General features: G+C 69.6%; 54 protein-coding genes and 10 pseudogenes (1 of these 64 only partly in view). 40 read left to right on the top strand and 24 right to left on the bottom strand.

What is annotated here, in order from left to right; all coding sequences use genetic code 11:
- Positions 1–163: 163 nt before the first annotated feature.
- Positions 164–496: a hypothetical protein gene (locus F3T56_RS47630; protein WP_246203548.1), complete on the top strand. Its 333-nt coding sequence runs from the start codon at positions 164–166 to the stop codon at positions 494–496.
- 126 nt (positions 497–622) lie between these two features.
- On the opposite strand, the pseudogene F3T56_RS47625 reads toward F3T56_RS47630, so the two are convergent.
- From F3T56_RS47625 to F3T56_RS10245, 8 genes and pseudogenes are all read right to left on the bottom strand, one after another.
- Positions 623–1,867 (bottom strand): annotated as a pseudogene (locus F3T56_RS47625) (acyltransferase domain-containing protein); the annotation flags it as partial.
- 62 nt (positions 1,868–1,929) lie between these two features.
- Positions 1,930–4,086, bottom strand: coding sequence for a beta-ketoacyl synthase N-terminal-like domain-containing protein (locus F3T56_RS10275; protein ID WP_246203534.1), 2,157 nt, complete (start codon positions 4,084–4,086; stop codon positions 1,930–1,932).
- 26 nt (positions 4,087–4,112) lie between these two features.
- A pseudogene (locus F3T56_RS47620) lies at positions 4,113–4,241 on the bottom strand (2-dehydropantoate 2-reductase N-terminal domain-containing protein); the annotation flags it as partial.
- A gap of 104 nt (positions 4,242–4,345) precedes the next feature.
- A complete protein-coding gene (locus tag F3T56_RS10265) occupies positions 4,346–4,942 on the bottom strand; it encodes a TetR/AcrR family transcriptional regulator (protein ID WP_149824553.1) in 597 nt (198 codons plus the stop codon).
- A gap of 338 nt (positions 4,943–5,280) precedes the next feature.
- Positions 5,281–6,120, bottom strand: coding sequence for a helix-turn-helix transcriptional regulator (locus tag F3T56_RS10260; protein WP_149824552.1), 840 nt, complete (start codon positions 6,118–6,120; stop codon positions 5,281–5,283).
- A 132-nt stretch (positions 6,121–6,252) separates the two neighbouring features.
- Entirely contained in the window at positions 6,253–6,408 is a 156-nt protein-coding gene (locus F3T56_RS47615) for a hypothetical protein (protein ID WP_246203533.1), read from the bottom strand.
- Positions 6,409–6,662: 254 nt separating this feature from the next.
- On the bottom strand, positions 6,663–7,412 hold the full coding sequence (locus F3T56_RS10250) for an SDR family oxidoreductase (protein ID WP_149824551.1): 750 nt from the start codon (positions 7,410–7,412) through the stop codon (positions 6,663–6,665).
- Between the two features lie 252 nt (positions 7,413–7,664).
- Positions 7,665–8,430 (bottom strand): annotated as a pseudogene (locus tag F3T56_RS10245) (IS5 family transposase); the annotation flags it as partial.
- A gap of 330 nt (positions 8,431–8,760) precedes the next feature.
- Between F3T56_RS10245 and F3T56_RS10235 the strand changes: the two are divergent.
- The gene (locus F3T56_RS10235) at positions 8,761–9,303 is read left to right on the top strand and encodes a hypothetical protein (protein ID WP_149824550.1); all 543 of its coding nucleotides are present in this window, start codon (positions 8,761–8,763) and stop codon (positions 9,301–9,303) included.
- Positions 9,304–10,055: 752 nt separating this feature from the next.
- Here the strand turns inward: F3T56_RS10235 and F3T56_RS10225 are convergent.
- Complete coding sequence (locus F3T56_RS10225) at positions 10,056–10,592, bottom strand: hypothetical protein (protein ID WP_149824548.1); 537 nt, start codon at positions 10,590–10,592, stop codon at positions 10,056–10,058.
- A 181-nt stretch (positions 10,593–10,773) separates the two neighbouring features.
- Here F3T56_RS10225 and F3T56_RS10220 point away from each other — a divergent pair, with 181 nt between their 5' ends.
- The 3 genes and pseudogenes from F3T56_RS10220 (at position 10,774) to F3T56_RS10210 (ending at position 13,967) form a co-directional block, all read left to right on the top strand.
- A complete protein-coding gene (locus tag F3T56_RS10220) occupies positions 10,774–11,904 on the top strand; it encodes a PP2C family protein-serine/threonine phosphatase (protein ID WP_246203532.1) in 1,131 nt (376 codons plus the stop codon).
- A 137-nt stretch (positions 11,905–12,041) separates the two neighbouring features.
- Positions 12,042–12,969, top strand: a pseudogene (locus F3T56_RS10215) (stealth conserved region 3 domain-containing protein); the annotation flags it as partial.
- Positions 12,888–13,967, top strand: a complete 1,080-nt coding sequence (locus F3T56_RS10210) for an FkbM family methyltransferase (RefSeq protein ID WP_149824546.1) — start codon at positions 12,888–12,890, stop codon at positions 13,965–13,967. The pseudogene F3T56_RS10215 and the gene F3T56_RS10210, both read left to right, overlap by 82 nt.
- Before the next feature lie 152 nt (positions 13,968–14,119).
- Here F3T56_RS10210 and F3T56_RS10200 read toward each other — a convergent pair.
- A pseudogene (locus F3T56_RS10200) lies at positions 14,120–14,379 on the bottom strand (transposase); the annotation flags it as partial.
- Between the two features lie 105 nt (positions 14,380–14,484).
- Between F3T56_RS10200 and F3T56_RS10195 the strand changes: the two are divergent.
- Positions 14,485–14,653: pseudogene (locus F3T56_RS10195) on the top strand (transposase); the annotation flags it as partial.
- A 376-nt stretch (positions 14,654–15,029) separates the two neighbouring features.
- Here F3T56_RS10195 and F3T56_RS10190 read toward each other — a convergent pair.
- The gene (locus tag F3T56_RS10190; RefSeq protein WP_149824544.1) at positions 15,030–15,653 is read right to left on the bottom strand and encodes a hypothetical protein; all 624 of its coding nucleotides are present in this window, start codon (positions 15,651–15,653) and stop codon (positions 15,030–15,032) included.
- 203 nt (positions 15,654–15,856) lie between these two features.
- Entirely contained in the window at positions 15,857–16,426 is a 570-nt protein-coding gene (locus tag F3T56_RS10185; protein WP_246203530.1) for a hypothetical protein, read from the bottom strand.
- A gap of 229 nt (positions 16,427–16,655) precedes the next feature.
- On the opposite strand from F3T56_RS10185, the gene F3T56_RS10180 reads away from it, so the two are divergent.
- The 3 genes and pseudogenes from F3T56_RS10180 to F3T56_RS50030 all read left to right on the top strand — a co-directional run.
- Positions 16,656–16,865 (top strand): hypothetical protein, encoded by a 210-nt coding sequence (locus F3T56_RS10180; RefSeq protein ID WP_149824540.1) that lies wholly within the window; start codon positions 16,656–16,658, stop codon positions 16,863–16,865.
- 205 nt (positions 16,866–17,070) lie between these two features.
- Positions 17,071–17,397, top strand: a complete 327-nt coding sequence (locus tag F3T56_RS47610; RefSeq protein WP_246203529.1) for an HNH endonuclease — start codon at positions 17,071–17,073, stop codon at positions 17,395–17,397.
- Positions 17,398–17,453: 56 nt separating this feature from the next.
- Positions 17,454–17,636, top strand: a pseudogene (locus F3T56_RS50030) (IS256 family transposase); the annotation flags it as partial.
- 88 nt (positions 17,637–17,724) lie between these two features.
- Here the strand turns inward: F3T56_RS50030 and F3T56_RS10165 are convergent.
- The 5 genes and pseudogenes from F3T56_RS10165 to F3T56_RS10145 all read right to left on the bottom strand — a co-directional run bounded on the left by F3T56_RS10165 (position 17,725) and on the right by F3T56_RS10145 (position 21,770).
- Complete coding sequence (locus F3T56_RS10165; protein ID WP_149824538.1) at positions 17,725–18,474, bottom strand: hypothetical protein; 750 nt, start codon at positions 18,472–18,474, stop codon at positions 17,725–17,727.
- 87 nt (positions 18,475–18,561) lie between these two features.
- A complete protein-coding gene (locus F3T56_RS10160) occupies positions 18,562–19,425 on the bottom strand; it encodes an endonuclease/exonuclease/phosphatase family protein (protein WP_246203528.1) in 864 nt (287 codons plus the stop codon).
- A gap of 112 nt (positions 19,426–19,537) precedes the next feature.
- Positions 19,538–19,858: a hypothetical protein gene (locus F3T56_RS10155; protein ID WP_149824534.1), complete on the bottom strand. Its 321-nt coding sequence runs from the start codon at positions 19,856–19,858 to the stop codon at positions 19,538–19,540.
- A gap of 13 nt (positions 19,859–19,871) precedes the next feature.
- Positions 19,872–20,138: pseudogene (locus F3T56_RS10150) on the bottom strand (IS256 family transposase); the annotation flags it as partial.
- 261 nt (positions 20,139–20,399) lie between these two features.
- Entirely contained in the window at positions 20,400–21,770 is a 1,371-nt protein-coding gene (locus tag F3T56_RS10145; protein WP_149824532.1) for a DUF5685 family protein, read from the bottom strand.
- A gap of 407 nt (positions 21,771–22,177) precedes the next feature.
- On the opposite strand from F3T56_RS10145, the gene F3T56_RS10140 reads away from it, so the two are divergent.
- Complete coding sequence (locus tag F3T56_RS10140) at positions 22,178–23,326, top strand: hypothetical protein (RefSeq protein ID WP_172638876.1); 1,149 nt, start codon at positions 22,178–22,180, stop codon at positions 23,324–23,326.
- An 85-nt stretch (positions 23,327–23,411) separates the two neighbouring features.
- On the opposite strand, the gene F3T56_RS10135 is transcribed toward F3T56_RS10140, so the two are convergent.
- Positions 23,412–24,383, bottom strand: coding sequence for an LLM class F420-dependent oxidoreductase (locus F3T56_RS10135; protein ID WP_149824530.1), 972 nt, complete (start codon positions 24,381–24,383; stop codon positions 23,412–23,414).
- A 425-nt stretch (positions 24,384–24,808) separates the two neighbouring features.
- Here F3T56_RS10135 and F3T56_RS10130 point away from each other — a divergent pair, with 425 nt between their 5' ends.
- The 4 genes from F3T56_RS10130 to F3T56_RS10115 all read left to right on the top strand — a co-directional run bounded on the left by F3T56_RS10130 (position 24,809) and on the right by F3T56_RS10115 (position 29,514).
- Entirely contained in the window at positions 24,809–26,608 is a 1,800-nt protein-coding gene (locus F3T56_RS10130; protein WP_149824528.1) for a hypothetical protein, read from the top strand.
- 108 nt (positions 26,609–26,716) lie between these two features.
- A complete protein-coding gene (locus tag F3T56_RS10125) occupies positions 26,717–26,959 on the top strand; it encodes a hypothetical protein (protein ID WP_149824526.1) in 243 nt (80 codons plus the stop codon).
- Positions 26,960–27,288: 329 nt separating this feature from the next.
- Complete coding sequence (locus F3T56_RS10120) at positions 27,289–28,884, top strand: ISL3 family transposase (RefSeq protein ID WP_172638875.1); 1,596 nt, start codon at positions 27,289–27,291, stop codon at positions 28,882–28,884.
- Positions 28,885–28,995: 111 nt separating this feature from the next.
- Entirely contained in the window at positions 28,996–29,514 is a 519-nt protein-coding gene (locus tag F3T56_RS10115; RefSeq protein ID WP_149824522.1) for a hypothetical protein, read from the top strand.
- 735 nt (positions 29,515–30,249) lie between these two features.
- On the opposite strand, the gene F3T56_RS10105 is transcribed toward F3T56_RS10115, so the two are convergent.
- On the bottom strand, positions 30,250–31,110 hold the full coding sequence (locus F3T56_RS10105; protein ID WP_172638874.1) for an esterase/lipase family protein: 861 nt from the start codon (positions 31,108–31,110) through the stop codon (positions 30,250–30,252).
- Between the two features lie 553 nt (positions 31,111–31,663).
- On the opposite strand from F3T56_RS10105, the gene F3T56_RS10100 reads away from it, so the two are divergent.
- The 11 genes from F3T56_RS10100 (at position 31,664) to F3T56_RS10050 (ending at position 39,685) form a co-directional block, all read left to right on the top strand.
- On the top strand, positions 31,664–32,671 hold the full coding sequence (locus F3T56_RS10100; RefSeq protein WP_172638873.1) for a sensor histidine kinase: 1,008 nt from the start codon (positions 31,664–31,666) through the stop codon (positions 32,669–32,671).
- Positions 32,668–33,789: a hypothetical protein gene (locus F3T56_RS10095; protein WP_149824514.1), complete on the top strand. Its 1,122-nt coding sequence runs from the start codon at positions 32,668–32,670 to the stop codon at positions 33,787–33,789. The genes F3T56_RS10100 and F3T56_RS10095 overlap by 4 nt, the downstream gene beginning before the upstream one ends.
- Complete coding sequence (locus F3T56_RS10090; RefSeq protein WP_149824512.1) at positions 33,750–34,439, top strand: response regulator; 690 nt, start codon at positions 33,750–33,752, stop codon at positions 34,437–34,439. Before F3T56_RS10095 ends, F3T56_RS10090 begins: the two co-directional genes overlap by 40 nt.
- Before the next feature lie 106 nt (positions 34,440–34,545).
- The gene (locus F3T56_RS10085; RefSeq protein ID WP_216372947.1) at positions 34,546–34,809 is read left to right on the top strand and encodes a hypothetical protein; all 264 of its coding nucleotides are present in this window, start codon (positions 34,546–34,548) and stop codon (positions 34,807–34,809) included.
- 294 nt (positions 34,810–35,103) lie between these two features.
- Positions 35,104–35,547, top strand: coding sequence for a hypothetical protein (locus F3T56_RS10080; protein ID WP_149824505.1), 444 nt, complete (start codon positions 35,104–35,106; stop codon positions 35,545–35,547).
- Between the two features lie 259 nt (positions 35,548–35,806).
- The gene (locus F3T56_RS10075) at positions 35,807–36,637 is read left to right on the top strand and encodes a ribonuclease BN (RefSeq protein ID WP_425473555.1); all 831 of its coding nucleotides are present in this window, start codon (positions 35,807–35,809) and stop codon (positions 36,635–36,637) included.
- Positions 36,638–36,830: 193 nt separating this feature from the next.
- Positions 36,831–37,532, top strand: coding sequence for a hypothetical protein (locus F3T56_RS10070; RefSeq protein ID WP_149824501.1), 702 nt, complete (start codon positions 36,831–36,833; stop codon positions 37,530–37,532).
- 138 nt (positions 37,533–37,670) lie between these two features.
- The gene (locus tag F3T56_RS46930; RefSeq protein WP_216372946.1) at positions 37,671–37,817 is read left to right on the top strand and encodes a hypothetical protein; all 147 of its coding nucleotides are present in this window, start codon (positions 37,671–37,673) and stop codon (positions 37,815–37,817) included.
- Between the two features lie 134 nt (positions 37,818–37,951).
- Positions 37,952–38,287: an ArsR/SmtB family transcription factor gene (locus F3T56_RS10060; RefSeq protein WP_149824499.1), complete on the top strand. Its 336-nt coding sequence runs from the start codon at positions 37,952–37,954 to the stop codon at positions 38,285–38,287.
- The gene (locus tag F3T56_RS10055; RefSeq protein ID WP_149824497.1) at positions 38,287–39,012 is read left to right on the top strand and encodes a cation efflux transmembrane domain-containing protein; all 726 of its coding nucleotides are present in this window, start codon (positions 38,287–38,289) and stop codon (positions 39,010–39,012) included. Before F3T56_RS10060 ends, F3T56_RS10055 begins: the two co-directional genes overlap by 1 nt.
- Positions 39,013–39,178: 166 nt before the next feature.
- Positions 39,179–39,685 carry a hypothetical protein gene (locus F3T56_RS10050; protein WP_216372945.1) on the top strand — a complete coding sequence of 169 codons (507 nt, stop codon included), beginning with the start codon at positions 39,179–39,181 and terminating at the stop codon, positions 39,683–39,685.
- 2 nt (positions 39,686–39,687) lie between these two features.
- Here the strand turns inward: F3T56_RS10050 and F3T56_RS10045 are convergent, their stop codons facing one another.
- Positions 39,688–40,302, bottom strand: a complete 615-nt coding sequence (locus F3T56_RS10045; RefSeq protein ID WP_149824495.1) for a TetR/AcrR family transcriptional regulator — start codon at positions 40,300–40,302, stop codon at positions 39,688–39,690.
- Between the two features lie 91 nt (positions 40,303–40,393).
- Here F3T56_RS10045 and F3T56_RS10040 point away from each other — a divergent pair, with 91 nt between their 5' ends.
- The 5 genes from F3T56_RS10040 to F3T56_RS10020 all read left to right on the top strand — a co-directional run bounded on the left by F3T56_RS10040 (position 40,394) and on the right by F3T56_RS10020 (position 44,303).
- The gene (locus F3T56_RS10040) at positions 40,394–41,563 is read left to right on the top strand and encodes a cytochrome P450 (RefSeq protein WP_281291822.1); all 1,170 of its coding nucleotides are present in this window, start codon (positions 40,394–40,396) and stop codon (positions 41,561–41,563) included.
- Positions 41,564–41,615: 52 nt separating this feature from the next.
- The gene (locus F3T56_RS10035; protein ID WP_216372943.1) at positions 41,616–41,897 is read left to right on the top strand and encodes a hypothetical protein; all 282 of its coding nucleotides are present in this window, start codon (positions 41,616–41,618) and stop codon (positions 41,895–41,897) included.
- A 93-nt stretch (positions 41,898–41,990) separates the two neighbouring features.
- Complete coding sequence (locus tag F3T56_RS10030; RefSeq protein ID WP_149824491.1) at positions 41,991–42,440, top strand: MarR family winged helix-turn-helix transcriptional regulator; 450 nt, start codon at positions 41,991–41,993, stop codon at positions 42,438–42,440.
- Complete coding sequence (locus tag F3T56_RS10025; protein ID WP_246203527.1) at positions 42,427–42,954, top strand: aspartate carbamoyltransferase; 528 nt, start codon at positions 42,427–42,429, stop codon at positions 42,952–42,954. The genes F3T56_RS10030 and F3T56_RS10025 overlap by 14 nt, the downstream gene beginning before the upstream one ends.
- Positions 42,955–42,992: 38 nt before the next feature.
- Entirely contained in the window at positions 42,993–44,303 is a 1,311-nt protein-coding gene (locus tag F3T56_RS10020; protein ID WP_246203526.1) for an MDR family MFS transporter, read from the top strand.
- Positions 44,304–44,319: 16 nt separating this feature from the next.
- Here the strand turns inward: F3T56_RS10020 and F3T56_RS50025 are convergent.
- The 4 genes and pseudogenes from F3T56_RS50025 to F3T56_RS10010 all read right to left on the bottom strand — a co-directional run.
- Positions 44,320–44,430, bottom strand: a pseudogene (locus F3T56_RS50025) (telomere-protecting terminal protein Tpg); the annotation flags it as partial.
- A gap of 6 nt (positions 44,431–44,436) precedes the next feature.
- Positions 44,437–45,534, bottom strand: a complete 1,098-nt coding sequence (chvE, locus tag F3T56_RS10015; RefSeq protein ID WP_149824489.1) for a multiple monosaccharide ABC transporter substrate-binding protein — start codon at positions 45,532–45,534, stop codon at positions 44,437–44,439.
- Between the two features lie 147 nt (positions 45,535–45,681).
- A pseudogene (locus tag F3T56_RS47600) lies at positions 45,682–45,823 on the bottom strand (mandelate racemase/muconate lactonizing enzyme family protein); the annotation flags it as partial.
- 232 nt (positions 45,824–46,055) lie between these two features.
- The gene (locus F3T56_RS10010; protein WP_149824487.1) at positions 46,056–46,847 is read right to left on the bottom strand and encodes an SGNH/GDSL hydrolase family protein; all 792 of its coding nucleotides are present in this window, start codon (positions 46,845–46,847) and stop codon (positions 46,056–46,058) included.
- Between the two features lie 66 nt (positions 46,848–46,913).
- On the opposite strand from F3T56_RS10010, the gene F3T56_RS10005 reads away from it, so the two are divergent.
- The 10 genes from F3T56_RS10005 to F3T56_RS09965 all read left to right on the top strand — a co-directional run.
- The gene (locus tag F3T56_RS10005) at positions 46,914–47,168 is read left to right on the top strand and encodes a hypothetical protein (RefSeq protein ID WP_149824485.1); all 255 of its coding nucleotides are present in this window, start codon (positions 46,914–46,916) and stop codon (positions 47,166–47,168) included.
- A 27-nt stretch (positions 47,169–47,195) separates the two neighbouring features.
- Entirely contained in the window at positions 47,196–47,438 is a 243-nt protein-coding gene (locus tag F3T56_RS10000; RefSeq protein WP_149824483.1) for a hypothetical protein, read from the top strand.
- Between the two features lie 297 nt (positions 47,439–47,735).
- A complete protein-coding gene (locus tag F3T56_RS09995; protein WP_149824481.1) occupies positions 47,736–48,365 on the top strand; it encodes a DUF6629 family protein in 630 nt (209 codons plus the stop codon).
- A gap of 91 nt (positions 48,366–48,456) precedes the next feature.
- Entirely contained in the window at positions 48,457–49,188 is a 732-nt protein-coding gene (locus F3T56_RS09990; protein WP_149824479.1) for a hypothetical protein, read from the top strand.
- A gap of 287 nt (positions 49,189–49,475) precedes the next feature.
- Positions 49,476–50,096, top strand: coding sequence for a hypothetical protein (locus F3T56_RS47595; protein WP_246203525.1), 621 nt, complete (start codon positions 49,476–49,478; stop codon positions 50,094–50,096).
- Complete coding sequence (locus F3T56_RS49665) at positions 50,074–51,477, top strand: zinc ribbon domain-containing protein (RefSeq protein WP_342786910.1); 1,404 nt, start codon at positions 50,074–50,076, stop codon at positions 51,475–51,477. The genes F3T56_RS47595 and F3T56_RS49665 overlap by 23 nt, the downstream gene beginning before the upstream one ends.
- 211 nt (positions 51,478–51,688) lie before the next feature.
- Positions 51,689–52,804, top strand: a complete 1,116-nt coding sequence (locus tag F3T56_RS09980; protein WP_246203524.1) for a polyamine ABC transporter substrate-binding protein — start codon at positions 51,689–51,691, stop codon at positions 52,802–52,804.
- Complete coding sequence (locus F3T56_RS09975; protein WP_149824477.1) at positions 52,804–53,679, top strand: ABC transporter permease; 876 nt, start codon at positions 52,804–52,806, stop codon at positions 53,677–53,679. Before F3T56_RS09980 ends, F3T56_RS09975 begins: the two co-directional genes overlap by 1 nt.
- Entirely contained in the window at positions 53,679–54,446 is a 768-nt protein-coding gene (locus F3T56_RS09970) for an ABC transporter permease (protein ID WP_149824475.1), read from the top strand. The genes F3T56_RS09975 and F3T56_RS09970 overlap by 1 nt, the downstream gene beginning before the upstream one ends.
- Positions 54,443–54,954, top strand: the start of a protein-coding gene (locus F3T56_RS09965; RefSeq protein WP_149824473.1) for an ABC transporter ATP-binding protein. 544 nt of this gene lie beyond the right edge of the window; the window shows 512 of its 1,056 coding nt (coding positions 1–512); it begins with the start codon at positions 54,443–54,445; its stop codon lies beyond the right edge, outside the window. Before F3T56_RS09970 ends, F3T56_RS09965 begins: the two co-directional genes overlap by 4 nt.

The following is a 54,954-nucleotide window of genomic DNA, read 5'->3' as shown; positions in this document are numbered from 1 at the left end:
GAGCGATTCGGCGTCGATCCCCGCCGGCTCGTCCTCGTCGGTCCGCGTCCCGGCCACGGCCCGCGCCTGGGCGGCCGGCCGGTCGGCGGGCGGGAGGAGCGGTTCCGCAACCTCCCTGATGCGCGTCACCAGCTTCGTCAGGACCCTGCCCGGTCCCAGCTCCGTGAACTCGAAGTCTCCGTACGCCATCAAGGTGCGCACCGTGTCGGTCCACCGGACCGACGAGGCGATCTGCGACGTCAGCCGCTCCCTGACCGTGTCGGCCGTGTACGGCTGCGCGTCGACGTTGGCGAGTACGGGGATCTTCGGCGGGTGCAGGGTGACCCCGTCGAGGAACCGGCCGAACTCCTCCGCCGCCGGGCGCATGTACCGCGAGTGCAGTGGGGCGCTGACATGCAGCCGGACCGTGCGGGCACCTGCGGACTCGAAGGCTGCGCAGGCCGTGTCGATCAGCTCGCCGGGGCCGGAGACCACGAACTGGTCCATGGCGTTGTAGTTGGCCCAGGTCCAGCTCGCCGAGGTCCGATTCGGTGAGTACGCGCGTGACGGTCGCCTCGTCGACGCCGACGACCGCGGCCATCGCCCCGCCTCCCGCGGCGGCCATGAGCTCACCGCGCCGCCGCACCAGGCGCAGTCCGGTCGCGAAGTCGAAGACACCTGCGGCGAACAGCGCCACGTACTCGCCGAGGCTGTGCCCGATCACGTGGTCCGGCGGCACCGGGTCCTCGGCGAGCCGGTCCAGATAGGACAGCGCGCCGACGACGTAGAGGGCGGGCTGGGTGAACTCGGTGCGGCCGAACCGTCGTTGCGGGTCGCTGACGCAGAGCTCCTCGATCGAGTAGCCGAGCACCTCGTCGGCGATCGCCGTCTCGGCGGGGAACCGCGCGAACAGTTCCCTTCCCATGCCCCGGCGTTGAGATCCCTGGCCCGGGAATCCGTAGACCTTCATTCCGTGCGCCTTCCGTGGTGTCGTCGAGGCAGCGTGTGTCCGGACCTCGGCCAACAGGTCGGTGTCCTTGGCGAACTGGCTGAGCAGCGGCAGGGATCGGGCGCCCGAACCCGCGGGGAGCAGGGCGCGGACGAAGTTGTACAGGCTGCCCGACGGGCCGAGGTCCAGGTACAGGAAGTCCCTCCGGGCCCGCAGTCCAGCCATGGCGCGCTCGAAGTCGATCGTCCGCCGCGCGGCGTGCCAGAAGTGCTCCGCGGTGACATCCTCCACGAGTCCGCCGCTGGCGCAGGAGACCCAGGGGATGCGCGGCCGTGCGAGCGCCACGCCCTCGAAGCTGCTGCGGCACGCCCCGACGACCGGATCGAGGAGCCGGGAGTGGAAGGCGTACTCGACGGGCAGCCGCAGGTGCAGCACGTCGGCCGCGCGCAACTCCGCCTCGGCCGCAGCCAGTTCGGCCTCCCCGGCCGCGACCACGAAGTTGCCCGGGTAGTTGCGGGCCGCGACCTCGCAGGTGCCCAGCTCGGTCACGGTGTCCATGACCTCGGGCCCGGCCAGCACGGCGAGCATGCCGCCGCGGGGGCTGCCGGCCATGATGCCGGCCTGCCGGACAAGCACGCGCAGGCAGTCGTCCGCGGACAGGCTGCCCGCGACGACGGCCGCCGCGTACTCGCCGAGGCTGGAGCCGAGCACGTAGGCGGGCTCGATGCCCTCCGCGCGCAGGGTCTCGGCGAGGGCTAGCTCGATCATGACGATCGCGGGATGGGTGATCCGGGTGTCGTCGAGGGGGTGGTTCCTGGGCTTGGCGGGGTCGAAGACGCGGTCGACGACCGACTCGCCCAGGTGCTCGCGGACCACGGCGTCCAGGCGCAGCAGAGAGGTGCGGAACACCTCGTTGCTGTCGAAGAGTTCCTTGCCCATGCCGTAGTACTGGGAGCCCTGCCCGGAGAACATGAACACCACGGGCAGCCGTGGCTCCGCGCTCATCGGTAGCTCTCCCAGAACAGGCCGCCGGCCGGGGCCGCGGGCTCGACGGTGCCTCTGATGACGGTCCTCCGGTTCAGTTCGGGCTCCGGCAGCGGTCGCCTGGTCGGCCGCGGGGCCCCGGGCGCCGGCGCGAGCAGCAGGTGCGCGTTGGTCCCGCCGTCGGCGAAGCAGTTGAGCGCGGCGACGCCCGCGTCCTCGGGCCAGGGGCGGGACGCCCGGGGGAAGTACAGCGGCGACGCGGCCACGTCGAAGTGGTCGAGCGGCTCCTGCCCGGAGCGGAACGGCACCTGCTCCTGGTGGTGCGACATCAGCACCACCTTGATGAACGCCGCGATCCCCTCGGCCGTCAGCGGGTGGCCGATGTTCGGCTTGACCGAGCCGAGCGCCACAGGACGTGTGGACCCGGTCCGGTAGACGGCCTGCACCGCCTTGAGTTCGAGCAGGTCGGTGACGGTCGTGCCGGAGCCGTTGGCCTCCACCCAGCCGACGTCCTCGGTACCGACGCCGCTCTGCGCGAGCGCCGTGACCATCACCTCCTTCTGCGCCTGGAGGTTGGGGGTCGCCGGGCCCGCGGTCCTGCCGTCGTTGTTGATCGCGATGCCCTTGAGGACCGCGAGCACCCGGTCCCCGTCGGCCTGCGCCCGCTCCAGCGGCTTGAGGACGACGACGCCGACGCCCTCGCCGAGGATCAGACCGGCCGCCCTGCGGTCGAACAGGTGGAACTCTTCGCCCGGGTTGAGCAGTCCGCGCCGGCCGAACAGGTCGTACGGCTTGTCGTCGGCGAGCAGGCTCACTCCCGCGACGACGGCCGACTCGATGTCGCCCGTGCGCAGCGCCCGCGCGGCCATGTCCATCGCCACCAGGGCCGAGGAGCAGGCGGTGTCGATCACGAGGCTCGGGCCGCGGAAGTCGAAGAACTGCGAGATGTTCGCGGACAGATAGTTCTGGCCGGTGATCACCACGGGGTTCTGCGCCTGCGCAAGCCGCTCCTCGTCCGGCATGTGCGCCGCACGACCGCCGACGTACACACCGACCCGGTGGCCCTTCAGCTCCGCGGGGCGGTAACCGGCGTGGTGCACGGCGCTGTTCACCTCTTCGAGGAGCAGCAGCGCCTGCGGATCCATGGCGGCGACGTCGCCTTCCGACAGCAGGAACGCGTCCGGGTCGAAGCGGAGTACGTCGGGCAGCAGCCCTGCGTGGTGACCCACCGGCTTACCGAAGCGCTCCTGCGGTACGGGACGCAGCGCCGAACGGCCCTGCCGCAGCAGCTCCCAGTAGGCGTCGCCGGACGGGGCGTCGGGGAACCTGCAGGACAGGCCGACCACCGCGATGTCTCCTCCGGTGGACGCCGGTTGTGCGGCCGCCGGTACCGCCGCTTCGACGACGACGGCTCGGGTGGCCGAGGCCTCGGGGGCCTGCGGTGCCGCGGGTGCCGGGGCGTCGGAGGGGGCCGTGCCGAAGGCGGCGAGCAGGCCGTCCGGGTGCTCCTCGGTGAGGTAGGCCGCGAACTCGTCGGCGGTCGGGTGCTCGAGGATCGCGGACGGGTCCAGGGCCACGTCGAGCTGCTTGCCGACGGTCTGGACGAGCTGGGTGACCAGGATCGAGTCGATGCCGTAGTCGTGCACCGGTACGTTCCCGGCGAGCCTCGCCCGGTCGAACCGCAGCTCCAGCGCGAGCCGGTCCAGGAGCCAGGAGGCCGCCGCGTCGGCCGCCTCCTTGAGCGCTCCGGGGGCCGCGGTAGGCGAGGCCTCGTGGGCCACCATGACGGCGGGCTCAGCGGTGGCGGGCCTGGAGGTGGCAGGCCCGGAGGTGGCAGGCTCCGGGGCCAGTCGGCGGTCGGTCAACCGCTCCGGACGCCAGTCCGCGTACGGCCGCACCACGGCGGGCACGACCACCCGCGCGCCGCTCGCCAACGCCCGGTCGAGCAGGCGCAGTCCCTGCTCATCCGAGAGCGTCGCGAGGCCGGACGACTGGTACGCGGCGCTGCGCGTCGGGCCCATGCCGGTGTCCTGCCAGCTCGGCCACGCCACGCTGACCAGCGGCAGCCCGTACGGGCGCGCCTCGGCGACCGTGTCCAGGTAGGCGTTGGCCATGGCGTAGTCGCTCTGCCCGACGGCGAGCGCGGGCACGGACGCGGCGACGGAGGAGTACACGACGGGTCCGCCGCGCGGGCCCCGGACTCCAGCACTTCCGCCCGGACGGCCTCGGGGCCGCGGGCGTCGGCCACCTGGACGTCGTGACCGGCCGTGCTGAGCTTGGCAGCGAGGTTCCCGCCGATGGCACCAGCGCCTATGACAGTAATTTTCATGATTTGTCCTTTGGGAGGTTGCACCGCCCCTGAGGGCAGCGCGATGTGATGGCTGGGTGGTGGTGCCACCTGGTGTTGCGGGGCCGGGTCGGGGGGCCTGACGTCTACACCTGGATGTTGTCCCGCTCGCGGTAGCCGCTCGCGATGAGCGTGCGGAGCCGGTCGAGCGGCTCCTCCTCGGTACCGGTGCCCTTGATCCAGGCAACGGAACAGGCCGCGAGGAACAGGTCGTGCCCGCGCACCGACACGCGCACGCGCCCCCCGAGCTGCGCGGCTCGCACGTACTCATCGGTGGCGGAGATGAGGATGTCGCAGGGAATCGTGAGCGGGTTGTCCGGCTCCTGCGCCCTGGCCGCGGCCATGAGCGGGTCCGGCAGCCCGCTGAAGGCGCTGAAGTAGTCCTCCATCGCCCGCAGCCACTGCTCCAGCGCCTCGGCGGGGTCGTCGAGCTGCTCGATGTCCGCCTGACGGGCCACCAGCTCCTCGGAGCGCGTCTGCAGCACAGCCGCCAGCAGCGCCTCCCGGGTGGGGAAGTGCCGGTACAGGGTGCCGGGCCCGACGCCGGCCTCCTTGGCCACCGCCTCCAGGGAGGTGCCGACCCCGTGCTGCAGGAAGTGACGCTGCGCGGTCTCCAGGAGGGCAGCGCGGTTGCGCTGGACGTCCGCGCGGGGCTTGCGTCCCCGCAGTTCACCGGCGCTCATGCGCCCTCCTGCCTGCCGTGACCCTGCGGCGGCAGCAAAACGGATGCTACCTCCGTACGCATTCGAGAGTAAAACGGAGGGGGCATCCGGTCAAACCGGCGGCCCGATCACGGAGCCCGGACAGCACAGGGCCCACCTGTCTGGCCGCAGCGCGCAGAGCAAGAGCCGTGCGGAAGTGGGTGCGCGGGGTGCCGCGCCGCCGGTCCCTACGACTTCCGGCGTCCTGGACCGTGACCCGCATGCATCACCAGCGCCCCTGACCGTGTTCGGGACACAGGTCTCCAACCTGTTCGGGCCCCTCCTGCGCCGAGCCCTGACCCGTCTCCCGGCCCAGGATGTCAGGGGGTGAGCTGCTGGTGCCCTATGACGGAGAGCAGTTCGAGTTTGCTGTGGCTCTCCGTGCCGGGGCGCGTGGTCAGCACCACCAGGGTCTGGGCGCGGTTCTCGGTGAACAGGACCTGGGCGTCGACGTCGATGCGGCCGAGTTCGGGATGGAGGATGGTCTTGCAGTCGTCGTAGCGTTGGGCGACCTCCTGGAGTTCCCACACGCGGACGAACTCGGGGCTGTGTTCCTGGAGTTCGACGAGGATCCGGGCGGCTCGGGGGGTGTCGCTGCCGGCTGTCAGCGCGGCCCGCAGGCGTGCTGCCTGGGCACGCCCGTGGCGTTCGCGGTTCTCCTCGGGAACCATCAGACGTTCGGCCGGGTCCATGAACCAGCGGTAGAAGCCGCTGCGGGCCAGACCGGTGTGGCGGGTCTGGTCGCCGAGCAGCGCCACGGCCAACGGGTTCATCGCGAGGGTGTCGACCAGGTCGGTCTGCACCAGGGCCGGGGAGTCGTCCAGGCGGTCCAGGACCCGCATCAGTGTCGGGCTGACATGTTCGGAGCGGTGGAAGCGGGCCGGGGCGTTGTGGCCGATGAGGACGAAGAGATGGTCGCGTTCGTCCAGGGTGAGCCGCAGCGCCCGGGCGAGAGCCGTGGTGATCTGGACGGAAGGCTGCGGAGCACGCTGCTGTTCCAGCCGGGCGTAGTAGTCGGTGGACATGCCGGCGAGCTGCGCGACCTCCTCGCGGCGCAGCCCCTGCGTACGCCTGCGCGGCCCCTCGACCAGCCCGACGTCGCGGGGGCGCAACATCTCACGCCGGCGCCGCAGGAATTCCGCCAGTTCCTTCTTGTCCATGCCCCCATCCTCGCCGCGTCCCGCCCGACTATCCAGAGACCGCCGATCCATGGATGAGCAGTCCTCTCCCACCCGCGCGAAGCCGCCCATACGGCCGACGCCGAGGGCGCTCGCAGCGAGACGACCCGATGGTCACTCGACCTGCATGACCCGCTGGGAAACTCGCCGACCGTCGGCGGTGCGCCGCAGGCCGCCGGCAGGGAAGACGGCCTGCGGCGACGGTCCCCCGTCGACGACGCCCAACGCTTTGGACCGGCCCCGGGCCTCGTCGCTCGGCCCGTCCGACACGACGATGTTCGTCGTGTGACGGGCGCTCGCGTGCCCGTCGGCACTCGGGACGGAGCTGGTCGCCTCCAGTCCGACGACCGGGGCGAAGCCGAAGACGCTTCCTTACCGTTCCGCGTCTTCGGTGAGGACCTCCCCGAGGCGGGTCCAGCTCGCGTTCGCCCATGATGTGACCCCACAGGGCCCGCCCGCGTGCTGTTCCGACGGTGTCTTCGTCGTCTTCGTCCGTGTGTTTCGCGCCGGTCATCACAGGTCGGTCAGATGCCGCTGATCATGGCGAGGACATCGTCGTAGGAGCCGTTGGTCTCCGCGTCGCGGATGAACCTGGCGCGCTCGACGACAAGCTCCTTCGCGTCGGGGTTCTCGCGCAGCAGGTCGAGGGTCTCGGTGAGGAAGTCGTCCAACGGCATGGCGTGGTCGTCGTCCTGCTGGCCCAGCAGGGTCGTGCGCACGCCCGGCGGGACCACCTCGATCACCTGGACGCCGACGTCAGCACCGGCGAGTTGAATGCGCAGGCTCTCGGAGAAGGAGTGCAGCGCGGCCTTGGTCGCGCTGTAGGCCGGGGTGCTCGGGTACGGGACGAACGCCAGCGACGAGGTGACGTTCATGACGACCGCGTCGTCCTTGCCCACCAGCAGCGGCAGGAAGGCGTACGTCATCCGGATCGTGCCGAGCAGGTTGACCGTGACGTGATCCTCGGCGGCCGGGAGTCCGGCCGGGTCGAGGAGGTTCTCCCGCAGCATGATGCCGGCGTTGTTGACCAGGACGTTCAGCCCGGGGTGGCTCGCCGCCACGGTCTCACGGGCCCGGGCAATCGAGTCGGGGTCCGCGACATCGAGGACGAGCGCGTCGATGCCCGGGTGCTCGGCCGTGATCTCGTCGAGGAGTTCCTTGCGCCGGCCGGCGACGACCACCTTGTTGCCGGCCTCGTGCAGGCGCAGGGCCAGGCCGAGCCCGATGCCCGAGGTGCCGCCGGTGATCAGGATCGTGTTGCCGGTCATCTTCATGGGGGTCTCGCTCCTTCGTTACGGCGGGCCGGTGAGCGCCCGCGGCCTCGACCGTAGGGGCGCCCGCGCAGGGGCGGGAGAGGAAGGTTTATCCATGGATCGGCGGTCTCTGCCTGGTGGAGTGATCCCACCAGTGGGTCCGGTGTCGCTTCGGCGTCGCGGCATCCGAGGCCATCCCTGGACGCGCCCGCACTGACTTCCCCCTCTGGCACAGGGAACAGAACGGTCCAACCGCCCCCGGGCTAAGAGGAGCTAACACAATGCTCGGACGCGGCGGTAGGTGATCACGCAGCAGGCCAGCTTCAGGAATGCCTCGTGGATGTCGTCGCGGATCTCCCACCGGATGCGCAAGCGGCGGAAGCCATGGATCCAGGCATTCGTGCGCTCGACCACCCAGCGGACGGTGCCGAGCCCGGACCCGTGCGGCACGCCGCGTCGGGCGATGACCGGCTTGATCCCACGTTTCCAGAGCAGGCGGCGGTACTTGTCGAAGTCGTAGCCACGGTCGGCGAACAGCTGCCGTGGGCGGTGACGAGAGCGACCGGTGCGACCCTTGATGTGCGGTATCGCATCGAGCAGGGGCATCAACTGGGTGACATCGTGCCGGTTGCCGCCGTTGAGGGTGATGGCCAGAGGAGTGCCGTGCGCGTCGGTGATCACGTGGTGCTTCGAGCCCGGTCTGGCGCGGTCGACCGGACTCGGCCCGGTTTTGGGCCGCCCCGACGCGCCTGCCGGTGCGAGCCGTCGATCACCGCCCGCGACCAGTCCAGCTTCCCGGCCCGGTGCAGCTCGGTCAGCAACACCTGGTGCAGGCCGTCCCACACCCCGGACTCGTTCCAGTCCCGCAGCCGACCCCCACACGTCATCCCGGAGCCGAAGCCGAGCTCTGCGGCAGCCACTCCCACTGGATGCCCGTGTGCAGCACGAACAAGATCCCCTGCAGACACGCTGGGCGACGACGACGCCGTGCGGCGCTGGTTCGGCGCCGGAACGCTCGACAACGTGGTCGCCGTGCTGGGTCTGGCCGACATCGATGAGCCGTGGGCGCACGTCCTCACCGCTCGATGACCCGACACCGGCAGTTCGGCGACGACGGCCCCGAGTCTTCCTCGTAGGCCGGCTCGGCCGGCGGACTCGGCCTCTTCGCCCAGTCGCGGGCAGGCTTCTTCCGGGTCAGCCTCCTGGTCATGAGAATGGCCCAGTTCACTCACTGCCCCCTTCTCGGTAACGTCTCGTGACGCTTCGTGATCTTCGCCTTTGACCGTCTTGGGGCTCTCAGGCGGGAACATGAGGACTTTTTCATCCAAGCCACGGCGTCGATTCACAGAGACCGCGCAGCGTTGTGCCCATGTCCATCACTCCTGAGCAGCCCGCTCTGCGCCTGCTGACCGGTCCGGACGCCGGCGGCCTGCTGGCGGCGGCACTGGAACCGTCCGGCGGTCGGCTGGCGTCCTGGTGCGTCGATCACGTGGACCACCAGCCCGGTTACGGATGCACTGCCTCCTACCGGGTAGAGGTCCGCGGGCCCGACGGGCGCACCTGCCCGCAGCGGATCGGTGCCCGTACCGGCCGCATCCCGCGCGGCGCGACCGTGCTGGACAACGGCTCCACCCGGGTCGCGGTCTGGCGCTTCCCGTACGACCCCTGGCTGCCCGGCCTGCCGTCGGCCTGCGATCCGGCCGCGCTCGCCCGGCTGTTGCGGGACCTCGGCTGCGGTGCGGGTCCGGCACGGCGCCGGGTACGCGCCTACCGGCCGGGCCGCCGAGCCGTCATCGAGGTCGTCGGTGCCCAGGGGCGGCTGTTCATCAAGGTGGTCCGTACGAACCGCGTCAAGCGGTGCGGCGGTGTTCGAGCTGGAGCAGGACAAGGGCGGCGCGGGCAATCCGTGTGATGGCGGCGCCGCCCGCTGCTGGGCGTGCCGGTCGCGGCGCGTGGCAAACCGCTCCTCGCGGAAGTGGAGCACGGTCCTCGTCGGTCTCGCTCCGTAGCGTGATGCTGTCGGCGTCCATGTCGACGACGCCGTTCGGCAGGACGCGGTAGCCCGAGAAGGCGGCCTCCCAGGTGGTCTCCGCGGCGCCGTTCTCGCGGCGGTAGGTGATCAACACGCCTTACGGGCGATCGTCAGATCGAAGGTGTGGTGGGCCAGGTGCGGCAAGTCGGTCAGGCACGGCGGCCGCGGCGGGAGTGCCGGAACCGCGTACCGCACGACGCCCCGGCGCGGCGCGGCTCGTGCCCAGTCTCTGTTCCGGAGCGGTTGGGCCCGGGGCGACGTCTACGGAGCGGGCGCGGAGCCGGTAGCGAGGCCAACACGCCTCTGTCACACCGAGCGTCGCCCTGTCACCCCTCGATCGCAGCCAGCGGTGCAGTCATATCCAACGTGCCCGCTGCCCCGCTCGACCTCGTTGCTACCTGAGGGCCGCAGCCGCTGGCGGGCGGGGTGGTCGGCGTGGGCGGGGGTGGCGGTACGGGAGCCTGGCTGCATGTACACGACCATGGCGGCCGTGTGGACGCTTCCGCTGGTGGATATCGGCAGGGGTGAGTCCCAGCGCCGGCCCGTCGAACCCGCCCGTATATGCCGGTCGTGAGTGCTCCCGGGAGGGATGGTCGTTGCGGCTGATTCGGTTGGCCGCTCGTCTGTCGGCATCAAGGGACGGTGTTGCTGACGGCCTCCGCCAACTCGTCAGCTGACTCGAAGGTCAGACGGTAGAACCCCTGGAGGCTGACCGAGCGCTCGAGACGCCCATCGACCAGGTATTTCAGACCGCGGGTCTGGCCTCGGCGGTTACGCCAGGTAAGCCTTGCCAGAAGATCGCCCGGGATCGGCATATCGAAGCGTACGGGCGTCGCGTCCACGTGCACCGCCGCGGCACCACAGCCGCCGGCACCGAGTATCGACCAGTCGCTGTGCCCGGGAAACGCCGACTCCCGCCATGTCGCCGGGGCGGTGCCGCAGCACTCACGCCGCTCCATGTCGATCACCCGCATCCGGCTCACCACGAACACGACGCCCCGGTTGACGTGCAGCGCGTACACCTCGTCCCCAACGCAGGCACCCGACCAGGCGGGCAGGGAGGAATGGACGCCGCTGAAGGCGACCGGCGGCCGCTCGCCCACGCGCCCCGCCTTACGCAGGGCACGGCACGTGTCATGGGTCCACAGGACGGTGAAGGCATCGGACATGCCGTGATCCTATGGACGAGCACTGACAGCCGTCCGTTCCGGTTGGCGGATCAGCGGCTGAGTCGGCGGGCTACAAGAGCGTTGAGTGGAACACCCGACCTCAGCGAGGCAGGCTATACCCATGCGGTCGCTCTTCCGCTCATCCGGCCCATCAGCAGCGGGCGGTCATAGCCGGGCCCTCATGCGGCTCGCGCAGTGTGTGCCGTTCATGATCGTACTGATGGCGCTGGGGATCGAGCTCTCGCCCGCACACGTTGTGTATACCGGTCCTGTCCTCGCCGCGATGCCGGCATTGGCTTCGCTGACGACGGGCCCGAAAGGCACCCTCGCGACAGCGACTGGAGCTGTGGCTGTCACCCTGATCACGGCCACCCTGCACCAGAGCTGGGGTGGCCAGGTCTACAGCAACCTTGCGGCCGCCGTCGTGGTGTCAATTGTCAGTGTCACCATGAGTAAGGCCGTGCGTACGCGCAGGCAGAGCGAGCTCAACCAGGTTCGCCGGGTCGCCGTGGCAGCCCAGCAAGTCCTCCTGCGACCTGTACCCACCCGGCTGGGCCCGGTGCGGGTGGCCAGCATGTACCTCGCGGCTGAGACGGAAGCGCAGATCGGCGGTGACCTGTACGAGGCGCTGCAAACACGGTACGGGGTCCGGATGATCGTGGGGGATGTCCGCGGCAAGGGGCTTCCTGCCGTGCGCTTGGCCGCAGCCGTGCTGGGCGCGTTCCGGGAGGCCGTGCACTACGAGGAGGACCTGGTGGAGGTGATGCATCACTGCGCGGCTGCGCTCAGGCGGGAGTGCGCCGTGCCGAGTGCGGCCGGCCAGGACGAGGCGAGAGACCAGGCGGAGGACTTCGTCACCGCGGTCGTGGCTCAGGTACCCGACACATTCGTCGTCCAAGTGGTCAACCGCGGCCATCCGCCCCCACTGTTGTTGCGCCAGGGCAAGGTCCAGGCGCTGATGCCCACCTCACCACTACCACCGCTCGGCCTGGAAGACTTCCTCACCGGTCCTCCCGCCAAGCCGGAGAGCTACCCCTTCGCACCCGGCGACCGTCTGCTGCTGCACACCGACGGCGTGATCGAAGCCCGCAATCGCGACAACGACTTCTTCGCCCTGCCCCAGGCCATGGAAGCGGTGCACTCCCGCACCCCGCCGGAGTTCCTGGAGCAGCTGCACCAGGCATTGATCCGCCACACCCCCCAGGGGCGCCTTGCGGACGATGCCGCGATGCTCCTCGTGGACCGGCTCGACGAGGAAGCAGGCACACAAGTCGACGCGGCCGCTGCCATCTCAATCGACAGAACGCATTGACCACCTCCCGCAACTCGGTGATGGGCTCATCCCTCTCTGGGCAAGTGGCTGCCCCTCACCCAGCGGCAGCGGTTCGCTGAGTTGTCACCGCGACCTGAGCGCGGTGCTTGGCGAAACCCGCCAACTGAAGACGAGGCTATGCGCTGCGCTCGCTGCACCTGTACGCCCCCTGGATCCGGCACGTCTATCTCGTCACCGACCAGCAGGTGCCCTCCTGGCTGGAGACCGGGCATCCCCGGCTCACCGTCGTCGACCACCGGGAGATCTTCACTGACCCCGCCGTGCTCCCGACGTTCAACTCGCACGCCCCCGACGTTCAACTCGCACGCCATCGAGAGCCAGCTGCACCACATCGAGGGGCTCTCCGAGCAGTTCCTCTACTTCAACGACGATGTCTTCCTCGGGCGGCCCACGGTGCCGCAGCACTTCTTCCTGGCCAACGGCATCAGCAAGTTCTTCCTCTCGAAGGCGTTGCTGCCACCCGTCGGAAGCGCGGGCGCGGACGACGTACCGGTCTCCGCCGCGGGCATCACCAACCGCCGGCTGCTGGAGGCCCGCTTCGGCAGCTGCGTCACCCAGAAGATGAAGCACACACCGTGCGCGCTGCGGCGCAGTGTGCTCGCCGAGATCGAACAGGTCTTCGCGGAGGCCCACCAGCGCACAGCCGCCCACGCCTTCCGCAGCCCGGACGACATCTCGATCACCAATTCGCTGCACCACTACTACGTGTTCCACACGGGCCGGGCCGTGGCCGGCAGCATCCGCTACGACTACATCGACATCTCCCAGCCGGGCATCGCCCCACGGCTGCGTCGGCTGCTGGCCGCCCGATCGCATGTCGCTTTCTGCCTCAACGACACGGTGACCTGTGCCGCCGGACAACACCCCGACGCGGCAATGGTCCAGCGCTTCCTGGACAGCTACTTCCCCGCCCCCAGCCCCTTCGAGCGCCTGCCCGACCATACGGAGGAGTTCTCCTCACCATGCCTCTTGCCATCAGGCTCCCTCACCATCCCGGCGTCCTTGAGACCGACGGCTCCTATCCACGCGCGCTCAACGTCCTGAGCCGCAAGCAGACCGCCATACAGCGGCAGCTGCGCCGATCGGGCCCGGCAGGGTACGAGCCCGTGACCCAGGCGACGCTGCTGGCTGTGGCGCAGCAGGCGCCCCCGGGCAGCGCGGTGTACGACGTCGGCGCGCACATCGGGCTCTATGCGGCGCTGATCGACGCGTTGTACGGCCACCGGTTGTCGGTGCACGCCTTCGAACCGACACCGGACACGGCGCGCATCTGTGAGGACATCCGCCGACACAACTGCCTCGACTTCGAGCTGATCACCTCGGCAGTCTCCGATGCGCCGGGCAATGCCGAGCTCCACCTGTCCCTGAAGGGCGAATCCTCCAACTCCCTCAACGCCGCGCATCGCAAGTACACCGAGAGCGTGACCGTGCCGGTCACCACGCTGGACGCCTTCACCCAGGAACGGTCGGCCCGGCCCCACCTCATCAAGATCGATGTGGAGACGCTGGAGGGCCAGGTGCTGGCGGGCGCGCTGGAGACGGTACGCCGGCACCGGCTCTGGATCGTGCTGGAGATCCTGCCCGGCTCCGACCATGTCGCTCTGGGCCGAGCGCTGGATGTGTTCACCGAGCTGGGGTACGGACTGCATCTCATCCAGCCGGAGAGCCCGTGGCCCGGCAGAAACCGGAGCGACTACCTCCCGCACGCGGGCAGTCAGTGCCGCGACTGGCTTCTCGCGCCGGTGCCGCTCACATACGACTTCCACCACGCGGTGCGCACCTGGCTCAGGGCCATCCTGGCATGCGACGAGCGCACCAACCTGGTCGTCCCCGGCGCCGCCTCCTTCCCCGACGCCTGGAACGCCCCGTACACATCGTCGCGCCCGCCCCGCAGGCGACGGTTCACGGATATGCTGCAGCCCGCCCGTCAGCGAGCGACAGCCGGCGTTCTGCCCGCTTTTGCCGAGGCGATGATCCGGAGGTCGATGGTCACGCGGATGGGCCGGCGTCCGGCACGGCCACGGGCCGCCGGCCGACGCTGAACATCCCCGACGTCTCCTGCCCCAGCCACCCCCGCTCGGTCAGGCGCCTGACCGTCGAACGCACCCCCTCGACCTTCGCCGACGTCGTCTACAGCCCCAACCGAACCGCGATCTCCTTGGCCTGGACGCGGTCCCTGGCCCGCCGCACGCCGGCTCGGCTCGGCTCGCAGCACGGCGATATCGGCGAGACAGTCTCCGCCGAGCGCGACCGCGAGTGCGACGTCCAGCAGGACCCTGCCCGGATCATGGACGGCCCGAGGCTTCCGCCACGGGGCAAGAGCCACGGATATCGCCTGGTCAAGACCAGTCTTGCGGGCCGTTTCCACCAGCAGGACCGAGCCGGCCTGCGAGCCACCCCGCGGCCACTGTCCTCGACCCGGACGCGCGGGTACGACCCGATAGTCCTCTGCACCTGAGAAGTGCCTCCGGGGTGGCAGGAACAAGGACCTCGACAATCCTCATTCTTGCTGGTCAGGGGCACTTTTCGATTACCTGATCACCTGCTGGGGTCGGCGGGGTGAGTGAACGCAAGCCGTATCCCGGTGACTTATCGGACGAGCAGTGGTATCGAGCCGGTGATCACCGCGCGGAAGGACCGGCACCGCCCGGTCAGCGGCCATCAAGGCGCCTACGACATGCGGGAGATCGTGAACGCGATCCTCTACCACGGGCGGACCGGCTGCCAGTGAGCCCTCGGACAGCGAGAGCACTTGGGGCTGCACGCCGGCCAGCGCCGACAGCGCGGCGCTGCGCGTCCCCAGCCCATCCGGCAGCGACTGGCCGACGACCTCTCCGACGTTGGGAAGCCGGGATACCAGCAGCTCGATGCCGCCGATGGCGGGGCGGGCCGAAGTTCGCCAGCTCGGTGAACTCCCTGAGCATCGTGCCGAGACCGCCCAGCGGTAGGAGGGAGTCGCTGATGCCTGACGACGGACATGCCGAGGCCGAAGCACAGGCCCGGCGGCGGGTCTACTCCACTTCGCCGTCCCGACCCCGGTCGCCCAGGGTCCCCCTCGCCCGATGCCAGGCGGCGTGAACGTGTTAGCCAACCCAGCGCAGTGATCAGGTGGTCGACCCAGGATCGGAGATCGGATTGCCTTCGGCGTCGAGCAGCACGTGACGCAGGGTCTTCATCAACGCGTCCGCCTCTGCGGCAAGTTGTTGCCTGTGCTTACTGGCGTTCCAGGCCGTGGTCGCCAGGAGGACATCCGAGGTCTGCGGAACCAGGAGGGCGTACGAGACGCTCTCCCATAGCTTCTTGCCGAACCCGAAGACGCCCTTGGACTGGTACCTGGCCTGCAACCGGATTGCCGGGCCGGCGGACAGGTCGACCCGGCTCACCCCCGGCTCCCCCACCATCTCCTTGTGGCCGCGTAGCCTGTCCTCGACCTCGTCCAGCGAGAGAGTGACGCCGTCCTCGCCGAAGATCTGGACGGTGAAAGTGGCGTAGTGGGCGCCGCCCGCGACGAAGAAGGCGGCGGAGAGAACCGATTGGATCTGCTCGGCTTCCCGGGCCGGGGAGATCAGACCCTGCTCGAAGGATTCTGCGGAGACCACGAGATCGGATGGGTTGAGGGAGTTCACGGCTGCCCGGGCCCAGCCGGTTTCTCCGGACGCAGCCATCAGTTGGATCCAGCCCTCCGGGAAATCCACCCGACAGGTCCAATCGTCGATTTCAACTGTCATGTCTGAATCTCCCAGAACGTCGACCGCGTGATTTCGTCGAGAGGTTTCCGCCGGTCACAACGTATTTCGGCGCCCTCAGTTCGGGCGACCGCCCTGCAACCGCACCGTCCGGTGGAGGTCAGCCCGCTCGTCATCGAGCCCCGGCCGTCAGGCCGGATGAAGGTCGGTCGTACCCGCTCCCGATCGTGGACCGTGGGCCCGGGTCACCAGTCGAACGGCTCGCTGAGCTCGTGGCCCCGGCGGCGCAGGACATGGCCACGCCTGCCCGCCAGGATCGCCATCAGCATCCAGCCCACCGTGCCGCCGACCAGACGGCCGAACTCGTCTGAGACATCGACGGTGTCGGCCTGCGCCATCGGCACCTTGCCGCCCGGATCACGAACGATGTCGAGCCTTTCGCCCACCTCTGGCGCCCCGGACCGACCCCGGTACGTCAGCTTCTCTTCCAGCTCGTTTCCGTCCGTACCCCGAAGGGTGAGGCGGTGGTTCTTGCTGGACGTACCAGTTGCGCTGTCCGCCACGACCACAACGCTCTCGCGTACGCCTCGGTGCTCCAGGACCCCCTCGGGCGCGTACTGGACAGATCCGACAAGGACGAGCAGCGAAGGAACCGCGGACAGCAACGCCAGCCACCAGGCGCGGTGAAGCAGGATCAGCAGGACGGTGAAGACCAGACAGAGAAGTACCCCGGTGGTGATGGGGATCCAGTCCGCTCCGAAGGCCACATACGCGATGCAGGTGTTGGCCGTGGCGGCTGCCCACCCGAACGCCACCAGACCGAGCGTCCTCCACACCGACCGCCGCGGACTGAACCCTGGCCCGTCCGTCCTGCTCGCTGGTGTGATTTGGCCGTTGCCTATCCCTGTCGGCACTCTCACTCCCCGTCACCTCTGCAGTGCTTGAGCCTGGGACGGTACAGGTCGTGAAAATGCCGATCTGCACGAGGTCCGAATCGGGTCAAGCCAGGTTGCACCGCCGAGGACCGAGTCGCACGCAATGGTGATGGTTGGTGCCACAGAACCCCCGCGGCCGCGGGGACGACAGCACATCGCCGCGGCGATCCGCGAGGAGCTCTCGGAGGTCACCGAACTGGAGGCGTGGCGGCTGGGGTTGGGCCGGTCGAGAGCCGACACCATCGCTCAGATCGGTGAGCTGTACGTCGCGGACGGTCTGCTGCCGCCGGGCCTATCGGAGTCGATGCTGTGCCGCTAGGAACACGACCCCGCAGACTGGCCCGGCCAGGACTAAGCGGTGATGCTGTGCCGTGCCTACGAGCCCAGCCCGGGCAGCTGGGAGTGCATCAGGTTGCGAGTCCGGCAGTTGTCCGCGTGGACCGCCGAGATGATCGGATACGGTCGCGGCGACGCCGGCGTCGCCGCATCCAGCCGGCAGGAAGGGGCGGATCCGATGACCACCGATGCTGGGCTCCCGTCGCTCCTATGCCGAGCGCGGCGCGGCCGGAGCCCCCGGCGGCCTGGTCCGCGCCCAGCTCCACGCCTGGGCGCTGCTGCCCACCCTTGCCCAGCAGGGCCGCGACCGGGAGGCGAACGCCGCCCTCGACGTGGCGCTGACGGAACTCGCAGCTGAAGTGCATCATCTGACCTACCGCAGCAAGGGCGGCAGCGACCACCCGAGCAACCTGGAGCTGATCCACACGACCTGTCATCGCCAGGCACACGCTGGCGACCGGAAGCACGACACCCACCGGCAGCCACAGGCCAGCTTGAGCCGGATGCGGGGATGACTCGCACGTCCGGTTCTTAGGGGGCTCCGGTGCAGCAATGCCCCGGAGCTACCCGACTGCTCAGCGTAGTGAACGCCGACGGCACCACCACCAACGGCTCTTCCCTGATCGACGAGATCGTCGGGGAGGGCGCGCGGCGGAAGCCGGCCGCCGCGCTGGAGGCCGAAACGAACGCCTGTGCAGCCGAGTTGGCCGATGTGCGCGACGACAGCGGACGCCGTCTGGTGGTGCGCATGGGGACCGTGACCGTGCGTCGAAATCCCAGGGGTCCAGAGGGTCCCGGGCCGCCCGCGACTTGTTTCTGGCCCTCTGCTGTGCGTGCGCGGTTCATGCGGCGGGCCAGGTGCCGAGTGTGTGGGCCAGTCGGTCGCTCTGCTCTCGGGTGATGCCCTGGGCGAGGCGAGTGCCGCACCGCGGACTCGCCGACCCGTCACAGTGCAGGATCCCAAGGAAGGGCTCCTGGCTGCCCGAGAGCGGGGAGGCGGCAGGAAGCGTCCATTCAGCCGGCTCCCACAAGGGGTGTTCCGCAAGGAGCGCTCCCGCGAGACCCAGCGTGGCCTGGACGCCCGCCTGCGCCAGCGCGTCGCCGAGTATGTCTGCGGCGTCCTCGGGCATGGCCTGGTCGCCGAGCGCGGGCAGCAGCAGGAGCAGGCGTGCGTATTCGGCGTGGACTCCCGGGGCGTTGAGGTCGGGCGTGCGGGCGATGTGCGTGAGCTCTCTCCAGGAGAGTCCCGGGCCGGCCTGGTGGCCGCCGACGGTGGCCAGGTGGCCATGCCGTCCCCACTCGGGGTGGGTGATGAAATACTCCGTTCCCGGGTCGTCGGGAAGGTTGTAGCCGAGGACCACCGCGGTGTGGTCGCCCGCGAACGGGATCCGGAAGACAGGCCACCGGTCCTCGTCGCTCAGCGCATCGCAGGCCGCGTCGGCATCGGCCCCGTCGACACCGAACCATTCCGGAACGGGGTCGTACTCCTCTGTCCGGCTCAGCCACATCAGGTAGGCCGCCCAGAACCCCGGCAGCGCCAGCAGGTCCTCGCCCTCGGTAAGAGGGGCGTTCTCGAAGCCTTTTATCAACACCGGTCCAGACTCTCAGCCACCTACGACAGCAGAACATTCACCGGCGGCAGCTCCATGCCGCCTCGGCAAGACACCAGTGATGCCCACTCACGTTGGGTCCAGGTCGGCGTGCAGCAGGTGGTGATCCGAGTACGAGGTCGGATGCACACGGTGCTCGAGCGGGACGAGACCTCGCAGGAAAATGTAGTCGAACTTGCTCTGCCAGTCGGTGGTCGGCTTGCAGGTGCCGGTGGACGCGGGACGGCACTGGGGGTCTGTATCCGCGGCCAGTGCCCAGATCCCGGAGAGTTCGGAGGCCTCCGGCACGGCGTTGAAGTCGCCGAGAAGGATCGCGCGGTCGTGCCGGGCGACCTCGGCGGCGAGTACGCCGGTCTGGTCTGCACGGACTGCCTCTTGACGTCGTTGGACGAGGTGTGTGTTGAAGACCCGGACGAGCCGACCGCCCACGGTGGTGGTGACCGCCATGTACCCACGGTCTTCGGATCCGCCGTCGGGGTATTCCACGTTGACGCGGTCCGTCATCGGTGCCGCCGAGAGGACCGCCTGGCCGAAAGCCCCCGGACTCCACGGCACTCCCCCGCAGCGGCCCCAATTCCGAAGAACCATCCCGTACTCGACGTGGTAAACCAGCCCGTAAAGGCTCTCCAGATAGTCCCGGATCCTCTCGACATCACCCACGCACGCTTCTTGCAGGCCGATGACCTGGGGAGCATACGCGGCGATCTCCGCTGCCCGGTCGACATTGCTTTCCTCGCAGGGGTTGCAGATATTCCACGTCATGACCCGGTTCGGGACGACCTCCCTGACGGCTTCGACGGGCAGTGACCTGGCGACGAGGGCGCCGCCTGGCGCACTGGGGCCGACGAGCACCGAACAGACCACGATCATGGCGCCTGCGAACAACCGCGTGCCCCTTCCGAGCACCACCGCCTCCTCAAAGTGGATACACATGGCATCTGACGTCTCCATGCACGAGGTTATGAGACGAGGTTGCCAGCAACACGGTTGCGTCCTGAGAAGTGCTTACGGGTTCGACCTGATCCCGCTGTGGATCAATAGCTGTTCACACGGTCTCGTGGTTCAGGGGGACGAGCCCTTCGATGGCGCCCAGGCGGGCTTGTAGGGCGGGGTCCAGGACAGGGGTGGTGAGCAACAGCACCTGGTGCGCGGGGTGTTCCGGAGCGTAGAGGTCGTCTTCGCCGTCGTCGCCGGGGATCGCGTTGGGCTGGATCTCGATCCGCCCGTTGAGGCTGCCGGCAAGGAGGTAGATGCCCCGGTAATCGCTGTCGCGCTCGGTGAAGACCAGCCCGAGGCGGTCACCGACGAGCCGGACCAGCTCGTCGACGGTGTGGGTGCTGGTGCCGTAGGTGTGGTGGTCGGTCATGGTGCACCAGACCCTATGCCGCGACGGTGGCGGAGCGCTCGACCAGTTGGCCGCGTTCGAAGCGGGCTCCCGCTCGGACGAGGGCGGCGAGGTGGGGTGCGTTCACGGCCCGCCACCGCCGCTGGGCGGACTCGACGGGCTTGAAGACCATCGCCAGGGCGGCGGTGCGGGAACCGGCGCCGCCAGTCACCTCGGTGCGCAGGCGGACGGTGGCGAACGTGGACTCAATGGGGTTGGTCGTCCGCAAATGGATCCAGCGCTCGGCAGGGAAGTCATAGAACCGACGCGCTGATGTCCGGTGGTGTTGATGGGGAGTCGGGGCATGTTCGGGGCGGTGACGCTGCGCCCGTACCCGGAGCAACGCCCGTTGCCGTCCGTCGCCGTACTGCAGGACTGGGCAACGCCAGCCGCTGGTAGCGCCATTGGGGCGCAGCCGCACGAGCGCGAGCGGTGGCGTACGCCGTACTCGACGCGCACAGCGACGAGCGGACCCCGCATCCGGTTCCCCTGCAGGGGCGGGGCCGCCCGGCTCATCCCTCGTTCAGTCGCAGCAGTCGCAGCACTTGCACGGGTTGCAGCAGCCACCGCCACCGCAGCAGCCGTCGCCCGAGCCACCGCCGGAACCACCAGAGCCACCGGACCCACGACCGCCACCACCCGAACCGCCGGAGGATCCGCCCGAGTTGCCGCCGCCGGGGCCGCCGAACCAGCCGTCGCGCCCGGAACCGTCCTGGCCCGAGCCGCTGTTGCGGTTGCCGTCGCCGAACTGCCAGGGCTCTCCGTCGTCCGGGCCCGCGTCCTCGCCGCAGGTGCAGCAGTTGAAGCACAATCCGCAATCGCGGCACAACTGGCGCCACTGGCCACACCGCCGGCACTGCCCCTCCCGCGGCCGGCCCGACGCCATCGAGGCACCCTCCGGAGCCGCGCCCGCAAGCGCCCCGACGCCACAAGCCGTGCCCGTGCCGGTCTCCGAGGGCGATTCCGTCGCCGTACGGCGTGCCAGCCAGGGCAGCATGCGCGGGCCCCGAGCCTGGTGGCGGTGCTGGTGGTGACCGTGCCGGGGGGCGAAGACGCGGTCGACGGCACGCTCCAACTCGCCACCCAGAAGCGCTCGTACCAGCCGCCCGTCGACGAACTCGGCTTCGGACAGGGCGAGTCGGATCCCATGGATGGCGTCGTCGCAGAGCCGGCGCACCTCGGCGCGGTCCGCGCCGGTCACGGCGATCGGGTTCCACGCGCCGGACGCCTCGTCCGCGTCCAGGTCCTCCACCGCGTCCAGCAGATGCGCCAGCCGACCGAACAGACGGCCGGCCTCCGCCAGCGGTTCGGCGTTGCCCGGGCGGCCGACGAGCACCGCGGTGTGCTCGAAGGCGGCGGCGGTCGCCGTCTCCGTGGGCTCCGTGACCGTCAGCAGCAAGCCGCCGGGACCGGCCAACCGCTCGATCTCCGCCTGGCGTTCGACCGCATCGAGCAGCACCGCGGTGTCGAAGCCGAGCCGTTCGCCGCCCGCGGCGCCCGCACGGTCCCAGCCATGGGCGATCCGACGTGCCGCCAGCGTTACCGGGCGGCGCCCCAACAGGCCGTCACCGTCGGTCACGTGATCACGTATCTTCGCCGCGGCCAGCACCAGCGACACCGTCGCCGCCAGCCGCGCGCCCTCGCCCTGTGCCACGTCCGCCGACCGCATCCCGCGCAGCGGGCACGGACCGGCGCCTCGCCGCCAGTCGCCGGTACGCTCCGACTGCGCCTCGGTCAGGACCGAGACGATCAGGCCGTCGTAGTTGGTGGCCACCCGCGCGAACTGCCCGTACTCGCCGCGCAGCGCCAGGCACAGCCCACACAGATGCGCCATCCACTCGGTACGCATGGCCTCGCCCAAGCGATGACGGCATGGCCTGATGATTCCGAACACCGAAGTTCGCCCCCGTAGATACAGATACCCGGATCCCCGGGATACCCGGACACAGCCAGATGGACGGCTCACGGACGTACGACCGACGCCCATGAGGCACGACCGCGCGCGACGGCAACCGCATGTGACGTCGACGCGCGGCCGACATCCTAGATGGTCGATTCCGAGGGGTGTCTGCGGAGACGAGAACGAGGGTGTCCAAGATCGTTGTGTGAACACCTCCTCTCCGCCGAGGCGGACAGGGAGGAGGACCTTGTGCAGGTGGGCTGAGTGATCATGGAGCGCGAAGCCGGCTCGCCGACTGGGCGGCGCGGCAGCGGCGGAGGTCGGTGGGACCCCCAGTGATCTCCGCCGGGCCGCGGCGACGATACTGGTATCCATACGTGCCCCTGCTCCCCGGTGGACTCATGCCGACCTCCCCCACAGCCCGCCCCACGACGCCTCCCACGGTGTGGCCGGCTCGCGGCCGCCACGTCGGACCCGACGCGGAAGGCGTACTCCGTCACACCCTGCGACAGCTCAAGGACAGCCAGGTCATCGACGACTTCCGGGAAGTGCCCGACGCCGGGGGCGACTTTCCGGAGCAGGTCTTCGAGGCCCGTTGGCGGGTTCCCGACGACGTGACCGTACGCGCCCGGCTGGGCCTCGCGCCCGACCTGGGCGGCGGGCGGGAGTGGACCCTGCTCGCGGAGGCGGAACAGCCGTGGGACCCGGCATGGCCGTCCCCCGTCACCCGGTTCTGGCCGGAGTACGGCGACTGGGACCACGACGCCGCCACAGGCCTGTCGCTGAGCAGGATCAACCCCCTGCCCGAGGACGACAAGGACGCACGGCGCCTGCTGAGGAATTCCGGGCACGGCGGATGGTGTGTCCACGTCGTCGTCCACGAGGCCATGAGCACGGACGAGCGCGGGCGGCTGCCCCTCGCGCGATGGCTGCCGCCGAGCCTGCGCCACCGCGTCGTGGAACACCGGGCCGCGCCCCATCAGCTGCGGGTCGTGAACTGGGCGCTGCGGGAGTTCGACGTGGAGGTGCCACGCGGCGGTGCGGTGGCGCTGCCCGGCACCCCGGCCCCGTCCGGTTACGACGCCGAGGACTTCGCCGTACGCGCGGTGTTCCTGGACGGTTCGGAGCCGGCCGACCTCGTCGCGGCGGTGACGCGGTTCGCCGCGCTGCCGCGGCCGCTGCCGGACGGTGCCGACGACGCCCTCACCGCGCTGCGGGAGGACTGGCACCTCCTCACTCTCGAGGAGGAACTCGCCCGGGAACGGAAGCGGGTGGCGATGTACGCCGAGGCGCTGGAGGCCATGACGGATTCCCGGAACCTGTACCGGGAGGCGACCGAGCGCGCCCACGAGGCGCTCGCCGCCTACCGCGAGTCCGCCGAGGCCGCCCCCGGCGGACAGCAGCCGTCCGGGACGCGGACGACGTCTCCGTTCCAGCAGCTGACGCGCACGCTGGAGCGCCTGAAGGACAGCGCCAAGGCCCTGCGCCCCGCCGCCACGGCTCAGGGCGACGAGGACACGGACGCCCGGCCGGCCGGCTCGGAGCGCTAGCGCTCGCTAGCGTCTCAGCGCCGGGGGGCCGGCCCGGGGTCCGAGGGGGAGGCTTCGACGGCCCTCGCACCGTCGCGGCGTGGCGTCATACGAAGGCGTCGCGTAGCGCGGGCAGCAGCGTCTTCTCCGACCAGTCCAGATAGGCGGGCTGCGACTCGCCGCCGATCTGCACCAGGGCGATCTCGGTGAACCCGGCCTCGGCGTACGGGCGTACGGCCTCGACGAAGGCTTCCGGATCGTCGCCACACGGGATGGACGCGGCGACGTCGTCGGGCGTGACGAACCGCGTGGCCGCTTCGAACGAATCCGGGTGCGGCAGCTCGGAGTTGACCTTCCAGCCGCCGCCGAACCAGCGGAACTGGGCATGTGCGCGCCGGACGGCCGTGTCGCGGTCGGGGTCGTAGCACACGGGCAGCTGACCCACGCGCGGCTTGCCCGCACCGCCGTGCCGGTCGAAGGACTGGAGCAGCCCCGGCTCGGGCTCCGTGGCGATGACCAGGTCGGCGAGCCTGCCCGCGAGGGCGCAGGACTGCTCGCCGGAGACGGCGATGCCGAGGGGCGGCGGCTCGTCCGGCAGGTCCCACAGCCGGGCGGATTCCACGTCGTAGTGCGCCCCGTGGTGATTCACATGGCCGCCCTCGAAGAGCGCCCGGATGATCTCCACCGCCTCTTCGAGCATTTCATGCCGCACGTCGACGGACGGCCAACCGCCGCCCACCACATGCTCGTTGAGATTCTCACCTGAGCCGAGCCCCAGCCGGAACCGCCCCTGCGACAGCAACTGCATCGTCGCCGCCTTCTGCGCCACCACCGCCGGGTGATAGCGGAACGTCGGGCAGGTCACGTACGTCATCAGCGGAATGCGCGAGGTCGCCTGGGCGGCCGCGCCCAGCACGCTCCACGCGTACGGCGAGTGCCCCTGCGAGCGCAGCCACGGGAAGTAGTGGTCGGAGGTCACCGAGAAGTCGAAGCCCGCCTCCTCGGCCCGCGCCAGATGGTCGACGAGCTCACGGGGGCCGGCCTGCTCGGTCATCATCGTGTATCCGATGTGCACCATGAGCACCGAGTCCCCGGGCGGGGAGGGGCGAAACAGCCCACCGGCGCCTCGGTCACGAGGGTAAGGAATACCGCGTTCCGTGCGCTAGGCCGGTCTGCCCGAGTCGCTGCGGCCTCGCTGACCCGCACCGTCCAGACCGGTGAGCACCGCTCATGACCGCTCCCGGTGATGCAGCCAAGGAACAGGTGACCGAGGCAGGACAGGCGGGCCGCCGACCGGGTTGGGTGAGCCATACCCGGGAACGGCCTTGGCCCGCCGCGTCGTCGCCGCGTCGTCGCCGCGTCGCGTCGCGTGCGTTTGCTGGAGCGGTGACCGCCCTTGCCTCAGTGCCGGCCGGCCAGCCAGGTGAAAGTGCTGAGCGAGGGCCCCATGAATTGCCAGCGGCCGACGTCGAGTTGTCAGTGCCGTGCGTCATGATCGGGCGTATGAACACGATCGACACGGCTGTACCCCGAACCCCCCGCCGGTGGAGCGGATTCGACTCCTCCGCCGCCCTGCAGGGTCTCGTCGGGGCGTCGGGCTGCTGGAACCACGACTCCTTCGCCGACATCCGACGCATCGGCCGCTACATCGAGGGAAGTTGGAGGCCCGAGCCGGGCGAAAGAGAGGTCCGCCCGCCCGCGGCGGGCAGCTGGACAGAGCTCGTCGGCCGCCCGGGCGGACTCGCGCTGCGCGCGGCCGCCCTCGCGACCAGACCAGAGCGTCGCGAGGTGCTGCTCGACTTCCTGGAGATGTGGGCGCGAACGCCGTTCGCCGACCCGGCCTACCGTTTCCGCCTGGGCCGGCTCGCCGGAACGACCTCATTCACTGTCCGCGACCACCAGGGCGCCTCCTTCGGCCTGCACCTGCCGGCCGCGCGCAGGACCCTCTACTTCGAGGCCGTGCTCCCCGGCGGCGAGGCCGCCCCGCGCCCCGAGGAACCGCTCTACGTCGTGGACTGCCACCGCGGTTGGGGCACCCCCGAGCAGTTGCTGCGTCTGGTGGAGCTCGTCCGGGAGCGCGGCCCGGTCGCCTGGGACGCCGACGCGGCGCTCGCCCTGAGCGAGGCGACCGGCCTGAGCCGCCCCGCCGCCGCCCTCGTGCTGGCCGGCAACCTCGGCTCGGGCAATTACCGTCAGCCCTTCCTCGACGAGCACGAGCGCGCCGTGTTCGGCTTCAAGGTCGGCGAACTCGAAGCGGCGCGTGACGAGTTGTCGATGCTGCACGACGACGAGCGGCTCGCCCTGCCGGCCGAGGTGATGCCCGCGGACCCCGTGGACCTGTGGCAGCCGGGTGGCCTCGCCCGCGTCGCGGAGCGCACCGCCGCGGCCTGGGCGGAGCAGCACGGCGCCCGTCCGCACGCGCCGTGGAGCACCTGGCAGGCCGCGGTGGCCCTGGAGACCCGGATGCCAGCGACCCACCTGTGCCACCTGTTCCTGGACCCGGCGAACGCCACCCTGCCGCCGGGTTTCTACCTGCGGGTCTGGCCCTGCCCGTCCGAGCACCGCCACCTGCGCACCGCGTGGGACGTCATGGGCGACTACGACGCCACAACCGTCGCGGACGCCCTCTTCGCCGGCCTGCCGTGGGCATACGCGGACCTCCCCGCCGGGGATCCCATACGCGCCGGGGCGCCAGAAGTCGTCCAGCATCTGCGCAAGGTACTGGCCCGGCGCGACTCACCGGCCCGCGTCCCTTACTCAGGCGTGATCCGCGGCAACCTGGGGAGCCGGCGCTGGGACTGGCTGACGGATGGCACCTGCGACCGCGTCATGGCCCGCATCACCGCCGACGACCTGCCTCCGGGCCGCTACGAGTCCGACCCGCGCGCCTGCGCCCCCGACCTGGTCGCCGACGTTGCCGCCACCCTCGACCTCTCCGAGGACGCTGCCGCCCTCTATCTTCAGCTCCTCCTGCTCCCCGTGCCATCGGACCGCAATGTGCGGCGCTGGAACGCCTGGACACCGGCCCGCCACAAGGCAGCCGCAGCGGAGCTGGTGGCGAGCGGCCTGGTGGTGGAGGACCGCCGGGCCCGCGCGGGACGCACGCTCTTCCTGCCCGGCCCATGGGCACGCGCCAAGAAGCCGCTGCCACCGATGGAGTCCTGGAAAGCGCCCCTGATCGGAGCGCAGCTGAGCGCAGACCGGAGCGAGGTGAGGGCCTTCGAGCTGCTCCCGGGGACACTCCCCGAGCTGTTCGCCAAGGCCTGGCACCTGGTCCGCGAGGGAGACAGGCCGATGGCCTGACCTATGGCGCTCTGGGAGAGCGACTCCAGGTTGCCGCGTGCGTGGCCCGCGCCGCCCTCCGGGTCGGCAGCGCGGGCGATCTCCCTCGACCGCCCCCTCCGTCATCTCATGACGGGGAAGACCCTGACGCTGGTCACCAGGCCGGGCATCGTGGTCGATACTGATGGTCTGCAGCTGGTACACAGCAGGGTCAAGTACCGTCAGACTCCGGCGAATCCTGATACGCCGGTCACTCTGCGCGTTGAGCTGATCGGTCAGAAGGCCCACGGCCGCGTGGTGGTGCGGCCCGCGCGTCGGACGTTCGGACAGTGGCTGCTGCGCAGGCCCACGTCCCTTTCTGCGGGTGATTGACTCCCTCGTTGTGAAGTACCCGGCAGGGCGGTCGCCGAGGTCCTCGAACTGGCCGACGCTCGGGGGTTGCGGCTGCGGCCGCTGCCGAAGTGAGCCTCGTCAGCCCGACTGCCTGCCGGAGACCACAGGAACCGTTTCACCGCAAGAGCCGAGGTGGGGCCACTTCGCGGCTCTGGCAGCGATCACGGGAGCTGTCACGGTCGGTGAAGGGCGTGTTCGATTCCCGTGTCCGAGCCGGGGTGCGCTGGGCTGTATCCGCCCATACATGACGCTCCCTCAGCTCTTGGTGAAGCGGGCTGGACACTCATGCCGCGGTCGATGTCTTGGGCATGGATGGATGCGAACTCTCCTGGCAGGACGTGCTGTTCGCGGGTGTGGCGGTGGTCGTCGAGTCCGCAGTGCGCGGCGCGACGACGACGGTCATGCGGGCCCGCGGTCGGAGCCGTGACGGGCGGTGCCCGAAGTGTGGTACTCCGTCGTCTCGGGTGCACGACCGATACCAGCGGCGGTTGCAGGATGTGCCGCTGGCCTCGCGGCAGGTGGAGATCACGTTGGAGGTCCGTCGGTTCGTCTGCGCGAACGCGCAGTGCCCGCAGAGGACGTTCGCCGAGCAGATACCGGGCTTCACCAGCGCGTACGCCCGCTGCACCAACCGGCTGGGGGCGCTGCTGAACGTGATCGGGCTGGCCCTGGCCGGACGCGCCGGAGCGCGCATGGCCGCCGCGCTGGGCATCACGGCGGGGCGGATGGGGTTGCTGAGCCGGGTGCGGGCAATGCCCGACCCGTTGTACGACATCCCGCGCGTGCTCGGCGTAGACGACTTCGCGATCAAGCGCGGCCACACCTATGCGACCGTGCTGACCGACGGGGAGACGCACCGGGTCGTCGACGTGCTGCCCACCCGGGACGCCGGACCGCTGACCACGTGGCTGCTCGCGCATCCCGGCGTGGAGGTCGTGTGCCGCGACCGGGCCGGTGCCTACGCCGAGGGCGCCGCCGTCGGCGCACCGGAGGCGATCCAGGTGGCAGATCGCTTCCATTTATGGATGAACCTGGGCCAGGCCGTCGAGAAGTGCGTCGCCGCGCACCGCTCCTGCCTCAGCCCGCCGCCGTCGGCGGCCCCGCCACCGTCCGCACAGCCACCGCCCCGTCCCGCAACGGCGCACGGCAACGGCCGCCTCGCCGCGCGGCTGCAAGCCCATCACGCCCTGGTCCACGGTCTGTTGGAGCAGGGCTTGGGGATCCGGGCCATCGCCCGCCACCTGGGCTGGGGCCGTCACACCGTGCAGCGGTACGCCCGCGCCGAGCACTGGCACCAGGTCTCCCCGGGACGTCACCGGCGCGGCAGCAGCCTCGACGTCCACCACACCTACCTCTCCCGACGCATCGCCGAGACACGCGGCCGCGTCTCGCTCACCGCCCTGCACCGCGAACTCGCCGAACGCGGCTGGCAGGGCAGCTACTCCACGCTGCGCGACTGGGCGCGGCACCGCCTGCACCAGCCCCGCCGGACCCCACAGCCGCCCCCGGCACCGCCGACCGCGCGGCAGGTCACCGGCTGGCTCACCCGCCGGCCGAGCTCGCTCTCCGAGGACGAACACCGGCAGCTCAAAACGGTTCTGGACACCTGCCCCGAGCTGGCCATCGCGCACCAACTCGTCCGTGACTTCGGTGACATGCTCACCCAGCAGACCGGCGTCCTCCTGCCCTCCTGGATCGACAAGACCCTCGCAGCGGACCTGCCCGGTCTGACCGGCTTCGCCCGCGGGCTCACCAATGATCTCGACGCCGTCACCGCCGGGCTCACGCTCCGCTGGAGCTCGGGCGGCACCGAGGGCGCCGTGAACCGCATCAAAAAGATCAAGAGGCAGCTGTATGGGCGCGCCGAATTCGAACTCTTACGGAAGATGATCCTGCTCGCGTGACCCGCCGCGATGGCTGCCTGCGCCGGCGCAGGTTGAGCATTGTCACCGGAGGTTGGTCACCAGTAGGTTCGAGCCGCTGACGTTCGAACGACAGGGGATGCGGGGCCTCGGGTGGCACTGCTGGACACACTGGTGACAACGGCCACCGGGGCGCTGTCCGCCACAATCGGGGTCCTGGTCGGGGGCATCGTCACACACCGCGCCCAGGACCGTCAGTGGCTGCGGGACAAGCAGCTGATCGCCTACGAGGAACTGATCAGCCACTACGCCAAGTTCACGATGACCATCAGCCGCGCCCATGCCGACCGACAAGGCTGGGACTACGACTGGAGCGAGTGGAGCGCAACCCTGACCCGTGCCAGCCTGGTCGCCCCCGCAGACGTCGCGGAGGAGATCGACAACTTCGGCAAGGCCATCAACGCGTTCCTGAACCAGGTGGCGCGTGACCCGGCACGCGACCCCTTGCATAATCCGTTGAGCGTGGAGGAGTTCGCCCAGGCCAGTAGAGCACCCGCCCAAGCGCAGGTGCAGTTGGTCAACGCCATACGACGGTCACTGAGCAAAGACCAAAAGACACTGCCCTTCTGGATAGGCGGATCCCTCGCGAGCAGTCCCGACGACACCAGATAGACGAGGCACGGCCGGAAAGCCCATCCACCGCCCACGATCGCACAGGGCATCCCGACGCTCATCAAGGAATCGAACACGCCCCTCACCGACCGTGACGGCTCCCCGTGATCGCTACCAGAGCCTCGAAGAGCGGCCCCGATCTGTGAAGGTCGTCTCCGGTGAAGGCGGCCTGGAATGGCTGCACTTGGCCCTTCCTGCTCGTCACTCGTGGGGTCAGTTCAGGTGGCCCCACCTCGGCTCTTGCGGTGAGACGGTTCCCGTGGTCTCCGGCAGGGGCGGTGCTGTGGATGTCTTTGTCCAAGCAAGAGCTGTTCGACCGGATCCGGCGGGACAGCTGGCAGCGGCAGCTGTCGGTCCGGGCTCTGTCGCGGAAGTACGGCGTTCACCGCCGGCTGGTCCGCGAGGCGTTGTCCTCGCCGGTGCCCACCCCGCGCCGCCGACCGGTGCGGACGTCACCTCGGATGGAGCCGTACAAGAAGACGGTCGATGCCTGGCTGCGGGCTGATCTGGAGGCGCCGCGCAAGCAGCGCCACACCGTACGGCGGATCGTGGCGCGGATCGAGGAGGAGTTCGGCGAGGCGATCCCGTATCCGACGGTCCGGGACTTCGTCGCGGCCCGCCGCAAGGAGATCGCAGCCCAGGCGGGGGCTCCGCCCGCACCGCCCGGACTCCACAGGGTGGCGTCCGGGCGGTGCGAGGGGGGATTCCGTCACCGAGGTAGCGGCGGCGAGAAGATTACTGCGAGGATTCCTGGTACACGGCCCGACGTGCCAATTCAACCGGCGCTGGCCGGTAGTTGGTGTAGGCCGACCACATGCCACTGTGCTTAACTCGGCCGCGATACGAGCCGCGCTTGTGGCTCTTCAGGGCGGTGTGACTGATCGCCTTGTCTCCGCTGTCGTTGTACTGGAGCTTGTGCTGCGCGTGGATCCAAGCTCCGGAACCCGCAGCGACCGTGTCGTCATCGTAAGACGAGACCACCGTCCAGTCCGTTCCCATGGCCGACTTGCTGGGAGTTTGGGGAAGGCCATCGAGGAAATCGCTGCCACCCCGCATTTGCCTACACTGCCGCACATGCGCACACGCGTTGAGCTGACCAATGTCCGCCCCATAGTGCGGAGTACCGAGTGTGACAACGTCCTCGATATAGAGGTACGACGGAAAGCCCCGGGTGCCCTTCTTGACGTGGTGCAGCGCGGCGCGGACCACGAGGCCGCCCATGGAATGGGCGACCACGTCGACCTTCTGGCCGCCGTACGGGCCGCTGGAGTAGGAATTGTAGACGCGGTTGGCGAAACTCCTGGCTATCTCTGTGAGGGACGTGTTACGTGTACCGTATTTACCGTCCGCGTCCTTGTACCTCCAAGTGCAGCCATTTGACCCCGACTTGTTCTTGTAGTAGCTGTACGTTTTCAGTTGGGCGTCCGTATACCCATTCGACTTGAAGTGGTTGATCGCGCTCGCCCAGTATTCCTGGCAGTTGGTCGCTGCCGCGAAGGTGGGATCGTATCCGTGCACAAAGATCACCGTGCTGCGACCGTTCGACCGGCTCGGCGCGGCGTTCGCCGGTGCAGCCGCCACGAATGCGATCGCCATGGCGAGAAGTGCGCTGAGGAACAGCGTGGTTGAACTTCGGGCTCTTCGCATGGCCCTACCCCTTCAGGTAATCGGGTTGAACTCGTAGAGATCGGGTGTCCGATCAGAGTGAGCGTGCTGGATCACTGGCCGCCCGTACGGGCAGGGCCGCCGAACCTCGAATGACACCCCGGATCCCTCCCGGGCGTCCCGGTTCTGAAGACTAGAGGCGGGACTCGCGATGGGCATGTCACGCGAACGCGTGACAACGCGGCGAGATGCCGCGCACACCTCCCGTCGCCCGCGCTCGGTAACTTAGGTGGCGCGGCGGGTTCCATCGGCACCCGGGGGTAACGGGGGGGGAGACACCATGGGGAATACGGCCAGAGCCCTCACTTTGCCAGGCGGAGGCGGGAATTCGCCCGATGGAGGCGGCGGGTCGACGCAGAGGCCCGCCCAACACCAGCTTCAGCGCAAGTCCGCACGCCTGTCCGCGGTCCTGAGGGCGACCAGTGCTGTCGGAGCGGCCCTGGTCGCTGTGGTCGGCTTCGCACCGCCCGCACGATCCGTCTGGGTGGCCGTCGCTGTCGTCGGACTGCTGGTGTGGAGCGGCCTGTTCACCGTTGTGATGTTCAGGCCGGGACCGCATCCCTGGCTCTCCGTCGGTGACACCGCCGTCGTTGTGGTGCTCTGTCTGGCGCACGGCAGGCTCGTCCCGGCCGAGGTCCTGGAAGCGTCAGCGGGCTCCGGATGGATCGACATGGTCGCCGGAACCGGTGTCTTCATCGCACAGTTCATGCTGCGGCAGCCCGTGGCGATGGCCGCGGCGCTCGCCATCGCGGCGGCCCACGCGGTGGGCGCCGGCGTAAGAGAGGCCTCCGTACTCCTGGTCCTCCAGGGGTTGCTCGCCGCCGCTGTCATGGTCCTGCTGCGGCATGGAGCGCGCAGGGCGGATCTCGCGCTGTCCGAACAGGCGTCGGCGCGCGCGTCGGCGCGGGCCCGGTCTGCCGCCCGCAGCGATGAACTGGACCAGCAGCGGCTGCTGCACGACACCGTGCTCGCCACGCTCACCATGGTGGGCACCGGCAGCATCACCCGTGACTCCGCCGCACTGCCGGAACGGGCCGCGGCCGACCTGGCCGTCATCGAAGACCTGCGGGCACACCCCCGCGTGGCACGCGATGCGGCGCAGGTTCCAGCACCGCTGGATGTCGCGCTGCGCACCGTCGTACTGACGCGCCGCGTCGGCCTCCCGCCACTGGACATCGAGTTCGACGTGTCGCCGCTGGACCTGCCCCACGAGGTCGTCGTAGCCCTCTCGCAAGGGGTCGCCGAAGCCCTGACCAACGTGGCCCGGCACGCGAACACCCGCGCTGCCCGGGTCACGGCCCGACGCGTCAGGCAGGGCGTCACCGTCGAAGTCTGCGACAGCGGAGACGGGTTCGACCCTGCGGCTGTTCCCTCCCACCGGCGCGGTCTGCGGGAATCGGTCTATGGACGGATGCGTGCCGTGGGCGGCAGCGCCCGGGCGGACTCGTCCCCCGGCGCCGGCACCCGGGTCGTACTGAGGTGGGAACCATGACCGTCGGCGTCGTCAGGGGTATGGTCGCCACCCGTTTTGCCAGGGCCGTCAATATCGGGGTGGTGACGATCGTCGGTGTCTGGCACCTGGGTCTGGACACCCTGCTGGTACTCAGGGGCTGGCCGGTGTACGAGCCGCAGGCCGCCGCCGCGGGCGCCTGGCTGGCCCTCGCGGTCATTCAGGCGACCGGTTCCGTCCTGCTGCTGCGTTCCGCGCTCAGCGCGCACAGCGCGCGGATGCTTGCGGGGGCGGCGCTGGTCACCGGCGTTGTCGCGACCGCCGCGTACCCGCCGGGCGGGGCGATCGGCGACGTGAGCTGGGCGTGGAACACCGTGGGCTGGTTCGGCGTGCTACTTCTGATACAGCGTCCGCTGTGGGAGCTGATCGTCCTGCTCGGCGCCAACACGGCTGTCACGGTGGGCTTCCTGGCCGCCGACGGCGCGCTCGACCATGTCACCGTCTCCCGTCTGCTGGCCGGGATTTACACCACCGCGGGTATCCAGTTCACCTTCGCGTACCTGGCCCGGCAGCTCAACGACGGTGCCAGGGAAGCCACCGAGATCGCTGCGGGGCAGGCGGAATACCTCGCCCGTGCCACCGCCGACGAGACCGTGCACGCCGAGCGCCAGCGCCGTTACGAGTACTTGCGCGGCAGAGTGGAACCGCTGCTGCGTGGTCTGGCGGATCGTCAGCTGGACCCGGGGGACGCCGTCGTACGCCGGCGCGCCGCCGTGGAGGCGGCACGCCTGCGGAGGCTGTTCGCGGAGACGGACGACATCCCGCACCCGCTTCTGCACGAACTTCGTTCCTGTGCCGATATCGCCGAGCGGCGCGGCGTGCGCGTCACCCTGTTGAGCTACGGAGACCTGCCCGAGCTGCCGACATCCGTCCGCCGAGAACTGGCGGAAGGGGCCCTGCTGGTCCTAGCCGCCGCAGCCACCGAGGCGCGGGTTACCCTGCTGGCGACGCCGGAGGAGGTTGCGGTGAGTGTGGTGGCCGACGCACCGCCGGAGACGGTCGTGGAACCGCCGGGCCCGCTTGCCGTGTCCTTCCTGTGCGACCAGGAGGGGGACCAGTTGTGGTGGGAGACCCGATATCCGATGCGACCGGCTCGCTGACCGTTGCCATCACCGACGATCACCCGGTCGTCATCGAAGGCATTCAGACTTGGCTGTCCGAGGAGCCGCGAATCTCGGTGGTGTACACAGGCGAAACCCTCGAGGTGCCGCCCGGCGTCGCGGATGTCCTCATTCTCGATCTGAATCTGCACGGCAGACTCGTCATCGACGCTGTCGCCACGCTGGCTGCGGCGGGTCAGCGGGTCATCGCCTTCTCGCAGTTCACCGAGCAGCGGGTGGTGCTCGAAGTGCTGGAGGCCGGAGCGTGCGAGTTCGTCGCGAAGAACGAGGGACGGGCGCACCTGGTGAACACGGTGCTGGCGGCGGCGGGCGACAGGCCGTACGTCACACCGACGGCCGCGGGGGTCCTGGTAGGTGATCGCGGCGCGAACAGGCCCAAGTTGTCCTCGCAGGAACGTACCGCGCTGCTGTGGTGGTTCCAGTCCATGTCGAAGGCCTCGGTCGCCCGGCGCATGGGTGTATCGGTTCACACCGTGGACGTGTACATCCGCCGAGCGAGAGTCAAGTACGCGCAGGTCGGCAGAAACGCACCGACCAAGGCGGACATGCTGGCCCGGGCGATCGAGGACGGCTTGGTGAAGCCCGACGACATCACAGGCTACGAGTCAGCCGCGGCTGGCGAGGGCTGACCGCCCCGAAGACCACCCGTCCGATCCATACCTCTACCGCGAGGTGCCTCCGTGTCAGGGCCACAGTTACTGAGGTTGTCGGAGTGATGTCGTCAGGGTGAGGCCGGTGGCGGCGAGGCAGCCGTCGAGGGCCTCGGAGCGGTACTGCAGCTCGCGGAGCCTTCGGCGCGTCCTCCTGCCCGCCTGGATCGACGAGGCCCTCGCCGCGGACCTGCCCGGACTGACCGGCCTCACCGGCGCCCTCGATGCCGTCACCGCCGGGCTCACCCTTCGCTGGAGCTCTGGCGGCACCGAGGGTGCCGTCAACCGCATTAAGAAGATCAAAGGCAGTTATTCGGGTGTGCCGAGTTCGACCTGCTCAGGAAGATGATCCTGCTTCAGTGACCGACCGTGACGGTTCCCCGTGATCGCTGACAGATCCCACTTCGCCCCGTCACCACCCCCCAATGCGTCCGAGCGACCGTCCAACTGGGGCCGCTGGAAGCCGACATGTCGGGGCCGCTGAACCAACGTCAGAGCCAGGCCGGCCCTGAAGAAGTCCACACCTACGAAGTCGCCCAGCTCATCGTGTCCCCGGCGGGCAACCCAGGCCTCGGAATGTGAACGAAGCACAGGCGCGCACAGGCGGAGGAACCGATCTACCCGCTGCGGTGTCTGGGCAGGCATGGCAAGCGTTCTGTTCGTGGCCCTGACCCTTGCACCGCTCCTTGCGCCCTGCGTGTTCGTCGTTGCTGCCGCGGCGCTCGCCCTGCGGGCCTACAAGCGGTTGCCGGGCAGTGGGTGGCACATGCCGAGCGTCACAACGTGCGCACTGGTCTCAGTCATGGCCGGCGCGGCGGCGTTCGGCGCGTACGCGTGGGGTGTGATGTCGGGGTTCTACATCCTGGACCCGGACCAATTGTGTGCGGCACGTGGCCTACAAGGCGATCACATCGTGACGCGGGAGTCGCTGCCGGTCAGTGCGCAGTGCATGACGTCGGACGGCGTGGGAAGCGAACTGGTGCCAACCTGGGTAAACCCTGTGATCTTCACGGGGCTCACGCTGTTCGTGCTCGCCCTTGTGACAGGAACCGCGACAGAGATCCGCCGACGCCTCTCCCTGAGATGAAGCAAGCGGTGGCTCGCTCGGAGTCGCTCGGGTCACTGGAGCTGGATCTCGATTTACCCCTCACCGGTCGCTACTCACTGTAGTCATATGCGTACGTTTTATGCGGGGGATCAAGGGTGACCTGCCTCCGCAGAGGTTTCGCCGCCGACCAGCTCGGGAATCGCTGAACGTCGTCCCGGTCAAGGAGCGCCGGATGGCCAGTGCCTCCGGCGGGCAAGTGGCAGGCGCGCGCTCGGGCGCGCCGGGAAGCGAGGGACGCGTGAAGGACGCCTCCGGCGCTTCCCCGGGGCCGGCACCACGCCACCGCGGCCTGCACGCCCGCTGGCACGACTCCATCGCCGGACGGCTGTGGCGGCACGGGATCGACCTGGAACTGCTCCACCGCGCCATGGGCTTCTCGGCGCTGGGGCTGGTCACACTGGTCCCGCTGCTGATCGTCGTCGCCGCGGCGCTCCCCTTCCAGGAGCGGGGCTTCGCCCTGTGGGTCATCGATGGGATGAGCCTCTCGGGGCGCCCGGCCGAGGCGGTGCGCGAGCTGTTCGCCGCGCCGCGCAAGGTGCTGAGCGCGACCAGCGCCCTCAGCGTGCTGCTCGTCGTACTGTTCGGCGTCACCTTCGCGGCGAGTGTGCAGAACGGCTACGAGAGGATCTGGGAGGTGCCCTCGGGACCGTGGCACCACGTGTGGCGCCGCGTGGTGTGGCTCGCCGCGCTGACGGGCTATCTGTACGCCGAGACGCAGAGCGGTGCGGCGTTGCGGGGCGTAACGGCGCAGTCGGTCCTGCGCATCGTCCTCACCTCGCTGTTGGGGGTGTTGTTCTTCTGGTGGGGACAGCACTTCCTGCTCGGCGAGCGGGTGCGCTGGGGTGCGCTGCTGCCAGGTTCGATCGCCACGATGGCGGGCCTCGGCGGGTTGCGCTGGTTCTCCGACCAAGTGTTCTCACCCCTGATCGCGACCAACGCGGTCACCTACGGGGCCGTCGGCACCATGCTCGTTGTGCAGTCCTGGCTCATCGGCGTCGGGTTCGTGGTCTTCGGCGGGCCGCTCCTGGGCCGCCATGTGCACGATGCCTGGCAACGGCGGGGTGACTGAGCCCGGCCGTCCGACCGTTGGTTCACCCGCGCGGTTGTTACGACCTCGGCCGCCGCAGAGGGCGACCGCGCCTGAGTGCCCTGGATGCAAACCCATGGAACCCTGTGCTCATCCAAGACGCCTGACGCGCCACGCTGTCAGCGGTGCTGGGTAAGGTCGTCCCGTGTCAGCGAAGCATGCGATCTCCGAGGCCATGGCCCCGATCGACGACGCCGAGAGTGCCTTCCGGTTCGTCGAGTGGTTCGCGGAGTACTGGCTCAGCCCGCTGGAGGACGAAGACGGGCGCACAGCCGAAGAAATCACCGCGGCCGAACACCGGCTCGGTCTGCGGCTTCCGGCCACGCTGACGTCTTGCTATCGCCTCCCGGGACGGCGCGGCGACCTCACCAGCCGCCAGGACCGTCTGTTGCGTCCCGATCAGCTGCGGCTCGACAAGAACGTGCTGGTCTTTCGTGTCGAGAATCAGCACTGCGCGGTCTGGGGTGTTCGGGTCTCGCAGCTGGCGCAGCCCGATCCTCCAGTGGTTTTCCGCGAGCTCACCCGCGACTGCCGCACGCCGTGGAGGCCGTTTCTGGAGCGTCTGTCGCTGGCGGCGGTGGAAATGATCCTCTCCGAGGCCCTGCTGTCCGCAGAGCCTGCCGACGACGTCTCCGACAACCGCGAACTGGACGAGAGGGCCCTCCAAGGCGTCGAGGAGCACTTCGAGCGCCTGCCCTTTCCCGACTACCCCTTGTGGGCAGACCCCGATGGTCCGCCCGTCCGCTGGTTCGCCGGGGCCGATCTGATCCTGCGCGACGATGCCCGGCAGTGGCTGTGGGTACGTGGCCGCACCACCGCACAACTCGACACCTTCAGAGCGGCGTTTCCCGGCGACTGGATCATGCAGCCCGACTGACGACCCACCCAAGGACTGCTGCTTGACATCCATGAGCACGGCCGGGGGTCTGGCCACCGGCCTCAACGAAGCCGTCGGCGACATCACCCTCCTCACCGGCTACCTCGCACCGCATACGGTCTGCGCCCCACCCCCGAGTTGATCGGCGTCGTCTTCGTCGCCGCCGGACTCGCCCTCCCCCTCGTCGCCCAAGGCATGCTCGTCCAGGCCGCCGGTCTCGCCTTCGCCCTCGCGCTGCTCGACCGGCCGCCCCCTCGGGGATCCTCTCCGACACCCTCAGCCTGAACACCGCCGTCTCACCGCCGCTCCGGACTCCTTGCCGCCCGCTGGATCACCGAGCACCCCCGACGCCCCTGAGACCAGACCGCCCAATTAGTTCATGGTTTCCTGAATTCAGGAAACCATGTACTGTTTTCCCCGTGCTGACCGCCGCCTCCGACATCGACACGCTGGCCCGCTTCGGCCGCGCGCTCGCCGACCCGATCCGCTGCCGCATCCTGCTCGCCCTGCGCCAGGACGCGGCCTACCCGGCCGACATCGCCGACGCGCTCGGCATCTCCCGCACCCGGCTGTCGAACCACCTGGCCTGCCTACGCGACTGTGGCCTGGTCGTGACCGTGCCGGACGGACGCCGCACCCGCTACGAACTCGCCGACTCCCGCCTGGGCCACGCACTGGACCATCTGCTGGCCGTCGTGGTCGCGGTCGAATCGGACAAGACGTGCCCGGCCGCTGCCACAGAAGGCTGCTGCTGATGACCCCGCTATCGCTCGGCCCGTCCCCGGCCCGCCGCGACGCGCTCACCCGTCGGATACGGCTACTGGTCGCCGCGACCATCACCTACAACGTCCTTGAGGCAATCGTCGCGATCACCGCCGGCGCCGTGGCCTCCTCCACCGCCTTGGTCGGCTTCGGCCTGGACTCGGTCATCGAGGTGTGCTCCGCCGCGGCGGTCGCCTGGCAGTTCTCCGCCCGCGACCCTCACGTGCGCCAGACGCGGGAGAAGACCGCGCTGCGGATCATCGCCGTCTCCTTCTTCGCCCTCGCCGCCTACGTCGGTGTCGACGCCGTGCGCGCACTGGCCGGGGCCTCCGAGGCCGACCGCTCGATCCCGGGGATCGCTCTGGCCGCCCTTTCCCTGGCGATCATGCCGTTCCTGTCCGCTGCCCAGCGCAAGGCCGGTCGGGAACTCGGATCCGCCAGCGCAGTCGCCGACTCCAAGCAAACTCTGCTGTGCACCTACCTCTCGGCCGTCCTCCTGGTCGGCCTGGTCGCCAACGCCGCCCTCGGCTGGTCCTGGGCCGACCCGATCGCCGCGCTCGCCATCGCCGCCGTCGCGGTCAAGGAGGGCCGCGACGCGTGGCAGGGCAAGGGCTGCTGCGCACCCACCGCCCACCCGGCCGCCGAGACCCGTGCGGACGAACCGACTACGCCTGCGGATGCCTGCGGTTGCAGCCCGGTCTGCTCCTGCTGTTCGTGAACATCTCGTTGCCGACCTGTCCCTCGCCCCCGGCGTCCAACGCGTAGATACCGACGGGCGATCAAGGGGCGGGGACAGCGGTGGACTGGGCGATCCGGGCAGGGCTCGCTGCCGGTCTGCTGATCTCGACCGTGACCGTGCCGGTCGGCGTGTCCGGGGCGGGGTGATGGCGGGGCCAGCGCCATGGCATGACCACCGCGACGGCGCTCTGCACGGCGGCTTGGCCCGGCGCCCGGCCCTCTGGATGCCGCCCGGAGTCGTCGTCGGCGCCGCCGTGCGCGTCTTCGCGCTTCGCGGCCCGGACGTCTTCCGTGCGCTGAACGCGGCACTGCCGCTGCCGCTGCCGCTCGGAATATGGCTGTGCGTCCGCACCCGACGGCCGGACCGAGACCGACCGCGGCCGAAGGCGGCCGAACCGTCTCCGGGCACTCTCGCCGCTCTTGCTCTGGCCGTCGGGGCGGCAGGCGGGATCTACGGGATCGGCGACGGTTCCCTGCTCCGGCCGATCCTCGCCGCCAATGCCCTGCCCCTGACTCTCCTCCCGCCGGCCACACTCGCCGCGATTCACCACCACCGTCGCCGGGGCGGCCGTGTACGCCGTCCTGGCAGTGATGAGCCCGGCTACTTCGGCGCCCGGCTCCAGCCCCACCTGCCCGAACCGCACTCCGGCTGATCTCAGGGACTGGTGACAATCGAAGTCTGGGCGGCCTGGATGATGCCGTGGACGGCTTGGCTGATCCGGCCGGCCGCGTGCTCGGGGTCGGGTTGTCCAGCGTCGAGCCAGCCGATCACCGCTTCGAGCGTGAAGGCGGGAATCACGCGTGCCGCCCAGTCCAGCCAGGGCCCAGCGGGGATGCGCTGGGTGAGGTTCTGCGCGGTGATCTCCCGTGACGCGGCGGTGAGGGAATCGACGAGGTCACGGAAGTCCGGTTCTCGCGCCGCGTGGCGGAACAGCAGGCGGAAGCCTTCGGGGTCGGCCGAGGCCGCCCGGAGCAGGGCGGGGATCGAGTCGTCGTCGAAGGTGTCGCCGCCGACGGCATCGGCGAGGCGGGTACACGCGCGGTCGAGGACCGCACGGTACAGGTCGGCCTTGGACTCGAAGTGCCGGTAGAGCATCACACGCGTGAGGCCGGCCTCGTCGGCGATGTCGTCAAGGCTCGTAGCCGCGAATCCGGCCCGGGCGAACGCGCGGGTCGCCGCGTCCAGGATCTGCTCCCGCCGCTCGGCCCGGCGCATGCGCTTCACCGGCGCCGTACGTGCCGTTGCGGCTTTCCGGGACTGCGCAGCCATCAGCCGACGACCTCCTCTTGTTGTCTTCGGAGTATACAAATACTCTTGTTTACGTTCAGGTATACAAGTGGAAGTCAACTCAGGAGTGGCCGTGACGGTTCAGCTTCCCTTCGAACAGCCCGCCCTCCTGGAAGTGCCGCCGCTCCTGCGGGAGCTGCAGAGGCAGGGCGCCATCCATCGCATCCGCACCCGCGTGGGCGACGACGCCTGGCTCGTCACCGGCTACGCGCAGGTGCGCGCGCTCCTCGACGACAGTCGGCTCGGCCGGTCGCACCCTGAGCCCGCCCGCGCCGCCCGCTCCGGAGAGTCAGCCCTGTTCGGCGGCCCGCTCGGGAATCACGAGACCGAAAAGGCCGATCACCGGCGCATGCGATCGCTGCTCCAGCCGTACTTCGCTCCCGGCCGTATGAGGGCCTTGCGCGGACGTGTGGAGGCTCTGACCGCCGGTCTCCTGGACGAGTTGGAAGAGCACGACCCGCCGGCCGACCTCAACACCGCCCTCGCGCTCCCGCTGCCGATCCTCGTCATCTGCGAACTGCTCGGCGTGCCCTACGCCGAGCGCACCCGCTTCCGCGAGTGGACACAGGCCGCCGCCGATGTACTCGACCGCGGCCGCTCTGAGCAGGGGCTGGGCGAAATGTTCGCCTACGGCCAGGAAATGGTGGCCCGAAAGCGTCGCGACCCCGGTGACGACATCATCTCCGCCCTGTGCACCACCGAAGGAGTACCGGACGACGAGATCGCCATGCTGTCCATGGCGCTGCTCTTCGCGGGCCACGAAACCACCGTCGTCCAACTCGGCCTGGGGACACTGCTCCTGCTCACCCACCGCGAGCAGTGGCAGGCCCTGCTGAAGGACCCCGCCCTGATCCCCGGAGTGGTCGAGGAGATCCTCCGCATCCCGGGAAAGAGCAGCGGAGGCATACCGCGCTACGCCCATACCGACATCGAGATCCAGGGCGTCACGATCCGGGCCGGCGACCTTGTCATGCTGGACAACGGCGCCGCCAACCACGACGGCACCGCCTTCACGGACCCCGACCGCTTCGACGCCACCCGCACGACGCCGCCGCACCTGACCTTCGGCCACGGCGCGCGCTATTGCATCGGCGCACCGCTGGCCCGCATGGAACTCCAGGTCGCCTTCTCTCAACTCGTACCGCGCTTCCCCCGGATGCGCCTCGCCGTGCCGCTTGAGGAACTGCGCCTGCGTACCGACACCCTGACCGGCGGTCCGGACGCAGTGCCCGTTACCTGGTAGGCGATGGGCAGCGAACTCGTGCGCCAAGCAGCGCCGAGCAGACGGTGCCGTGATGGTGGGGCTGTCGCCCACTCGCCCCAGCCGGGACGAGACGTGGCGCGATGCACCCGTCGCCCGCACGCTGGGCGGCGCAGAACTCGCTGAGCGCACCGGGCAATGGCGGGGGCCGGCCGACAAGGCCGAGCGGCACGTAGAGATCCCCGACGGCGTCCGGCTGGTGTTCCCCGCGAGCGCCGAGCCGGCCGGGGAAGTGGCCGCCCTGGCCTTTGCGGAGCAGGGCTGCTGCGCGTTCTTCGGCTGCGCCCCCGCCGTCATCCCGTTCGCCGTGCCCTGACAGCCCTCGAACCGTGCTTCCGGCGCGCCGGCGTCTGCCCGGACACGGGGAAACTGGTTGTGTTATCGAACCTTCTGGTTGTACGGTCGAACCATGTCCAGGGATCAGAGGGCCGATGACCCAGCCGTTCTGCAGGAGGCGCTGGGGAGTTTCGTTCGCGCCTTCGGGCTGCATCAGCCGGAAACAACCCCCTGTGGCCAGCCGATCTCGGTGTCCGAGGCGCATGCCCTGGGTGAGTTGGCGCAGGAAGGTGAGCTGCGGCAGGTCGAACTCACCCGTCGGCTGCGGCTGCAGAAGAGCACCGTGAGCCGGCTCGTGGGACAGCTGTCCCACCGTGGCTGGGTGGAACGCGCCCCGGCTCCCGACGACGGACGCGGCGTTGTCCTGCGGCTCACCGCTTCCGGGCGGCGGGCGGCGCGGAACCTGGCTGAGGCTCGACGGGAGCGGTTCTCCCGGCTGCTCGATTCGATCCCGGCCCACGAGAGAGCGGGCGTACTTCACGCCCTCGATGTGATGGTGGAGGCACTGGATGAAGAGCGGTAAGCGCCGGGCTCTGGTGGCGGGCGCGGGCGTGGCGATCGCCGGCGTGGTGACGGCCGTCGCCCTGGCGGCCGGCGGCTCGCAGCAGGACCCGGGCGAGGGCCGGACCGAGCGGCAGGCGTTGGTGGCCGAGCGGGGCAAGGCCGTGATGCCCTTCGACCTTGAGCGGACCACCCACCGCTTCACCCCCACGGCGACGGGCGGGACCCAGGATGTCGTGGCCGACCGGCGCGGCGATACCGAGCAGGTCGACCTGATACGCGCTCACCTGCGCAAGGAGGCCGAGGCGTTCAGCCGAGGGGACTTCGCCGACCCCGCCCGGATCCACGGCGCCGACATGCCCGGCCTCGCCGAACTACGGGACGGGTACGGCCGTATCGAGGTGCGCTACGAGGACCGGCCCGACGGGGCCACCCTGACGTACACCACGGAGGGTTCCGTACTGGTCGACGCCTTGCACGACTGGTTCGAGGCTCAGCTCGGCGACCACGGCGCGCACGCCGAGTCCGGCCATTGAGGCGAGAGGGGGAAAGAGGGCAAGGGCGCGACAGCGCGATGACCGATACCACCAACGCGTCCCCACCGGTGCTCGCCCGGGTGCTGATCGTCGGCTCCGGCATCATGAGCCTCGCCAACTCGGTCACCGTGCCCTTCCTGGCCGTGTTCCTCCACAGGGAACTCGGGCTCCAGCCGGGCATGATCGGCTTCATCATCGGCTCATCGGTGTTCTTCTCGATCTTCGCCGGGTTCGTCGGAGGTTCGCTCTCCGACCTCCTCGGCCGGACCCGGCTGCTGCTGATCTCCCTCCTGGGAGTGATCGGCTCGTTCGTGGGCCTCTACTTCAGCCACGGCGTCCTGGCTGTATTCATCTTCAACGCGGCGATGGCGCTGAGCAGCAGCTCCTTCGGGCCCGTGGGCAAGGCGCTGCTGAGCGACCTGCTCCCGCCGGGCCAACGGGTGAAGTGGTTCTCGTACCAGTACGTCACCACCAACATGGGGTTCGCCGTCGGGCCGGTCATCGGTGCGGCGGTCGGTCTGGCCGGTGACCGGTCGGCGTTCCTCGTCGGCGCGCTCGGCTACGGCGTCTACCTGCTCGGCCTGGCCGCGGTCCTGCTGCTGACCTCACCGTCGGCGTCGGCCGACGGGACGGCCATCGGTGAGGTACGGCGGGCGCAGCTCTTCGGCAGCGTGTTCAAGGGGCTCGCGCAGAGCGCACGAGTCGTGGCGACCGACTCGCGGCTGCTGTTCCTCATCCTCGCCGGACTGCTGCTGGAGGCCGTGCACGGCCGGATCTCCTCGCTGCTCGCGCAGCATCTCTCCGACGGTTTCGCCGACGGCACCACGATCCTGGGGTACGTGCTCACCACCAACGCGGTGACCGTGGTGGTCCTGCAGTTGTCCGTCTCCCGGTTCGCGGAGAAGCGCAATCCCGTGACGTCCATCGTCGTCGGCGGTCTGCTGACCGTCCTCGGCATGGTCGGCTTCGCGTTCGCGGAGAACATCTGGCACTTCGTCGCCGCGATGGTGGTGTTCTCGCTCGGCGAGATCCTCATCTATCCGGCGGAGTTCGCCATCATCGACCGCATCGCGCCGGAGGACCGCCGAGGCTCGTACTTCGGCGCGCAGACCTTCGCCCAACTCGGCGTCTTCATCGGCCCCTACACCGGTGGCCTGCTGCTCGCGGCCTATGGTGGCACGACCATGTTCCTCGGCGTCGGCTCGTTCGCCCTGGCCAGTGTGGTCGTCTATCTGCTCGTCGGCCGACGGATTCCCGGTCTGGCGGGCCCTGTGCCGGAGTGCTCCGCGGAGCGGCCGACTCCGACTGCCCGAACTGGTCAAGTGCGCCGAGATCCGCCGTGCAGCTGAAACAAGGATGCGGGGGCGGGGGGGTGCAGCCGAAGCGGGCGCGGGTGCCGGTGCCTGCGGTGGTGGCCGCGGCCTGCTCAGCCCTGGCCCTGATCTGCGGCTGCCACCGCCTGTTCACCTCACGCTCCGGCCCTCACTTGAGGTCGGCGGCGGTGTAGTAGCCGCCCTGGATCAGAACATCCTTGTAGTTGGTCTTGTCGACGCTCGTCGGCTGCAGCAAGTAGGCGGGCACGGCCTTGGCGCCGTTGTTGTAGCTCCTTCGGTTGTTCACCTCCGGCGGCTCGCCGTTGAGAATGTCGTCGACCATGCCCGCGGCGACCTCGGCAAGCTGGCGGAGGTCTTTGTAGACGGTCTGCGACTGCTGACCGGCGATGATCGACTTCACCGAGGCCAGTTCGGCGTCCTGACCGGTGATGACCGGGAACGGCTTGCCGCCGGTGCCGTAGCCGTCCGACTCCAGCGCGGACAGGATGCCGATGGAGATACCGTCGTACGGGGAGAGGACCGCGTCGACCCGCTCGCTCCCGTACGACTGTGCGAGGATGCCGTTCATGCGCTTGCGCGCGGTGGGACCGTCCCAGCGCAAGGTGGTGACCTGCTCGAGCGCGGTCTGGCCGGACTGGACGACCAGTTGCTTGCTGTCCAGGTACGGCTGCAGCAGGCGCATCGCGCCGTCGAAGAAATATTTGGTGTTGTTGTCGTCGGCGGAACCGGCGAACAGCTCGATGTTGAACGGGCCCTTGCCGTCCTCCAGGCCGAGCTCGTCGATGATATAGCGGGCCTGGAGCCGGCCGACCTGCTCGTTGTCGAAGGAGACGTAGTAGTCGACGTTCTCGGTGCCGAGGATGAGCCGGTCGTAGGAGATCACCGAGATGTCCGCGTCGGCTGCCTGCTGGACCACACCGTTCAGCGACTTGTTGTCGATGGCCGCGATGATCAGAGCGTCGACGCCCTGCTTGACCAGTTTCTCGATCTGTGCAACCTGGTTTTCCGGGTCGTCCTCGCCATAGACCAGCTTGGTCTTGTACCCCTTGGCCTGAAGGTCCTCCACGACACTCTTGCCGTCGGTGATCCAGCGCTCAGAAGCCTGGGTCGGCAAGGCGATGCCGATCGTGCCGCCCCCGGAATCGCCCTCAGCTGCGCCACCGCTGCTCTCGCCGCAGGCGGACGAGGTCAGGGCGAGGCAGACAGATCCGGCGATCGCGGTGAGGACGGCTCTTCGGTTGCGCATGGTGATCGTTCCTTGTTTTTCTGGTCGTTGAGGAGGACGGCGCATCGGACGGACCGGCGGGTGGGGCGATGGAGGGGGCCGGGCAGCCGCCGCGCGGGCCGAGAGCGAAGCGGAAGCCGGCGCTCAGGCGCCTCGCATCCCGCAGGCACCGATCAGCGCGTCGCCGGTACGGTCCGGCATCCGGGACTCGCCGGCCCGCGTGATCCCCCTTGCAGGTGTTCACCTGCACATACATCCGGCTGTGCCACGGCGTTCCGGCCACATGGGTGCTGATTCCGGTGATGCGCAGGGCACTTGCCTTTCAACCGTTCGAAATGACGTCACATGGTCGGAATGCTGGCGTGACCCTAAGAGGGGGTGTGCGGGGTGTCAACGGGGTGAACAAGAACGGTTTCACAAAGTAGTCGGGAAACCGTCGGCGGCCAGGAAAACGAACACAAACCGGATGTCTGGGCGAGTCCCGTCTCTGCGAGGCGCTGCTCAGGACTGGAATCGGAAACAGCTGCTGGACAGCGTAGGTGTCACCTGAAGTAGCGCAGCGGGACCGCTCGTGCCATCGCTTTCCTTCCCAGGGTGTTGAGGTGCAGGTGGTCCCCGCTGTCGTATGCGGGGAGCAGCCGGTCCGGCTGGGTGGGGTCGCGTACGGCCGCGTCGAAGTCGACGACGCCGTCGAACGCGCCGCTGGTGCGGACCCAGTGGTTGAAGATCTGACGGGCGGCCTCGTTCTCGGGGCTGTGGTAGCCGAAGGTGTCGTTCTTGAACGGCATGATCGTGCCGCCGAAGATCTTCAGACCGCGGGCGTGAGCACGGGCGACGAGGCCCCGGTGGCCGTCGATGAGGTCCTGTGCGGTCACCTTCTCGGAGAGTGGGGCGATGTTTCCGGGATGCCCGAGGTCGTTCACGCCGAGCAGCACGATGAGGTACCGGGCTCCCCGCTGCGCGGCGACGTCTCGGTCGAAGCGCCGCAGTCCGCTCTCGCCGAAGTACGCCGCGTAGGACTCGGCCTCGTGGCCCGGCGGCGGGTTGGGGTCGTGGAGGAGGCGGTTGCCGGGGACTCCTTTGTTGAGTACGCCGACGGCCGCGTGACGGGGAGATCCGGCGCGCTGCTGGAGGCGTTCGGCAAGGACGTCGGTCCAGCGGTCATTGGCGTCTACGGTGCTGTTGGCGGTGTTGGAGTCCCCGAGCGCGACGACGGCCGAGGAGCGCGCGTTCGTGCCATGTCCCCGCACGCTCACGCCGGTCAAAAAGTACCAGCGCTCGACGGTCGACTCCGGCTCGATGTCCGTGGCATCGGTGACATTGCCGCGCGCCACGAAGTTGCGCTGGAACGCGAAGGCGTTGACGGTCGATCCCGTGTCCGTTCGGGGAGGTAGAGGCTGATGACGAGGTCCGAACGGGCGGGTACGCGCAGGGTGACGGCGTCGCTCAGGGCGGGCTCGCCGGCGGGAATCGTCACCGAGGAACGGCCGCCGAAGGTCAGCGAACGGTCGCTGCCGGGCTCGATGGCCGCGCCCGTCGTCCCCTGGGCGCGGCGGGCGACACGTGCTTCACCGATTCTCAGCGCCTGTCGGCCGAACTCGTTCGACAGACGGATGCGCGGGCTGTCCCCCGCGATGCTCGTGCGGACGATCTGACGGATCGTCTGGTCCTGGAAGGTGGTCGTGTCCGTCCTGGGCACGGTGGTGGCGGTGGTGGCCCAGGTCCCGGCCCAGTCCGACGTCCGGGAGGTGCTCCGGGGTGTGTCAGGTGCCTGGGGTGCGTCCGATCGAGCGAGTGTCGTGGGTGCGGCGGTCAGCAGGGACAACCCGACGAGGAGCGTCACCGCCCGTCGTCGCCATGCGGTCGTGTTCCTCGCCGTCAAAGGGGGCCCCTCTCTCGGCGGTGTGGCGCGCGAGCCGTGGTGACCGTAGGGAGCGGTGTGGCGTGAGTCAATGGTTCACGGGTGGGCGCGAGTCGAAGCTTCCGGAAAACGGCCGGAAGGGGTCGGTGGACGCCGGAAGGGGTACGGCGGCCGCACAGGGTCGGTCGTGTCCGGCCCGTACGTGATGCACGGCCGCGCAAGTCGCGTAAGCAGCCGCCTTCGCACACGCCGACGAGAATCGTGACGGTGGCCCTCGTGTCACCGCGGGCCTCGTCCGAGCGAGACACACCGTGGCCGCGGAACGGCGGACACACACGACGAGCTACCCCCTGGCGGCCCGATGTGCTGGAGTGCGACGGCTGATCTCGTGGCGGGCAGCGGTATCGCGGCCGTCGGGGTGGCCTGTGTGACGCGGGTACGCAGTAGCCGGGATCTTCCACTCGCCGCGCTGCCGCTCCTGCTCGGCGCCCATCAGATCGTCGAGTCGGTGGTCTGGGGATCGGGGGGCGGCAGCGGACCCGCCACCGTCGTCTGGGCGGTCGTCGCACTGCCCGTACTGGCGGTGTGGGTGCCGGTGGCAGTGTGGTGTGCGGCGCCGCCGCACGCCCGGCGCCGCCTGCTTCTCCCGCTCGCCGCCGGAACCGCCACAGCCGCGTTGCTCGCCCACGGTCTTGCGACCGGCCCGGTGACGGCCGAGCCGCGCGGCCACACGATCGGCTACGCGGTCGGCCTGTCCCACGCACCTGTCCTCATCACCGGCTACCTCCTGGCCACCGTGGGCTCCCTGCTGCTGTCCGGCGACCGGTGGCTGCGAGCCCTGGGCGTTCTGGTCGCCATGGGTGCGCCGGCATGCTGGGCACTGTGGCGGCTGGAGTTCATCTCGACCTGGTGCGCGTTCGCAGCCGTGTGCTCGGTGGTGCTTTTCGGCTGGGTCCGCGCCCGAACCAACCTCCCCGGCAGCACCGCATGACGCGGCCGCGGAACACTGACAGGACGGGGTGGCAACGGGAAAGGCTGACCGGTTCATACTCGTCCACCGTGGCCCCATAGGATCTTCGGCCGTGACCCACAGCAGGCTGGGCGACCTGATCGCCACCGGTTTGACCGACCGTCTCGACGGGCGTGACAGGAAGCTCCTGGAGCGCCGTGCACTGATCAAGTCCGCTGGTGACGAGCCGTTTGCCCTGGATCCTCGCGGCTGGTGGTATGCGGTGCCCGGCGCGACGTACGAAGGGCTCTTCGAGGCGCTCGGTCTGCACGACCGGTTCCCGGTCACGCTGGACGAGGGCGCCGACGTCGAGGATCTGCCGTTCCGTAAGGATGCGCTCCCCACCTTCATCACGCCTGAACTGGACGGCTGGCGGCTGATCTTCGGCAACCTGCCCGACCTCGTCGGTATCGACTGGGACGAGTGGATGGAGGCGGTGGAACGGCTGAGCGTCCACTGCGGTACGGCGCAGATGTTCTTCGACGACTCGGTGGCGGGTGCCGAGATCTGGGCGGTCGCCGACAAGGGTGTCATCCGTCGGCGTTACGCGGCGGAGAGCAGCCCGGAGTGGACCGGCGACCCGCTTCCCTGGGAAGAACTCCGCGTCAGCGCCCCCGACTTCGACCCGGAGTCCGGCGACGCCGACCTGAATGAGGGCACCGCCGGGGTGGCTCACGCCTGCGCACGGCTGTCCGTCGATCCCGGCAACATCGGTGCCACCACTCGTATGCGCGGCCACGGCTGGCTGGCGCTCAGCCGGCCGGGCGTCGGCCACGACAACCTCAACGCTCTCCTGCAACGCTGAACTCACCGCCCACGTGCCCGTGGTGGCCGGCGGTGATCCGTCGGCCATGGCCTGTGCCCGACCTTCCTCGGGTGCATGGGGAGCGACAAGTAGGCGCACACATGCCGCACCCTTCCCTCTCCCGTACAGCTCACGTGTTTCCTTTGGTATCCATAGCGATGCGTCGTCCGTGGGTGTTGTGCGTCTGGTACTGGTGTCGTATCTGAGTGCGTGGTTCGAATGCGTGACCTTTTCGCGGGAGTGTCGTTGATCGGATGACAGCACCGCAGGCGGGAACGGGGTTGCCTGTGAGCGGGAAGCTGCCGCTGGGCGAGGGCGAGATGGCCCGGACTGCCTGCGCCCGTGGACTGCTGCGTGCGGGCGTGGTGGAGAAGATGGGCGAGACACTGTCCGTTGCTGTGCTGGCGCAGCGGGTTGGCTGGGCCGCTGATCTGGTCTCCGGCATGGCTGCCGAGCTGTTGGCCGAGCACTGGAACGCTGCTGATGTGGGCGTACTCGCCTCGGGTGAGGACATGGGCGGGCAGAAGCTGCCGTCGAACGCGTGGATGGCCCTGCGCCGGCTGAGCTGGACGGCTGCCCCGGCTGGGGATATGAAGGTCAACGACCGAATCGTACGCATGGCCCAGGAGCAGGCCGGGCGCGCTCTGCGCGCTGCGAACTGGCGGGCCGAGCTGACGGCTGGTGCTCTGGCAACCTGGCCCGCGGACCCGGGCAAACGGACCGCCCAGGAGTGGGATGCGGTACGGGGGGGCGATCCCTGGCGGCTGGCACCTCCCGTCGAGTGTGATCCGTTCCCGCACCCGGCAGATCACCGCCTTCACCACGAAGAACGGCCGTCTGCCGGCCGATGTCTTCGAGCTGGAGGCCCCGCCCCGGGCAGCGCGGATGCTGCTGCTGTCGGCGTGTGACGGGCAACAGGCCACCATCGAACGCGGCGAGGACGACCCCCAGCGGGCGCTGCTGCGCCTGCAACTGCCCACTCGGCACGACCCGCGCTCCTACCGGGACTGGACCTGGGTGGCCTGCCCCATCATGCTGCCGCCCACCATCCCGCCGGGCGCGGTGCTCCACCTGCCCACCCTCCGCCTTGCGGGCAACAGGGTGCGCGCCGACCTGGCCCACACGCACGCCGTGCCCAAGGCCCGCCGCACCGGCCACACCGTGGCCCTCGGCGTGGACTGGGGCCTGAACACCCTGCTGTCCGCGGGCGCGGCCCGGCTGCACGACGACGGGCATATCACGGCGCTGGGGCATGGTGCCCAGTTCCGGGCCGCCGGAGTCCTGGCCAAACAGCATCAGCTCCGGCGCCTGTCGGAACACCTGCACGCCAAGGCCAGCCAGTACCAGCGGCTCATCGACGGCGACGAGCAGCATGAACTGTCCGGCAAACACGGGGTGCTGGAAGACGAGATCCGCTTCGTGTCCGACCGCAGGTCGAGCCTGAACGACACCCTCGGCTGGGCCGCCGCCCGCTGGACGGTGGACCAGGCCATCGCCGCCCAGGCCACTGTGATCTACCTGGAAGACCTGCGGTCGATGGAAGCCAAGGGCATGGGCCGCACCCACAACACCCGCCTGTCCCAGACCGTGCGCGGACAGATCGCCGACCGCGTCCGGCACCTCGCCGCCGAGGCCGGTATCGCAGTCGTCACCGTCCCACCCCGCGACACGTCCAGGCGCTGCCCCCGGTGCCTGACCCCGCTGCGGCACCGCAAAGCCCCCGACCGCCCCACCGCACCGGGCTGGAAATGGGCCGTCTGCCCCGACCGGGCCGGATGCGGCTGGCAGGGCGACCGCGACCACGGCGCCTGGCAGCGCATCGCCGGCCTCGCCCACCAGACCAAGACCGTCACCGACCGCACCACCGCAACCATGGTCATCCGCTCGGTGGTGGACACGCTCGAAACGAAAGCGGTCATCACCCCGACCACCGCGACCAGTCGGGCCGACCGGTCCAAGACCGGCCCCACCCTGCACCGCACTACACGCCCCGCGCCCAGGCGACGCGGGGCACCCTCCCCCACCGGCCCCTGCGGCCCGGCGGGCAAGCGTCCGGAGGGACACGCACCAACGGGCCAAAGGACGCTGCCCCGCGCAGCCCACCGGCACCAGGGCGGGACGACGATCAGCACACCCTCCCCCAGACTCCGTCCGGGGACCCCCATCCCGCCGACACCGGCCGCGAGGGGCACCGCTGGGCGCAGGATTCCACCTGCACGCCCACGCCACCCCTCCACGATGGCAGAACCCATATCAGACACCATGTCTGACATGGGATCACTAAACTGATCAGAGACGCTCATCAAGGACGTGTTCTGCGGCGGGCAGGCCGGGTCGGCCGACGAGGCCACGCCGGCTCAGCCCACGGGCTGACCACCACACTCTTGCCCTGTACATGTCAGCGATGCCAGACTCCGGAATCGATGCCTGCCCGTCAGCCTGTCGGCGGACCTGGCGCACCCCGCACTCGTCCGGCTGGTCTCGACCGCAAGGGAGTGGCGTGTTACGCGCACCGAGGTTCAGGCACGTTCCGCTGGGCGCGACGGCGGTCGTTCTCGCCCTCGTTCTGTCCGCCTGCGGAGGCGGCGGTGAGCCGGGCGGGGGCGGCGTCGCAGCCTCCGCGTCGCTCGATCCCGGGGCGGACCTGAGCAAGCAGCGGCTCACGGTGTCGAACTGGGACGGTTACCTGCCGGAGGATCTTCCCGGCCGGTTCAGGTCCGCCGTCGGCGCGCCCGTCACCGTCGCGAAGCACACCACGAACGAGGAGATCGTCGCCAAACTGACCGCCTCCTCCGACAGCGGCATCGACGTGGCCTTCGTGTCGGGCCAGTACGCGCAGGCGCTCGCGGAGCAGGGGCTGCTCGAACCGATCCACCACGAATTGGTCCCCCACCCCGACAACCTGGATCCGGCGGCTTCCCGTCTCGCCCACGACAAGGGCAACGTCTACTCCGTCCCGTACACCTGGGGCACCACCGGACTCTGCTACCGCAAGGACCTCATCGGCTACACCCCGGACAGTTGGAACGATCTGCTGAAGCCGCGGGCCGCGCTCAAGAAGAAGATCACCATGCTGAAGACCGAGCGCTGGCTGTTCCTCCCCGCGCAGAAGGCGCTCGGATATTCGGTGAACACCACCGACGAGCAACAACTCGCCCGTGTCAAGGAGTTACTGCTCGGCGCGAAGGAGGGGCTCCTCGCGTACGACGACACCACGTTCGGCGACCGGCTCAAGTCCGGGGAGGCCGTACTGGCGGAGGCCTGGGACGGCTGGTGTCCGACCGACGACAAGAGGATCGGGTTCGTCGTGCCCGAGGAGGGCAGCGATCTCTGGGTCGACACGATGGTGATCCTCAAGTCGTCGACGAACAAGGAGGCGGCTCACTCCTTCATCAACTACGTCCTCGATGCCGAGGTGCACTCCTGGGTCGCCGAGAACATCTTCTACAAGGTCCCGGGCAGGGCGGCGATGGACGAGGTCGATCCGGCCCTGTTGGAGAAGTACCCGGCTCTCCGAATGACTCCGGAGCAACTGCTGGAGGGTGAGTCCGTCGTCGACCTCGGGGACGCCTCCACGGCCTACACCCGGATCGTCACGGAAGTCACCGCGGGCTGATGGTCCTGCGAGGGAAGGCGGGTTCGGGGCCGCGTCCGCGAGCCCGGTTCCTGCTGATCGGCCCCGGGTTCGCGTACCTGGTCGTCCTGCTCCTGCTGCCGCTGGCCCTGTTGGCCTGCTACACGGTCTTCCAGCGGGGCCGCTTCGGCGGGATCGCGTACGCGGACGGTGTGACCGGCGAGAACTTCTCGAGGATCGCGGACTCGCTGTACGCCGGTGTCCTCGTCGACTCGTTGAGGATCGCGGCGATCACGACGGTGCTCGCGCTCGTCCTCGGCTACCCGACGGCGTACGTGATCGCCCGGCTGCCCAGAAGATGGCGTACGGTCGCCCTGATCCTGGTCGTCCTGCCGTTCTGGACGAACTTCCTGATCCGTACCCACGCCTGGATCGCGCTGCTGTCCAGCCAGGGCGTGGTGAACACGGCCCTCACCGGCATCGGGATCGCCGACCGGCCGCTCGAGTTGCTCTACACGGACTCGGCCGTCGTCGTGGGGCTGCTCTACGCCCATCTGCCGCTGATGGTGCTGCCGCTGTACTCGGCGATCGAGCGGGTCGACACACGGCTGCTCGAAGCCTCGGCCGATCTGGGGGCGCGCCCGGCCCGTACGTTCTGGAGTGTGACGCTTCCGCTCACCCTGCCCGGCGCGCTGACCGGATGCGTGTTCGTCTTCGTGCCCAGCCTCGGCAACTTCGTCGTCCCCGAACTGCTGGGCGGCGGGCGCACGGTGATGGTCGGCAACGTGATCAAAGACCAGTTCCTGACGGCCCGGGACTGGCCTTTCGGTTCGGTGCTGGCCCTCGCCCTGGTGGCGTCGCTGGTCCTGCTGCTCATGGCGCAGGCGTGGGCCCGGCGCCGGCTGTGGGGTCGGTGATGCGCCGACTGGGGCTCCTGCCGCTGGGGGTGACGTACGCGTTCCTCTACACGCCGGTCGTGGTGCTCGTGGTGATGTCCTTCAACCGGTCGGACAGTCCCTACGAGTGGTCCGGGTTCAGTACCGGCTGGTACAGCACGCTGGCGCGCGACGACGAGGTCCTGCGCGGTCTGGCCAACACGCTGGTCGTGGCCGCGGGTGCCACCGCCCTGTCCACCGTTCTCGGCACGCTGCTGGCTGTGGGGCTGGCCCGCCACGGAAGCCGTTCGCGGCTGCTGCACGCCCTGTCGGTGATGCCCGCCGTCCTGCCGGACATCGTGCTGGCGATCGGTCTGCTGACCTTCTACTCGTTCGCCTCGGCGACCCACGGCCTGCATTCGGTGCTGCTCGCCCACACCGTCTTCGGCCTCGCCTTCGTGACGGCCGTCGTAGGCGCCCGGATCGCCCACCTCGACCCCTCGCTGGAGGAGGCCTCACGTGACCTCGGCGCGGGGCCGGTCGCCACGTTCCTCCGGGTGACCCTGCCGGCGCTCGCCCCGGAAATCGTGGCGGGGGCGCTGCTGGTGTTCACGCTCTCGCTCGACGAGTTCGTCATCGCGTTCTTCACGGCGGGGCCGAAGGATCCGACCCTGCCGATCGTCGTCTACTCGATGATCAGGTTCGGTGTGACGCCGGAGATCAACGCTCTGGCCACCCTGCTGCTGGCGGTCAGTTTCACCGCGGTGATCGCCGCGCAGAGGGTGAGCCGGCTCGTGGAAGCGCTGTGATCCGGATCCATGACGTCACCCGGCGGTTCGGCCAGGTCACCGCCCTGGACGGGGTGAGTCTGGACATCGAGGAGGGCGAGTTCTTCGCCCTCCTCGGCCCGAGCGGTTGCGGGAAGACGACGCTGCTGCGCGTCCTCGCCGGCTTCGAGACGCCGGACAGCGGCACGGTCAGCCTGGACGGCCGGGACCTGCTGGGCGTACCCGCGCACCGGCGGCCGGTCAACCTGATGTTCCAGTCGTACGCCCTGTTCCCGCACATGAGCGTGGAGAACAACATCGCGTACGGGCTGGCGCGGGAGCGGCTGCCCCGGGCCGACATCCGTGCCAGGGTCGCCGCGGTGCTGGAGACGGTGGGGTTGACGGCCGAGGCGCGCAGACGGCCGCACCAGCTGTCGGGCGGCCAGCGGCAGAGGGTCGCGCTGGCCCGCGCGATCGTGAAACGGCCCCGTCTGCTGCTCCTCGACGAGCCGCTGTCGGCGCTGGACAGACATGCCCGCGCGGAGATGCA

The organism is Streptomyces tailanensis (assembly GCF_008386495.1).
In the GTDB taxonomy this organism is placed as follows: domain Bacteria; phylum Actinomycetota; class Actinomycetes; order Streptomycetales; family Streptomycetaceae; genus Streptomyces; species Streptomyces tailanensis.
Note: the sequence above shows the minus strand (reverse complement) of the source record. Positions and strands in the feature narration are given on the sequence as shown.

What these genes read in the sequence shown, in the direction of transcription:
- F3T56_RS10260 (WP_149824552.1), bottom strand. Translation starts at nt 6,120, where the DNA reads ATGGACAAGAAGGAACTGGCGGAATTCCTGCGGCGCCGGCGTGAGATG.
- F3T56_RS10120 (WP_172638875.1), top strand. Translation starts at nt 27,289, where the DNA reads ATGGATGGATGCGAACTCTCCTGGCAGGACGTGCTGTTCGCGGGTGTG.
- F3T56_RS10210 (WP_149824546.1), top strand. Translation starts at nt 12,888, where the DNA reads ATGCCTCTTGCCATCAGGCTCCCTCACCATCCCGGCGTCCTTGAGACC.
- F3T56_RS10080 (WP_149824505.1), top strand. Translation starts at nt 35,104, where the DNA reads ATGGCAAGCGTTCTGTTCGTGGCCCTGACCCTTGCACCGCTCCTTGCG.
- F3T56_RS10160 (WP_246203528.1), bottom strand. Translation starts at nt 19,425, where the DNA reads ATGTGTATCCACTTTGAGGAGGCGGTGGTGCTCGGAAGGGGCACGCGG.
- F3T56_RS10225 (WP_149824548.1), bottom strand. Translation starts at nt 10,592, where the DNA reads ATGTCCGATGCCTTCACCGTCCTGTGGACCCATGACACGTGCCGTGCC.
- F3T56_RS10135 (WP_149824530.1), bottom strand. Translation starts at nt 24,383, where the DNA reads ATGGTGCACATCGGATACACGATGATGACCGAGCAGGCCGGCCCCCGT.
- F3T56_RS10055 (WP_149824497.1), top strand. Translation starts at nt 38,287, where the DNA reads ATGACCCCGCTATCGCTCGGCCCGTCCCCGGCCCGCCGCGACGCGCTC.
- F3T56_RS09995 (WP_149824481.1), top strand. Translation starts at nt 47,736, where the DNA reads ATGTGCTGGAGTGCGACGGCTGATCTCGTGGCGGGCAGCGGTATCGCG.
- F3T56_RS10005 (WP_149824485.1), top strand. Translation starts at nt 46,914, where the DNA reads ATGACGAGGTCCGAACGGGCGGGTACGCGCAGGGTGACGGCGTCGCTC.
- F3T56_RS10020 (WP_246203526.1), top strand. Translation starts at nt 42,993, where the DNA reads ATGACCGATACCACCAACGCGTCCCCACCGGTGCTCGCCCGGGTGCTG.
- F3T56_RS09970 (WP_149824475.1), top strand. Translation starts at nt 53,679, where the DNA reads ATGCGCCGACTGGGGCTCCTGCCGCTGGGGGTGACGTACGCGTTCCTC.
- F3T56_RS10045 (WP_149824495.1), bottom strand. Translation starts at nt 40,302, where the DNA reads ATGGCTGCGCAGTCCCGGAAAGCCGCAACGGCACGTACGGCGCCGGTG.
- F3T56_RS10095 (WP_149824514.1), top strand. Translation starts at nt 32,668, where the DNA reads ATGACCGTCGGCGTCGTCAGGGGTATGGTCGCCACCCGTTTTGCCAGG.
- F3T56_RS10190 (WP_149824544.1), bottom strand. Translation starts at nt 15,653, where the DNA reads ATGACAGTTGAAATCGACGATTGGACCTGTCGGGTGGATTTCCCGGAG.
- F3T56_RS10250 (WP_149824551.1), bottom strand. Translation starts at nt 7,412, where the DNA reads ATGAAGATGACCGGCAACACGATCCTGATCACCGGCGGCACCTCGGGC.
- F3T56_RS49665 (WP_342786910.1), top strand. Translation starts at nt 50,074, where the DNA reads ATGCTGCTGCTGTCGGCGTGTGACGGGCAACAGGCCACCATCGAACGC.
- F3T56_RS10035 (WP_216372943.1), top strand. Translation starts at nt 41,616, where the DNA reads ATGGTGGGGCTGTCGCCCACTCGCCCCAGCCGGGACGAGACGTGGCGC.
- F3T56_RS10220 (WP_246203532.1), top strand. Translation starts at nt 10,774, where the DNA reads ATGCGGCTCGCGCAGTGTGTGCCGTTCATGATCGTACTGATGGCGCTG.
- F3T56_RS10235 (WP_149824550.1), top strand. Translation starts at nt 8,761, where the DNA reads ATGTCCATCACTCCTGAGCAGCCCGCTCTGCGCCTGCTGACCGGTCCG.
- F3T56_RS10125 (WP_149824526.1), top strand. Translation starts at nt 26,717, where the DNA reads ATGACGGGGAAGACCCTGACGCTGGTCACCAGGCCGGGCATCGTGGTC.
- F3T56_RS47610 (WP_246203529.1), top strand. Translation starts at nt 17,071, where the DNA reads ATGCTGGGCTCCCGTCGCTCCTATGCCGAGCGCGGCGCGGCCGGAGCC.
- F3T56_RS10025 (WP_246203527.1), top strand. Translation starts at nt 42,427, where the DNA reads ATGAAGAGCGGTAAGCGCCGGGCTCTGGTGGCGGGCGCGGGCGTGGCG.
- chvE (WP_149824489.1), bottom strand. Translation starts at nt 45,534, where the DNA reads ATGCGCAACCGAAGAGCCGTCCTCACCGCGATCGCCGGATCTGTCTGC.
- F3T56_RS10180 (WP_149824540.1), top strand. Translation starts at nt 16,656, where the DNA reads ATGGTTGGTGCCACAGAACCCCCGCGGCCGCGGGGACGACAGCACATC.
- F3T56_RS10030 (WP_149824491.1), top strand. Translation starts at nt 41,991, where the DNA reads ATGTCCAGGGATCAGAGGGCCGATGACCCAGCCGTTCTGCAGGAGGCG.
- F3T56_RS10070 (WP_149824501.1), top strand. Translation starts at nt 36,831, where the DNA reads ATGGCCCCGATCGACGACGCCGAGAGTGCCTTCCGGTTCGTCGAGTGG.
- F3T56_RS10105 (WP_172638874.1), bottom strand. Translation starts at nt 31,110, where the DNA reads ATGGCGATCGCATTCGTGGCGGCTGCACCGGCGAACGCCGCGCCGAGC.
- F3T56_RS10140 (WP_172638876.1), top strand. Translation starts at nt 22,178, where the DNA reads ATGCCGACCTCCCCCACAGCCCGCCCCACGACGCCTCCCACGGTGTGG.
- F3T56_RS10050 (WP_216372945.1), top strand. Translation starts at nt 39,179, where the DNA reads ATGGCGGGGCCAGCGCCATGGCATGACCACCGCGACGGCGCTCTGCAC.
- F3T56_RS09975 (WP_149824477.1), top strand. Translation starts at nt 52,804, where the DNA reads ATGGTCCTGCGAGGGAAGGCGGGTTCGGGGCCGCGTCCGCGAGCCCGG.
- F3T56_RS10130 (WP_149824528.1), top strand. Translation starts at nt 24,809, where the DNA reads ATGAACACGATCGACACGGCTGTACCCCGAACCCCCCGCCGGTGGAGC.
- F3T56_RS10155 (WP_149824534.1), bottom strand. Translation starts at nt 19,858, where the DNA reads ATGACCGACCACCACACCTACGGCACCAGCACCCACACCGTCGACGAG.
- F3T56_RS10265 (WP_149824553.1), bottom strand. Translation starts at nt 4,942, where the DNA reads ATGAGCGCCGGTGAACTGCGGGGACGCAAGCCCCGCGCGGACGTCCAG.